The organism is Taklimakanibacter lacteus, from assembly GCA_003576695.1.
Classification (GTDB): Bacteria; Pseudomonadota; Alphaproteobacteria; order Rhizobiales; family Aestuariivirgaceae; genus Taklimakanibacter; species Taklimakanibacter lacteus.
This window is the reverse complement of record QOZQ01000003.1, coordinates 1-55,559: the sequence shown is the minus strand read 5'-3', so window position 1 is coordinate 55,559 and position 55,559 is coordinate 1. Positions and strand designations below refer to the sequence as shown.

Genomic DNA, 55,559 nt, shown 5'->3' with positions numbered 1-55,559 from the left:
CGATCCGCCTCGCCACCGACCCTGAGAAGTGCCTGCAGATCGCGCATAAGGGTGTCGGCCAGGCGGCCGAGCATCACCATGTCTGCACGGTGCATCCCGACTACAAGAAGCTCAATCCGATGGGCTATCAGCCGGAAGAGGCGAAGAAGCTTCTGGCCGAAGCAGGATTCCCGGACGGCATCGAGATCGAGATCAACTGCAAGCCGGATCCGTCATGGGAGCAGGCGGCGGTCGAAGCGATGGCGGAGCAGTGGAAGGCCGGCAATGTCCGCGCCAAGATCAATGTGCTGCCCTCGGCGAAGTTCTGGGAGCTGTGGACGGAAGTGCCCTTCGGCTTCACCGAATGGACCCACCGGCCGCTCGGCTTCATGGTGCTGGCGCTCGCCTATCGCACCGGCGTGCCGTGGAACGAGTCGCGCTATTCGAACGCCAAGTTCGACGAGCTGCTCGGCAAGGCGGAAGGCACGCTTGATGTCGACAAGCGCCGCGAAATCCTTGGCGAGCTCGAAACGATCATGCAGGAAGATGGGCCGATCACCCAGCCCCTGTGGCGGTCGGTCTATGCCGCCTATGACAAGCGGGTGAAGGGCTTCGAGATCCATCCGACGCTCTATATCTTCGGCGAGACGCTGGCCATTTCGCCGGCATAGGCTCTCTGCCGTCTGACAAGACAGGGCCCGCGAGCGATGCTCGCGGGCTTTTTGTTTCTGGCGACCGTCATCCCGGCGAAAGCCGCTATCGGATTCACCCAATTCATCCTTCCCCCTTGCGGGGAAGGTGTCTACCCGGCCTTGGCCGGGTAGACGGATGGGGGTAGCGCCGCGAGAACAGTATTGATGGAATTAAGCAATCTGATGCCTTCAGCGCTGAGGCATCATCTCCCAATTTCGCTGAGTTTCGCTTGCTGCTCGACCCCCATCCGGCGCTGCGCGCCACCTTCCCCGCGCTTCGCGGGGGGAAGGAGGAATGTGTGCACCGACAGCGACCTTCGCCGGGATGACGAAAATTTTGATTTCACTGCCCCGCATGCCGGTCGAAGAACATCATCTCGCTCGTCCAGGTCTCGGGCGAGAAGATCGTGCTGTGGGTGCCACCCGGCACGACGGTGAGCTGCTTCGGCTCATTGGCCAGCGCGAAGAGCTTCTCCCCTTCGCTCAGCGGAATGGCGCCATCCTGATCGCCATGGGTGATGAGGAGAGGCGCATGCACCTTGCCGATGTAGTCGAGCGAGTCGAACTTGTCCTTCATGAGCAGGCGAACGGGCAGCCACCAATAGCGCTGGCCTGCGACACTGGCGGCCGAGGCGAAGGTCGCCTCGAGCGCCAGCGCCGCGACGGGCTTCTCTGCGGCAAGCTGCACCGCCACGCCGCCGCCCAGGGATTCGCCCACCAGCATGATCTCCGCGGGCTTGATCCCCTGCGCGGTCAGCCAGTCATAGGCGGCAAGCGCATCGCGCACCAATCCCGCTTCGCTGATGTTTCCGCTGCTCGCCCCATAGCCGCGATAGGACAGGAAGAAGACGCCGAAGCCTCCGGCCTGGTAGGCCGCGAAGCGCTCGCCCCGGCCGGCGATCTCGCCACCATTGCCATGCAGGAACAGGATGGTCGGCCGTTCCGGCGGCGCCTTGGCATACCAGGCCTGCAGCGTCTCGCCATCGCTCGTCGCAAGCTTCAGATCCGCGACACCCGCGAGCCCCACCGCACTGGCCGAGAGCCCCTGGTGATCGGGAAAATACTGATGGTCGCGCTGGGTCACATACATGTAGCCGGCCGCCAGCAGATAGGATGCCAGCGCGAGGACGCAAACGGCGCGCAACAGCCAGAACAGATCCAGGCTCATGCCCGCTCCAGAAGCTTCGCAGGCACGCCGACATCGCGCGTCCAGGCCCAAATGGCCAGGAGCGGGCCATCCAGCGTCTTGGTCGCATGGCTCATCATCGGCATATGCCAGATCGTCTCTCCGGCCTTACGCTCGGTAAACGCGCTGTTGTCGCAGCGCCACTTGCTGGGTCCGGTCAGGAGCCAATAGAGCTCGGGCGCCGGATGGTGGTGATCGGGATAGTGTCGGTACGGCCCGAGCAGCATGAGGCCCATGAGGAAATCCTCGCCCAAGAAGAAGCCGCCGGGACCGATGAGTTCGGCATAGGCGTAATTGTCCATGTAACCCTCGCCCATCAGCTCATCCGAATAGTTCGGATTCTGCTTCCAGTGCAGGAACTCGTCGATCTCGGCGAGAGCGGCGGCGACATCGGGGGCGAGGAACATGGAGGCCGCGACGCATTCCGGCAGATGGCGGCAGGCGGGCAGCCGGTGCGGCACCGGTATCCTGACCGAGGCGGGCGAAAGGTCCTGGACGGCCAGGCGCGCCTTCACATCGGCGCTCCCCTCGCCTTTGAGCGCGCGGCGGATGGCATCGATCATCCAGATCGCCGAACCGTAGATCTCGTCGTTCAAAGCCTGGCCTCTATTTCTGCCCAGTCCGGCGCCGCCGCCACGACCGACACGCCCTCGACATCCTTCGTCCAGGCATATAGTGCAAGGAAGGGCTGACGGCGAACCAAAGTCGCATGAACCTGCATCGGCTCGTTCCAGATGGCGGCGTGGGCCGGGTATTCTCGCCAGCTTTCGCCTGCTCCGAAGCGCCATTCATGCGGACCGGTCAACGGCACATAGAGCTCGGGCGCCGGGTGAAAATGATCGCGATAGAGCGTGCCGGGGGCAATGAGGAAGAGGCCGAGCGCGAAATCCTCGGCCGGAATGAAACCGGCGCCGCCGATCAGGGTCACGAAGGCATGGGCACGGGGAAAGCGCTCGCCGATCTTCGCGCGCGGATAGGCGTCGTAAGTGACCCAGCCGAGCTGCGGACGGATATCCTCGATCGCCCCGCGGAGCGCATCGGCACCGGCCATGGCCAGCAGTGCTTCATCGAGATGGCCGCATGAGGGCGGCGCCGCCTTTGCCGTCCTGCGCGCCGCCTCACCGGCGGAACGGGCAATGCCGTCCCTGACATCCTTGATGCCGGGACCGTCACGCCGCGCGAGATAGGTGTCGATTTCAGCGATCAGCCTGGTGACCGCCTCCGGATGGCACATGTTTCCTCTCTTCAGGCCAGCGCATAGACGGATTTGGCCAGCTTGAGAAGGTCATCATCGGTGATGTCGCGCACCGTGTTCCTGCGCATCGGCGCATGGGCGGCGGATGCCATGCGCTCGGCCAGGAGCTCGGGCCGGGCCAGATCGAGACCATCGCCGGCAAGGCTCACCTTGATGCCGGAGCGGCGCACCAGGTCTTCGAAGGCGGCCGCCACGTTTCCTTCCCTGCCCATGGCTTCCGCCACTTTCGCGAAAGCGGCGGGATTGCCGTCCTTCACCCAATCGATGGTGGCGAGCATGGCAAGACCGGTCGCGCGCCCATGCGGCACCGGGGCAAGCTCGGCCATGGCATGCGAGATATTATGCGCCAGTGCCGTGCCGCAATTGTCGATGCCGATGCCGGCATAGCAGCTGCCGAGCAGCAATTCGCCGCGCGCGTCGAGATCCCGGGTTGTCTTCACCGCGCGCTCGAGGGCGCCGGCGATGAGCGTGATGGCGCGGTGGCAATAGAGGTCATTCGCCTGTTGCGCATTTCGGTTGGTGCAGGCCTCGATCGCATGCACCAGGGCGTCGAGCCCGGTCGCGGCGGTGACGGATTGGGGCACGCCCACCGTCAGCTCGGGGTCGAGCAGTGCGAGGACGGGCTTCAGCTCATTGCCCCAGGCCCAGACCTTTTCCTGCGCGGCATTGGTGAAAATGCAGGTGCGGGTCACTTCGGCGCCGGTGCCGGCGGTGGTCGGCACCGCGATGAGCGGCAAAGGCTCGGCCGGCAGGGCTGTCGCGCAGAACTGATAGGCCGCGACCGGCTTGCCCGAAACGGCGCAGGCTGCAACGAGCTTCGCCGTGTCCAGCGCCGTGCCGCCACCAAGGCCGATCACCGCCTTGGCGCGGGCGTCGCGGGCCAGTGCCGCGGCCTTGTCGATATCGCCGGCCTTGGGCTCGCCCTTGAAGGCATCATAGAGGCTCACCTCGTGGCCGGCCTCGGCCAGAAGCTTCGTCACCTTGGCCACGGTGCCCGCCGCCGTCAAAGCGGGATCGGCCACCAGCATCACGGCGGCGCCCCTGCCGGCCAGCGCCGTCACGCGCTTCGGCAGATCGGATAGAAGGCCGTTGCCGAAAGCGATTTCAGGGATGGGGGCGAGCGAGAAGGACTGCATGGGGCGCCGATCGACAGTTGAGACCGGACCGGCTCTAGATAGCCGGAAGCGGGCGATCAAGCGTCAAACCGGCTCACCTGTTTTGCCCCTCGCCCGCCGATTCATACATTTCCTCCTTCCTCCGCAAAGCGGGGGAAGGTGGCGCGCAGCGCCGGATGGGGGTGGTGCCGCGCGAAATCGTGTTGCAGGCCTTTGCACCTGAGGCCTCCGCGCCGAAACACACTCACGCAGCTTTCCGGAAATTTCGTCGGTTGCTCCACCCCATCCGGCGCTACGCGCCACCTTCCCCGCGCTTCGCGCGGAGAAGGAGCTTAGCAGGGCAAGGGTGAGATCGTCACACCCAATCCTCGAACGGAAAACTGTCCAGCCGTTTCGTGCCGGTATCGGTGACGACCACCTGGATCTCGAGCTTGACCGTCTCGCCGGCGCGCACGGAGCCGGTGCAGCTTTCGACGCAGATGCACATGCCGGGCTCGAACACGCCGTCATAGCCCTTGCCCATGTCCATATCGACATGCGTCGGCACCGAGGGATACTCATCGCACAGCCCAACGCCATGCAGCGCCACGCCATAGCGGTTCTCGTGATATTCCTCGGGCATGCGCAGCGACCTGTCGTTGAATTCGCGGAAGCTCATGCCGGGCCTGATGATCGACCAGTTGTGCATGATCTGCTCATGCGCGTAAGCATAGAGTTCCTTCTGTGACGGCTTCGGCTTGACGAGGCCGACCGTCCATGAGCGCGAGAGATCGGCACAATAGCCATAAGGCCCGATGAGATCGGTATCGAAGGAGAGCATGTCGCCCTCCTTGCCGACATGGGGCGAGCATTCCTTGAACCAGGGATAGGTGCGCTCGCCGATGGCGAGGAGCCGCGTCTCGATCCATTCGCCGCCATTGCGGATATTCTCATAGTGGAGCTCGGCCCAGATCTCGTTCTCGGACTTGCCGGGCAGCGAATTCTCGCGCATGCGCCACATGCCGGCTTCGGTCACCTTGATGGTCCAGTCCATCATCTCGAGCTCGTCCGCCGATTTGATCATCCGCGCCGTCTCGGTGATCTCCTGGCCCTCGACGATGGTGATGCCGCGCTCGCGCAGGAGATCGACGCCCAGGGGCTCCATCTTGTCGACCGCGAGGCGCATATTGCCGCCGCCATGCTGGCGCACCAGGCCGGCGATCTCATCCGCCCATTTCCTGGCGCTCGCCTCGAGATTGGGGCCACTGGCGAAATAGAACCAGCTGATGCAGGGGCGGACCTCGTCCACCATCGGCAGGCCCTCCGCCAGATGCTGGGCCTGCGCATATTCGAAGCAGATGGTCGGGCCGTCCGTCGCGATGAAGGCGTAGCGCGAGGGATTGTGCATCGTCCAGATCTGCATGTCCGAGCAGTCGGTCGCATAGCGGATATTGAGCGGGTCATAGACCAGGAGGCCTGCGACATCATGCTCGATGAGCTTCCGCTTGATGCGGCCATGGCGGTAGGCCCTGACCCGCGCCAACGTCTCAGGCCGGATCGGATCCTTCAGCGGCCTGCTGCCGGCATCGAAATTGAGATAGGCGGGCTTGCGCGGGTCGCTGAAGACTTTCACGTCCATGGCTACGTCGTCCCAAGGTTGCGCCAGATGAACAAGGCGGTGAACAGATCGAGATGGGCGCCGCCGCCATTCTTGAACAGCGTGATGTCGCCCGGTCTGCGGTTCACCGCGTAGCCATCGCGGCAGAGCTCAAACAGATCAGCTTCGATATCTTGGCGTCGAATGACGCCGCGCCGCAAGGGATCAGCCAGATCACCAGGCTGGTCGATGGCGAACCAGCGGCTGTCGACGAAGAGGCGGGCGCGGCTGACCGCCGCGTCATCGCATTCGCGCATCTCGGGCGTGAAGCTGCCAACGAGGTCGAGATGAGAGCCCGGTTTCAGCCATTCGCCTTTGACCAGCGGCGTCGTCGCGGCGGTGGCGCAGCTCACGATATCCGCCTGGCGCACGACTGTCTCGAGATCATCCGTCATCTCGGCCCCGACCGCCTCGGCAAGCTTCACCGCCTTGCCGCGGTCGCGGTTCCAGATGAAGACCTTCTCGATCGACGGGTGGATGGCGCGGTGTGCGTCGATGAGATAGGGCGACAGGCCGCCTGCTCCCACCATCACCAGGATGCGGGGCTCAGGACTGGCGAGAAGCCGGGCGCCGAGCGCTGAATCGGCCGCCGTCTTGCGATAAGTCAGAGCCGTGCCGTCGAGGACGGCCAGCGGTTCGCCGGTCTTGCCATCGAACAGCGGATAAAGCGCCTGGATGGCCGGCAGGTCCCTGTTGCCCGGAAAGACGGTGACGACCTTGGTGCCCATGGCGACACCCGGCTGCCAGGCCGGCAGGTTGAAATAGGTCTCGCGGAAAGCCCCCCGCTCTGCATAGAGCTGGGAACGGTCGACCTTGGGCTCAGGCCCCTTGTGGGCTTCGTGCAGGGCATCGCAGAGCTTCGTCCACACGCACAGGCGGTGGACCTCTTCGGAAGTGACAAACCGCATCAGGAGATACCGGGCCCCGTTATTTCACGCAGGAGCTTCTTATAGATCGCTTCCGAATAGGCCGCATAGTCATCCGCCGGAATGACGAAATTGCCCTGCCCGCCCACGACATTCTCCTCGAAATATTTATCGAGCGTCGGCCACTCATTGAGGATGGTGAGCGCATTGATGGTGATCCCCATCTTGACCACCTTATTGCGCGACAGCGCCACCGGCGGGCCGATATTGTTGCGCCCATCGGAGGAGATATCGATCACCTGGCGCTGGGTCGGCGGGGCCGATGCCAGGAGGGCGGCCCCATATTCGAGCGCCATCGAGATCGAGGTCCCGCCTTCGGCGAGGCGGCGCGGAATCTCGGTGAGTGCCGCGCCGAGACGATCGGCATCCTTGTCGGTGGCGAGGATGGTCCAGGGGATGATCACCATCTGATTGGCCTCGTCCGACCACTGCATGGCAATGACGGCGATCCGGCCATTCGGGCCCTTGGCTATCGCCTCCTTCACCTCCGGGCGCATGAAGGCCTGGCCCAGGCCCCGCATCTGCAAGCGGAACTCGTTGGCATCGACGCTGAAGGAGCAGTCGATGGCGAGGACGAGGGCCATATCCACTTCGGGCGCTTGCGCAAAAAGCGGGGCACGGCCCGGAACATTCACCAGTGTGAGGCCGAACAACAGGCAAAAAAGCGCCAGTACACCTCGCTTGGGCATGGAACCTCGAATCGCGGCCGATGCCTTGTCGGTTCGATCATATGGCCTCCATGACGGTCAGGTAAAGGCGCAAAGCCGACTCGCGGCTGCGACTGCTGCCAAAACGGCATTGGGGGATTCCGATCCCCGTCGCCATTGCGGGCTTTTCCGCCATTTTTCCATGGCCATGCGCATGGCCTGCCCGGGTGCCGACCGCCCGGCTGGCGCCTCGGGCGCCGCCAGCCGGCTTGCCGCCCGCCCCCGACCGGCATCATGGCCGAGGCCATCTCACGCCCGCCCTTGACGTTGGCCGGGCAAAGCCCGACATTCGGGGCGTTATGAATACTCCAATATCGCGCCCCGGCGTTGCCGGACCAGCCCTGGTTGACCCCTTTGGCCGGCACGTCACCTATCTGCGTGTGTCGGTGACGGACCGCTGCGACTTCCGCTGCGTCTATTGCATGGCGGAGGACATGACGTTTCTCCCCAAGAAGGACCTGCTGACGCTCGAGGAGCTGGAGCGGGTCTGCACCGCCTTCATCGGGCGCGGCGTGCGCAAGATCAGGCTCACCGGCGGCGAGCCGCTGGTGCGGCGCAATGTGATGTCGCTCATCGAAGCTTTGGGCCGGCATGTGCAGTCGAAGGCCCTGGAAGAGCTCACCCTCACCACCAATGGCAGCCAGCTCGCCCGCTATGCCGGCGAGCTCCATGCGCATGGGGTGCGGCGCATCAATGTGTCGGTCGACACGCTGGACGAGCGGAAGTTCCGCACCATCACGCGCTGGGGCGATCTCAGGAAGGTGAAGGACGGCATCGCCGCGGCGCAGAAAGCGGGACTTGCGATCAAGATCAATGCGGTGGCGCTCAAGGGTGTCAATGACGACGAGATCCCCGAGATGATCCGCTGGGCGCATGGCGAGGGCATGGACCTCACCCTGATCGAGACGATGCCGCTCGGCGATATCGATGGCGACCGCACCGACCAGTATCTGCCCTTGTCAGTGCTGCGCGCTGAGCTCCTCGACCAGTTCACGCTCGAGGACATTCCCTACAAGACCGGCGGCCCGGCGCGCTATGTGGAAGTGAAGGAGACCGGCGGGCGGCTCGGCTTCATCACGCCGCTCACCCATAATTTCTGCGAGAGCTGCAACCGCGTGCGCCTCACCTGCACCGGCACGCTCTATATGTGCCTGGGCCAGGAGGATGCCGCCGATCTGCGCGCGCCCTTGCGCGCGTCGGAAGGCAATGACCTCATCAATCAGGCGATCGATGAAGCGATCTCGCGCAAGCCCAAAGGGCATGATTTCATCATCGACCGGCGCCACAACAAACCGGCGCTGTCGCGCCATATGAGCGTCACCGGCGGGTGAGATACCGCCTCCTCTCCGTCGTCGCGGCATTCCTGCTGATCGTGGGTCTCAGCGGGGCGAGCCTGGCGCTCGATCTCAAGAGCCTGAATGACCCGCCGGGTATCGGGGAAATGGCGCTCGGCCCCGAAGATGCCAAGGTCACGATCATCGAATATTACAGCGCGTCCTGCTCGCACTGCGCGACCTTCCACAAGGAGACCTTCTCCGTCCTCAGGCGCGATTACATCGATCACGGCAGGATCCGTTTCGTATTGCGGGAGTATCCGCTCGACAAGGCGTCTCTGGCCGCCTCCATGCTGGCGCGCTGCGCGCCGAAGGAGAAGTTCTTCGCAATCATCGACGCCCTGTTCGAGACGCAGGACGCATGGACGAAGAAGCCCGCCACCGGCCTGCGCAAAGTGGCGCGGTTCTCGGGATTCATCCCCGTTTCTTTCGATGACTGCCTCGACAGTCGCGAACTGGCCGAAGGGATCCTGGCCATCAGGAACAAGGCCGCCAAGGAGTTCGGCGTGACCAGCACCCCCACCTTGTTCATCAATGGCGAGCGCCTCACCGGCGAGCGCGATATCGCCACCATCAAAAGCATCATCGATCCTATTCTCGGCAAATAGGGCCGCGGACGCCGGCTCCTCGCTTCAGTCCAACGCCGAGTTCGATCCCGGCAATCGCCTCATTCATTTGCCTTGGGCGCATGCTGATGATGCGGGTTCGAGCCTTCGCGCGAGGCATAGCCTCTCAGCTCGCCGTAGCGGGACACCTGCTCTTTGGAAAGCACCCCTATCATCGATAGATGATATTTGAGATGCGTCTGGCGGAGATCCGCCTCAGTCTGTCCAATGGCCTGTGTCGCCGCTTCAAGACTGGCAGGCGTGATCGCCAGGGTGGCAAACAGCCGGTCGAGCTCCGCCTCCTGCTCGATCAGGCGCCTTCCAAGCGGAATCGCCTCACGCTTCATGGAAGCGAATAGCGATCGGGTGAGCTCTCTCTGGCTTGGCGTGAGCATCAGGGCATCGGCATTTTCAAGAACATGGGCCGGGCCCGGATAGCCGTTGAGTTCAGCCGAGAGCGCAAAGCCTGCTCCACGTCCGGCGCTCAGATCGGCGACTTGCTGGTCTGAGAGCGCCTTGATCCCGCGCGTCTCAAGACCCGAGTAAGGCTTCTGTTCCTGCGCAACGCCCGGCAACGGCGCGATCAGGGTGGCCAGAGGCGGCAGAGCGGCCACGATGAGAAGTTTTACGAATTTTCGCATGTTGTTCTCCTGTTGCGAGCTTGGACTTGCGGATTTGCGGCCAAGGCTGTCATTGCCCGCCGGTCCTCCCATTCAGACGTTCCTGATACTGTCTCTCTCTTTCCGGCCACGTGCTCTTGATGAAGGCGATGACCGCCGCGATCTCCTCATCGCCAAGCACGCCGGCGAAGGCCGGCATGTCGCTCTCATAGTCCTCCCCCGCATAGGGCTTCAGCCCATGCTTGGTGATGCCGGCCAATACCTTGTCCGGATGATGCCAGGTGTGGCCGGACGCATCATGCGGCGGCGCCGGCAGGCGCCCATTGGGCAAGCGGGTCTGCCAATCGGCCTGCCCTTCGAGACTCTTGCCGTGGCAGCGCGCGCACTGCGCGTCATAGAGGGCCCGGCCAAGAGCGATCCGCTTGTCATCGAGACCATCCCCCTTCGCAGAGATGCGAAAGGCGACGAGCGCCGCCACGGCCGCCAGAAGAGCCAGTCCCCGGAGCGCGGGGCGCCGCATCAATCGGTTCTCTTGCCGAACGAGCGCCATGAGGCTCCGCCGTCCAGACTTTCCAGGACGTCATTGGCGTGAGTCGTCAGCGCGAGATGCTGGTCATTCCTGCCGTCGATCGCCAGATGCAGGGGGATGGCGTCGCCGAAATCATTCGAAAGCGGAGTCCATTCGCCGCCGCCGTCCTCGACTGTCCGCATCAGCCCGCGCCCCAGGACAAAGACATAGAGGACATTGCCGGAGCCGACCTTCACCGTGCTCACCACCTCGCCCTCGAAGGCCAGCGCCGTCCATGAGGCGCCCGCATCTTCCGATACATGAAGCCCGTCCTGCGTCGCCGCATAGAGACGTTGGCTTTTGAGCGACGAGGCGGCGATGGCGATGAGCTTGTCGGGAGGATTGCCGGTGATGGCCCATGTCGATCCGCCATCGCGGCTGACCTGGATCTGGCCATAGCTGCCATAGATGGTCTTCGGATCGCGGGAGCTTACATCCATCTGGTGGAAGTCGACCGGTCCATCGACACCAGGCGACAGCTGCTTCCATGTGGCCCCGCCATCGGAGGAATGCAGGAAGCCTGAATTGCCACCGCCCGCCGGATGGCCGCTGGCATAATAGCTCAGCGCGTCTGCCGGATCAGGCGAGAAGCCCATGAAATCCTGAACCGGCGAGACGCGTGTCGCGCTCCCGTCGGCGGCAAGCGCGAACATGCCGTGATGCGATGCGAGCAGCAGGACAGCCGACCCCGACCGGGCGAAGGCAATGCCATGATAGTGCGTGTGCTGCGCCAGCTCGGCGAGCGACTCGGCGGTCGCCGGCGCGACGGCGGCAACAGCGAAGAAGCTCGCGAGCGCTGAGACCGCGAGCCTGTCGACCGGGAATACCAGTTTCATGAGGAGGACTCCGTGGAAATCTGTTGCAGGAGATCAGTGAACATGGTCTGCGCCGCCGCATCCGTCGGACAGGTCCCAGACATGGGCGAGTTCCGGGCCACCGAATCCCCGATCGCGGACGAGCAATTTTCCGAGACCGCCATAGACATGCCAGCGCCAGCACCGGCAGCAGCAGGGGCCCTTCTCGGAGGACAGGTCCATCGCCTGGTCATAGGCCTTCTGCTGCTCCGGCCCGAGCTGAATCCCGTAGGCGGCCAAAAGCCGTTTCGCGTGTCCGGCCTCGATATCGTAAGGGTCCGGTGGTATCTCCGCGATGGCCATATGAGCCTGCAGGCCCGCGATCTGCTCGCGATAGCGATGGAGGTCCATCGGCCCGCAGCATGAGCCTTGCAGCCGCGCCGTATCCGGCATCGACGCAATGGAGTCGAGAAAGCTCTGCGAGCAGTTTGAATTCCCGTTCCCGGCGAGAAACCTGAAACGTTTCGAAATCTCGTCCGCGGCGGCGCTTGCGGCGCCGGGCAAGGCGAGATTGAGGGTGGCGGCGAGGCCGAGACAGATCGCCCCGCGCCGCGTCGCGATGGTGAGAGCAAAGTCAGTCATGCTGACGGTCTCCGGATGATTTGGCTGATGGCGAACGGCTCGCAGCCCATTTCCGTTGTCCGCCAGAGACGGACATGGGCTCGACAGGCCTTATCCGGGTGAAACCGGCGGCACCGTCAGCCATTCGCTCGGACGCGTCGCGGCGACGGTCGCATAGCGGACCTTTTCGGACATGACGATGTGAGCAATGCTCATCTCGGCGGTGGCCATCTGGCAGGTCATCTGAGGGCATCCCGTCAGCGCCATATCGGCCTTGGGACACATCTCGCAATCCATCATGCGCGGCTGAGCGGCGATCTGGCGGCTCTGATTTTCGGAGCCTCCTGCCTGCGGGGCAGCGGCAAAGGGGGCAAAAACCGCCAGGATCATGGCGATGATCGCGACGACCGCAAAGACCCGGAAGGACCGCAGGCTGCTCATTGGCGGATTATCCCGGTTCACCCGGGATTTGGCAACTCCGAAGGAAGGCAGAATATTGGGAACGATCAATTCCCACCCCTCGGTCCGACTAAAGAGATTGTAACATTTCGAAGCCCGCGGCTATGGTTAAGGTCCGGAATGAGTTGGGCGATTGTCTTTTGCCCGGCATGGCGGAAGCCGGGAATTCGGGAGAAGTTCATGAGCGAGCGAGACGACATTGCCTTCCTGGTGCGAGCGGTGCGCGGGCGCGTGCCCATGGACGCAGCCCAGATGCTGGCCAGGGAAACGCCCGAGCGCATCGGCGCGGTGCTGGCCGAGCTGCCGCCCATCGTCGCCGACCGGGTCAAGGCCTATCTGCCGCCGGACATTCAACTGCAGGCATCCGAATCCCAGGCGGAGGTCGTCGAGAACACGGTCGGCGAGATGATCGATCCGGCGCTCGCGGTGCTGCCGCAGTCGACGACCGTGGAGCAAGCGATCGCCTTCCTGCGCAATCACGCAACGCCGCAGCAGATCACCTATCTCTATGTCACGGATGCGAATGACAAGCTCATCGGCCTGACCGTCATCCGCGATCTGATCCTGGCAGAGCCGAGCCAGACGCTGCGCGATGTGATGCTGCCCGAGCCCTTCGCGCTGACCACGGATATGGATCTCGCCTCGGCCGTCAAGGCGGCCATCCATCGGCACTATCCGGTCTACCCCGTCGTCGATGCCGACCGTCATGTGATCGGGGTGGTGCGCGGCTGGCGCCTGTTCGAGCGCCAGGCGATCGAGATCAGCGCGCAATCGGGCCAGATGGTCGGTGTCGACAAGGAGGAGCGCCTCTATACGAGCATCTGGCAGTCCTTCAAGATGCGCCATCACTGGCTGCAGGTGAATCTGCTGACCGCCTTCCTGGCGGGTTTCGTGGTGAGCCTGTTCGAGGGCACCATCACCCAGATCGTGGCGCTGGCGGCCTTCCTGCCCATCCTGGCCGGGCAAAGCGGCAATACCGGATGCCAGGCGCTGGCCATCACCTTGCGCGGCATGACTTTGGGCGACATGGACGGCTATCCGGTGCGCAAGCTGCTCAGCAAGGAACTGATCCTGGGGGCGATGAACGGCCTGTTCACGGGCATCGTCGCGGGCCTGGCGATGTACTGGACCTCGGGCGGCGACAGCCCAGGCCAGGCGGTGATGCTTGGCCTCGTCATCCTTCTCGCCATGACCGGCGCCTGCATGGCCTCGGGGCTCTTCGGCGTGCTGGTGCCGCTGACGCTCAGGCGGTTCGGTGCGGACCCGGCCACCGCGTCCAGCATCTTCCTCACCACCGGCACCGATATCGCCGGCATGGGGCTGATGCTGCTGCTTGCGACCATATTGGTGCTTTAGGACAGCTCTCCCCTCCTCGATCCATCAGTGACCGTGGCGGTGATGCAGGTCCGGATAGTGCGGATGCTTGTGGGTCATCGGCGCGTGCTGGTGCCAGTGCGAATGCGGCTCTGATACCTCTCCGTCATGCGCGTGCCGGTGATGAGGGTCGTGCACATGGCTGTGCTCATGCTCGATGGCGTCATGATGATGCTCATGATCATGCTGCTCGGTCAGGTGCAGCCACAGGCCAATCGCCATCAGCGCGCCGGCGAAAAGCAGCTTGATCGTCAGCGGATCGTCCAGAACGGCGACGGAGAGCGCCGCGCCCAGGAAGGGAGCGAGCGAATAATAGGCGCCGGTGCGCGCAGTGCCGAGATGGCGAAGCGCCAGGATAAAGGCGACCAGGCTTACACCGATCACGAAGAAGCCGGTCAGGGCGGCAGCGAGCATGGTGAGCGCTCCCGGCAAGGATGCGCCGGCGAGGAGCCCGAGCGCCAGGTTCACGGTTCCGGCGACCAGGCCCTTGGCCATCGCGATGACCACCGGATCTCCGCCCGAGATCCGGCGGGTGAAATTGTTGTCGAGCCCCCAGGCGAGACAGGCTCCGGCGATAAGCAGCGCGCCGCCGTCGATCTCGATCCCGCTCCCCGTCCACGACAGCAGGCAAGCGCCGGCCAGTATGGCGAAGGCTCCGACGAGCAGGCGGCGGTCGACATTCTCCTTGTAGACCACCCAGGCGATCACCATCGTCGCCACACCTTCGAGATTGAGGAGAAGGGCGGCACTCGAAGCGGTCGTGGCCGTGAGCCCCAGCATGAGCAGAAGCGGCGCGATGACGCCCCCGGCGCCGATCGCCAGCGCAAGCCAGGGCAGATCCGGCGCGCCGATCGGAGCCTCCTTGTCGGTTGCGCGCCGCAGGCCGCGATAGACGGCAAGACCGAGGCCGGCGCCCAGATAGAGGAGGCCCGCGAGAACCAAGGGATGGACCTCCCGCAAGAGCAGCTTGGAGAGCAGCGGCGTCGCTCCGAACAAGACCGCGGATCCGAGCGCCAGGGGCACACCCGGCAGGAGTGGATTCGTATGCTGGTGATTCACGTCAGGGCCTCCGATGACCTCGGTTCGCGCAGACTATATCGGCCGCCATGGCTGCAACAGAGCCGCGATGTCTCAGCAGGCAGATCGCGACGATCGGTGCGGGCAATACAGCCGATCACGCTTTATTGAATGTCGCGGCCGCGGCGATCTGTATTAGGCCTTGAACCTCCAGCTGTTGAAGATTCTATCCCTGTCATCATGAACCGTCGAACATTCCTGACCCTCGCGACATTCACCGGCGCAGTTTCGCTTGGCATTCCTCAGGGACATGCAGCACCTGGCCATGACGAGTTTCCGATCGCTGAAGCCGATGCGGATCTCGTGCCGGCCAAATACCGGCGCCAGAGCGTTGCCTATGATGGCGGCGAGAGGCCCGGCACGATCGTCGTCGATACCGCCGGCAAGTTCCTCTACCTGGTTCAGCCGGGCGGCAAGGCCTTGCGTTACGGCATCGGTGTCGGAAGACAGGGTTTCTCCTGGTCGGGCCGCGCCGAGGTGAGGTGGAAGGCAAAATGGCCGCGCTGGACGCCACCCGCCGAAATGGTTGCCCGCGACCCGCTGGCGGCCAAATGGGCGAACGGAATGCCCGGCGGGCCGCGCAACCCGCTGGGCGCGCGGGCGCTCTATCTGTTCCAGGGCAAGGTCGACACGCTCTACCGGATCCACGGCACATTCGACCCGCAGTCGATCGGCAAGGCCGTGTCTTCGGGCTGCATACGTCTGCTCAATATCGATGTCGCCGATCTCTATGAGCGGGTGAAGCCCGGAGCGCAGGTCGTCGTCCGGCAATCAGGCTTCAACAACCTCCGGTCTGCGGAAGTGGAAAAGCCAAAGCCCGCGAAAAATCCGGTGACCGAACACAAGAAACATCGAACGCCTGCCGTTCGCCGGAATTTCAATCTGGATCTGGACAACGGCGCGCGCTGACATCGACCGGGCGCGATGGTCACCGCTCGCGCATGGCGATGGCGACGATCACACCCGACAGGAAGGTCAGCGCCGCGATCGACGCGATCGCCCAGGACAGGCCGAAAGCATCGGCGATGAGGCCGGCCGAGAGCGCGCCGATGGCATAGCCGAGATCGCGCCAGAAGCGATAGACGCTGAGCGACCGCGCCCGCCAGGTCGGATGCGAGGCGTCGGATACGGCGGCAATGAGGCTTGGATAGACCATCGCCGTGCCGAGGCCCAGAAGCAGGCTGGCCACCAGCCACCAGCCGAAGCCGCTCATGGCGGCCGTCATGAGCAGGCCAGTTGCCTGCACCCACATGCCGGCGACGATCAGTCCTTTGCGGCCCCAGCGGTCGCTCAACGGGCCGGTCGCGACCTGCAATATGCCCCAGGCCGCGGGATAGACTGCTTTCAGGATACCGATGCGCTCGACCCCCAGACCGAAGGATGCGAAGAACAAGGGGAAGATTCCCCAGCTCATGCCGTCATTGAGATTGTTGACGAGCCCCGCCTGCGATGCGGCAAAGAGATTGCGGTCGCGCCAGGTCGTGAGCATGAATATCTCGCGGAAGCCGATCGCCGCCGCCTGCCGCGGGTGGCGCGCGGCCTCGAGGCGGACATGCTCGCGCGTGTCGCGCACCAGCAGAACGGACAGGATCGTGCCGGCCGCGGCGTAGAAGATGCCGAGATAGATCGGCACGGGACGCAACCCGTATCGGGAGGCCAGATAGCCGGTGAGAAACGCGGTCACGCCGACGGCGAGATAGCCTGCAAACTCGTTGAGGCCGACTGCGAGACCGCGCGACTTCGGCCCCACGAGGTCGACCTTCATGATGACCGTCATCGACCAGGCGAGGCCCTGATTGATGCCGAGAAGCGCATTGGCGGCGACAACCCACTCCCAGTCCGGCGCCCAGGCGATCATGAAGGGCACCGGCAGGCCGAACAGCCAGCCCAGGATCAGCACATGTTTGCGGCCCCATTTGTCGGCGAGCTGGCCCGAGACGAGATTGGCGAAGGCCTTGACGACGCCGAAGCTGACGATGAAGGAGGCGACGAGCGTCGTCGAGGCGATGCCGAATTCTTCCGACCCGATCAGCGGCACGACGGTCCTCTCGATCCCGACCATGCCGCCGACAAAGGCATTGATCAGAGCGAGAAGCGCGAATTGCCGCCAGTTCTCGCGCAGTCCGAGGACGACCGGCGCGACATTCGGGTTGCGGTCTGCCCCCGCCACGATCAGGCGGCCGCGGCTTCGTTGCCGGAATTGATGGCCCGCAGGGCGCCCGCGTCGCGCAATGTCAGCGGCACCTCGACCAGCATGAAACGGACGAATTCCTTCTCGTCTTCGATTGCGAGCCCCTGGTTGTTGCGCCGCTCGAAGCCGATTGTCGACCATGGCTTGCCGCTGAGCCGACGGCCGCAGACGGAGCCGGCATAGGCGCCGGGCAGGACCTCGATATGATCGGGCAGCGCCTTCAACCGCTGCACGCTTTTGAACAGATCCCGCGCTCCCTGCACGGGATCGGCGGTGAGTTCCGTGCGGCCCAGATCTCCCACCATCAACGTGTGACCCGTCAACAGGAACCAGGGTTCTTCTGCGCGAGCCAGATCGCTTACCAGGAGACAGACGTGCTCGGGGGTGTGGCCCGGCGTATGGATGACCTTGGCAACAACATTGCCGAGCTTGAGCATATCGCCATCCTTCGCCGGCTTGAACGAGAACGACGCGACCGCGTCCGAAGGAAGCACATAGTCCGCGCCCGCGGCTCTCGCCAGGTGGCGCCCTGAGGAAATGTGATCCGCATGGATATGGGTATCGATGACCGTCTGGATCTTGATCCCGGCAGATTCGGCAGCTTTCAGATAGGGCTCGATCTCTCCCACCGGATCGACCACCGCCCCCGCAGCCCAAACGCCGCAACCAAAGAGATAGGAGATGCCTATTGGATCCTGATGCAGAAATTGACGGAGAATCATTAGCTTGCCTTTCTCACGCAAAAAGCCTATATTCATTCAATTGTTCTGCAGAATATGATATTGATCTCGGATGTCAAGCACCGGACCCAAACAGGCCATCTATGCAAGTCTTGCTGAAGTCGCTCAGGCGCTTGGCCATCCGCATCGTCTCGAACTCCTGGAACATCTTGGCCAGGGCGAGCGCAGCGTAGAGGAGCTGTCGGCACGGGCGAAACTCACTTTCGCCAATACCTCCCGCCATCTGCAGATTCTGAGGCGAGCATGTCTGGTGGAGCCCCACCGCCGCGGCAAGCACGTGTACTACCACCTCGCTGGCGACACCGAGGTGGTCATGCTTCTGCAGGCGCTCGGCCGCGTGGGTGAGCGCAACGTGGCCGAGATCTCACGCGTGATGGCTGATTATTTCCGCGCCCGCGACGCGCTCGAGCCTGTCTCGCGCAGGGATCTGCTCACGCGGCTTGAAGACGGGCTCGTTACCGTGCTCGATGTCAGGCCGCAGGACGAATTCTCTCTGGGCCATGTGCCAGGCGCGCTCAATATTCCCATGGCGCAACTCGAGAAGAGACTCGCCGAGCTTCCCATCGAGCGTGAGATCGTCGCCTACTGCCGAGGCCCCTATTGCGTTCTCTCCTTTGACGCCGTCGCGGCCCTGCGGGCCAAGGGCTACAGGATCCACCGATTGGAAGACGGCTACCCCGAATGGAAGGCGGCGGGCCTTCCGGTCGAAACGGCCGGGCAATGAAACAGAACGGAAGATTGCAGATCTCGGAATGATCGGCCGGCCCATGCATCGTCAGGTATTTCTCCTTGCCGCGGCGCAGGCGCTGTTCCAGACGGCCTCTGTCCTGGTCATGACGGTTGGCGGACTTGCCGGCGGTCAGATAGCTTCCCGGCCAGAGCTCGCCACCATGCCCATCGCGGCCATGTTTCTCGGAACCGCTCTCGCAACCTTTCCGGCATCGATGTGGATGTCTCGGGTCGGACGACGATTGGGCTTCATCCTCGGCGCGCTTCTTGGCGTTGCGGGAGGATTGATCGCCGCCGCCGGCATTTACCTGGGTCTCCTGGCCGTGCTCGCTTTCGGCACATTCCTGATCGGTGCCTACCAGGCATTCGCGCAATTCTACCGCTTCGCGGCCAGCGAGGTCGCCGACGAGGCTTTCCGGTCGCGCGCCATATCGTTCGTGCTGGGCGGCGGAATCGTGGCGGCGCTGGCCGGCCCCCTTCTCGGACGCCTGGGCGGCCCGCTGCTGGAGCCGCTCTATGTCGGGTCATTCCTGCTCCTCGCCCTCGTCTCCGCCATCGGCGCCGGCATCCTCCTGGGCTTGCGCGTTCCCACACCCCCGGCGGCGCGCGGCGAGGCGCTTCAAGGCAGGCCGTGGCGGGCAATAGTGTTCCAGCCGGCATATCTCGTCGCCCTGTTCGGCGCCGCGACCGGTTATGGTGTCATGATACTCGCAATGACCGCGACACCGCTTGCGATGGCGCATCACCATCATGATCTGCCCGCCGCCGCAACTGTCATCCAGCTTCATGTGCTCGGCATGTTCCTGCCGTCCTTCTTTACCGGCTCACTTGTCGCCCGCTTCGGTGTGCTGCGGATAATGCTCGCCGGAGTCGCGCTCCTCGCCGGCCACGTGCTCGTGACCTTGACGGGAGTGGGCTTTGGTTCCTTTGCCGGCGCCCTTGTCCTGCTGGGACTGGGTTGGAATTTTCTTTATGTCGGGGGCACCACCCTGCTCACGACAACCTACACGGCAGAAGAAAAGAGCCGCGCCCAGGCTACCAACGACATGACGATCTTCGTCGTCGGCCTTGCGTGCTCATTCAGCGCGGGCGCGCTCCTGCAAACATTCGGGTGGCAGACGCTGAACACGCTGCTGCTGCCGTGGCTCGCATCTGCCGCTTTCGCGCTGCTGGGCCTCGGATACCGCCAGGCTTCGCCTGCCGGACGGCAAGAAAAGGACAGAGCGCCTGATGGCGAGACAGCAACGCAGGGCTCAACCAGATAGGCGCGCCGCGGATGGCTCGAAGCTGGCGACGTGCTCAATACGAGACCCTATGAGCAACTGAAGAAACTTCTTGTGCGCTGATCGTGAGGTAGAGGCTACGAAGCTCGTTATAAAGCTCTCCGCCTCAGGATCTGCCCATTTGATGCACTCACCGTGATTCTGTAGCGGATCCCGCCTTTTGTGGCATGCAGTCCGTAGCTGCTGCCGCTGCAATCATAAGCGCGCACATTGCGATAGCCCTGTCGACGCAGAAGCCTGCGCGCGTCGGCGCAACTGATGCTCAAGCTGTCGTAGTAATACGGGTCGTACAGATAGGGGTCGTAGTAGAAGGGGTCATAGTAGAGGGGGGATCTCCAACCCCAATAGACATCTGGCCCGTTGTGCCGGTGGCGATGGTGCCTGTGAAAGCGACGGTGCGCCGAACGATAGCGCTTTTGCTTGGGATGGTAGCGCTTATGAAATCTCTGATGGTGCGAGCCATAGCTGAACTTGAGGCGTCGCATCTTGTGGGCGACGAGGAAGATGCCGGCATCGAGGGTTTCTGGGACCTGTGCTTCCAACGGATGGGAAACTGCCGTCGTGGCTGCGGCGAGAGCGGAATTCGTATCCGAGCAACCGCCCGCAAACACTGCCATGAAGATGAAGCCCAAAACGGATAACCTTCTTATGACATTGCTCATTGGATTTCCCGCTTTTGGAAGTTGGCTACCCTTGAGCGAGTTGCGAGGCAGCTGCATTGACTCAGGTCAAGTCCGGCGAAGACCAGGTGATCAGGTCTGCCGGCGGGAGAGCTGACTTTTTCCCGATCCAGATCGAACGGAGCTGGATAGACTCTTAGCCGCCGCGCCCTGATGCGCCGATGGCGGAGCTTCTCCTGCAAGATCTGCCAAGGGGCATCTCCCGAAGCGCAATATCACAAGCGCAACCTCGTCTAACGTTGCATCAACAAACTCAGGCATTTTTCTCCCTTTAAGGTCCGCAGATTTATATTTCGATCATACTAGAAATATAGTTGACCTGCCGGCTCCTGGATGATATACGGTCTCCCATGAAACTCGTTGATGCCGCCGCCCAGCTCGAGGCTCTGGGCAATCCCACCCGCCTCACCATCTATCGCACCCTGGTGCGGGTGGGCGAAGCCGGCCTGCCCGTGGGCCAGCTCCAGTCCCGCCTCGGTGCCGCGGCCTCGACCTTGTCGCATCATCTGCAGAAGCTGATCCAGGTCGATCTCGTCACCCAGGAGCGGCAAGGCACGACGCTCATCTGCCGGGCCAATTATCCCGTGATGACGGCGCTGGTCGGCTTCCTCACCGAAGAATGCTGCGTCGAGGAAAGGGAGAAGTCCTGCCGGCCCAGTGCCGCATAAATTTTTTGACTTTTAATTCGAAGATTCTAGAAATTTGGAGATAGCGAGCATGAAAGAGAGCCTTCCCATTGTCGTCATTGGCGCCGGTCCGATCGGGCTCGCCGCCGCGGCGCATCTCACTTTGCGCGCCCAGCGTGTTCGCCTGTTCGAAGCGGCGCCCATGATCGCGCCCAATCTGCGCGACTGGGGCCATGTCCGCCTGTTCTCGGTCTGGGACCAATGCGTCGATGAGGCTGCCGCGGCGCTTCTGAAAAAGAACGGATGGGCGAGCCCACCGGCCGGCGATCTGCCGACCGGCCAGGATCTCGTCGAGCGCTATCTCGAGCCCCTGGCCGCGACGCCCGAACTCGCACCCGTCATCGAGACCGGCGCCGAGGTGGTGAGGATTGCACGGCTCGGCCTCGACCGCATGAAAACGAACGGCCGCGCGGCGGCTCCCTTCATCGTCACCATCCGCGACCGCGACGGCGACACGCGCGAGGTGCTGGCGCGCGCCGTCATCGACACGTCGGGAACCTGGCAGAATCCCAATCCGCTGGGCGCCAATGGCTTGCCGGCCGACGGCGAGGAGGCGTTCTCGGACCGCATCGCCTATGGCATCCCCGATATTTCCGGCGCGCAGCGCGACAGCTACAGCGGCATGCGCATACTGGTCATGGGCGGCGGGCATTCCGCCGCCAACGCCCTGCTCGATCTTGCTCTCGTCGCCGAGCAAGAACCGGACACCGCCCTCACCTGGGCGATCCGCGGCAATTCGCTCGCCAAGGTATTCGGCGGCGGCACGGCCGACCAGTTGCCGGCGCGCGGCCGTCTCGGCGAAAGACTGCGCGGCCTTGTCGATCAGGGACGCCTTTCCGTCGAAATGTCTTTCGCCGCGCAGCGGCTCAGGATGAACGGCAATGGCGTGCTGGTGGAAGGAACGACACCTCAGGGCCCGCGCACCATCGGTCCCTTCGACCGCATCATCGCCGCAACCGGCCAGCGCCCGGACTTCGCTTTCGCGCGCGAATTGCAGCTCGATCTCCATCCTATCGTCGAGAGCACGCGCGCCCTCGGTCCGCTCATCGATCCCAATGAGCATTCCTGCGGAACGGTTCCCCCGCATGGCTGGCGCGAGCTTGCCCATGCCGAGCCCGACTATTTTGTCGCCGGTATCAAGAGCTATGGCCGCGCGCCGACTTTCCTGCTGCTGACCGGCTATGAGCAGGTCCGATCGATCGCGGCGCATCTGGCCGGCGATCATGCCGCCGCCAATGATGTCCGGCTGGTTCTGCCGGAAACGGGCGTGTGCAACGCCACGCTCGATCAGGTGGCGCCGGGCGGCGGGGCCTGCTGCGCGGGGGCGGAAGCCGATGCGCAAGACCCCTGCTGCGAGCGGCCGGCGGCACAGAAGGCGACGACCTGCTGCGGCCCGGCCAAGCCTGCCTCGCGGAAACCCGTCCTTGAAAAAGCGGGCTGCTGCTGAAACAGCATCTCGAATGGCGGAAAGCTCGATCACAGCAGCAGGCGAATGGGGTGTCCCGCGGCAGCCGCTCCATCGCCATCCCGATCATCGGCCTCGGCGTTACGCAGATCGTGGGCTATGGCACGCTCTATTACGCCTTTGCCGTGCTCGAGCCCTATATCTCGCGCGAATTCGGCTGGCCGTCATCATGGTCCTTCGGATGCCTGTCGCTTGCTTTGCTGATCGGCGGCCTCGCCGGACCTCTCGCCGGGCGGCTTATCGACGAGCGCGGCGCCCGGCTCATCATGTCCTGGGGATCCATCGCCTCTTCCATCGCGCTTGTCGCGCTGGCGGCATCGCAAAACCTGGTCACCTTCGCGCTGGCCCTCATCATCGTCGAAGTGACGTCGGTCCTCGTTCTCTATGACGCCGCTTTCGCGGCGATCTCGCAGATTACCGGCCGCCAGGCGGCGCGGCGCGCCATCACGCAGATGACCCTGCTCGGCGGCTTCGCCTCGACCGTCTTCTGGCCGATCACGCATTTGCTGGTCGAGACCATGGACTGGCGCTCGGTCTATCTCGTCTTCGCCGTCGTCAACCTCGTCCTCTGCCTTCCCCTTCACCTCTGGGTGCTCCGGCGAACGGCGTCACCGACGGCAAACGGCCTGACACTGTCCGGCGAAGACGGCGATGAATTGCCGACGCTGCCGCCCGGGCAAAGGGTACGGGCGATGCTGTGGCTCATCGCCTATTTCTGCCTCACCGGCTTCGTCTATTCCTCCTTCAACATCCAATGGGTGTCCGCCCTGCAGAATGCCGGCTTCACGCCGGCGGTGGCGGTCGGTGTCGGCGTGCTGATGGGCCCCTCGCAGGTCGCCATCCGCTTCCTCGACATGCTGTTCGGCAAGACGCTGCATCCGCTTGCGACCGGCGCGATCTCCTCCCTGTTCCTGATCGTTGCGCTGGCCGCGCTGATGCTGGCGGGCGCCGGCGTCGCTGCCGCGGTCGTCTTCGCCATCCTGTTCGGCCTCAGCCAGGGCCTCTCCTCGATCGTCAGGGGCACCATCCCGCTCGCGCTCTTCGGCCGCAGCGGCTATGGCGCGAGGCTCGGCCGGATCTCGGCCATCAGCGTCGCGGTCAAATCCTGCGCGCCCTTCGTCTTCGCGCTGTTCATGGGAAGCGCCGGGCCGACAGTCGCTTTCGCGGTTTCGGCGGGCCTCGCCATCCTCTCTTTGGTCGTGCTGCGTCTCATCCCGCGCCCTCGGACCGGCATGGCACCGACTTTCAGCCGATGAGCGCCAGCGCGACGCCTCCGGCGGCCGCAAAGGCCACGACCAGCCACGGCGGCGCCTTCCAGGCCACAAGCAGGAGGAAAGCCGTCAATGCCAGCGCAAAGTCACGAGGACCGCGCACCGCGCTCGTCCACACCGGGTCATAAAGTGCGGCGCCGAGAATGCCCACGACGGCCGCGTTGGCGCCGCGCATTGCCGCTTGCCCCCGAGGGTGCGCGCGGAACGTATCCCAGAAGGGCAGCGCGCCGACGACGAGCAGAAACCCGGGCAGGAACACGGCGGCAAGGGCGATGGATGCTCCCGGCACGCCGTTCGGCGCGGGCTGCATCACCGCGCCCAGATAGGCCGCGAAAGTGAACAGCGGACCCGGCACGGCCTGTGCCGCGCCATAGCCGGCGAGGAAGGCGTCATTCGTGACCCAGCCGGGATCCACGACCTCCGTCTGCAGCAAGGGCAGGACGACATGCCCGCCGCCAAAGACGAGCGAGCCGGCCCGATAGAAAGCGTCGAACAGTTTCAGGCCCTGCGCATCGAGCGCTGTGGCGAGGATCGGGAGGCCGGCAAGCAGCACGCCATAGGCAAGGAGGCAGATGGCGGCCGTCCCACGGCTGACAGGAAAGGCCAGATGCCCCACGGTCGTGAACGGTGTCCCGCGGCACACCCACAGGCCGGCCAGCCCGCCGAGGACGATCGCCCCTATCTGCCCGGCCGAGCCTCCGACGAAGACGACGGCGAGGACGGCAGCGACCGCGATGCCCGCCCGCTCGCGGTCCGGCGCAAGCGTCCGGGCCATGCCCCAGACGGCCTGGGCCACGACGGCGACGGCGACCACCTTGAGCCCATGGATCACGCCGGACCCGACAGGCCCCTGAAACAGCGCTGCGCCATAGGCGAAGGCGAGAAGGACCAGTGCCGAGGGCAGCGTGAAGGCGGCCCAGGCGGCGAGCGCCCCGAGCGGCCCGCCGCGCAACAGGCCCAGCGCAAAGCCGACCTGGCTCGAGGCCGGTCCCGGCAGGAATTGGCAGAGCGCGACAAGATCGGCATAGCCCGCCTCGTCGATCCAACGCCGGCGCACGACCACCTCGTCGCGGAAATAGCCGAGATGCGCGATCGGCCCGCCAAATGAAGTCAGTCCAAGCTTGAGGAACGTGACAAAGACCTCGGCGGCAGACCCGGCAGGCCCCCGGCGAATGGCGGCCTCGCTCTCGGTCATCGGCGTGGCGTCACGATCTCGCCGTCTTCCTTGACGAAGCGGCCGATATCGGGATTGGGCAGGAGATCGAGCACGGCCTCCGACGGGCGGCAGAGCCTCACGCCCTTGCCGGTGACGACGATCGGCCGGTTGATCAGGATCGGGTGCTGCATCATGAAATCGATCAGCTCGTCATCGCTCCACTTCGGATCATCGAGTCCCAGCTCGTCATAGGGCGTTCCCTTCCGGCGCAGAAGGTCGCGCACGGGAATATTCATCGCCTGGATGAGCTCGATGAGCTTCTCGCGGCGCGGGGGATCTTTCAGATATTCGATGACGACCGGCTCCTCGCCGCTCTGCCGGATCATCGCCAATGTGTTGCGCGAGGTGCCGCAGGCGGGGTTGTGATAGATGGTGACGGTCATGCGCGAACCTTGCCGCTCCTGCGGGCTTCCGCTTCGGGTTGCTTGCGCAGCAGCCATGTCATCAGCAGACAGCCGACGATGGCGCCGAGAATCTCGGCCACGATGAAGCCCGGCAGGTCGATGGGACGGATGCCTGAGAAGGTGTTGGTGAGCGAGCGCGCGATCGCCACCGCCGGATTGGCGAAGGAGGTCGAGGCGGTGAACCAGTAGGCCGCCGTGATGTAGAGGCCGACGAGCCAAGGCACCGAAGAGCTGGAGAAACGGATACCGGCGAGGATCGTGGCGACGAGACCGAAAGCGGCGACGGCTTCGGCGAACCATTGCGCCGCTCCGGTGCGCGCCGTGAGCGATGCTTCGATGAGCGGAAGGCCGAACATCAGATGCGCGGCAACGGTGCCGGCAACGCCGCCCACGATCTGGGCGATGATGTAGAGCAGTGCCGCATTCCAGTCGATGTCGCGCTTCATGGCGAAGACGAGCGAGACGGCCGGATTGAAATGGGCGCCCGAGATCGGTCCCAGGATGGTGATCAGCACGACCAGGATCGCGCCGGTGGGCAGCGTGTTGCCCAGGAGAGCGAGTGCGGTGTCGTCGGTCAGCCTGTCGGCCATGATGCCGGAGCCGACGACGGTCGCGACCAGAAGGCCGGTGCCCAGCGCTTCGGCCGTCAGGCGGCGAGGGAGGTCAAATCCATTCATTTGATGATTTCCGAATGAAAGCCAGATCTCAGCTTCTGCCGATATCTACCAGATGCTTCTGCAGGCTCAACCGGTCGAGAGACGACATCGGCAGATTGACGAAGGCACTGATGCGATTGCGCAGCATGCGGTATGTCTCGGCAAAGGCCAGCCGCTTCTCCGCTTCAGTGCCCTCGACTGCCGCCGGATCCGGCATGCCCCAATGTGCCGTCATCGGCTGGCCCGGCCAGATCGGGCAGACTTCATTGGCGGCTTCGTCGCACAAGGTGAAGACAAAGTCGAGCTTGGGCGCCCCCTCTTCCGCGAACTCATCCCAATCCTTCGAACGCAAATCCTTTATCGGGTGATTGAGCTTCCGGATGAGATCGAGCGTATAGGGGTGGACCCAGCCCTTGGGTGTGCTTCCGGCGCTGTAGCCCTTGAACTTGCCGATGCCTTCCCGGTTGAGGATCACCTCGCCCATGATCGAGCGGGCCGAATTGCCGGTGCAAAGAAACAGCACGTTGAATATGCGGTCAGGCATGAAGCTTCTCCCGTGGTGGGCAGCATGGGCTGAGAACCGTGCTGAGGGGCGTGCAGATCTCGGGGCGCCCGCCACAGCAGTCCCTGACGAGATACATCAGGGTCTGGCTGAGCGTCGCCAGGCTTACCCGGTAGATGATGCTGCGGCTTCGCCGCTCGCCCCAGACAAGCTCCGCCCTGGTCAGGATGGCGAGATGATTGGACAAGGTGTTGTGGGGGATGCCCAGGGTCTGGGCGATTTCTCCCGCCGCGAGCCCCTGCGGTTCCGCCGCCACGAGCATGCGGAATACCTCGAGCCGCGTCGCCTGTGCCAGGCAACTCAACGTATCGACAACCCCTGTCTTGTCCATATGTCCGGATATGCCGACACAGTGTTACAGCTCTGTGACAATTGGCCTGAACGCCATTGTGCAGCGCAAGATAGGGAGTCCGACAGCAGGCTGGCGGCAGGACGCCAGTGGAGTTGGAACCAGGCCCTTCCCGGCCTATCATTCCGCCATGCACGCACCGTCCAGCCCAATTGCCAGACGAAGGGCACTCGTCCCGGCACTTTCGCGCCGCAGCGTGGTCGCCGGTGCTGCCGCAACTCTCGCGAGCCCCTTGGTGGCGAAGGCTGAAGCGAGCGAGAAGACCATCAGCTTTGGCTTGACGCCGGTCTTCCTCACCAACGATCTCGAGCTCCTCACCAAGCTCAAATCCTATCTGGAGCGCGCTACCGGCCGCACGGTCCAGCTCGTGCAGAGGCGCACCTATGAAGAGATCACCGCGCTGCTCGTCTCGGGTCAATTGCAGGCAGCGTGGATATGCGGCTACCCGTTCGTGCAATACCGCGACCGGCTGTCGCTCGTCGCGGTGCCCGTGTGGAACGGAAAGCCGCTCTATCGATCCTATCTGATCATTCCGCGGGATCGAGAGATGACGGGCGTCGAGGAGTTGAAGGGCGACCTGCACGCTTTCTCGGATCCGAACAGCAATTCGGGCTATCTGGTGACCGCGGCACTCCTGGCACGGCAGAAATTGCGGCCGGAGCAATTCTTCCGGCAGACCTTCTTCACTTATGGACACCGCAATGTGGTGCGGGCGGTTGCCTCGGGTCTCGCGCAAAGCGGCAGCGTGGATGGCTATGTCTGGGAAGTGATGTCGGAGATCGAGCCCGAGCTCACCGGCAGGACCAAAGTCCTCAGGAAGTCGGAGTTGCTTGGCTTCCCGCCCATCGCCTGCGCCAACACCGAATGGGAGCGGGACTCCGTCCCGCTCCTCAAGCGGGCCCTGCTGGATATGAGGCATGATCCGGAAGGCCTTCAGATCCTGGACCTTCTCCGGCTCGACGGCTTCAGCAGCGAGGATGCCCGCCTGTTCGACACCATCGCCGAGGAAATGACTCTCGTGATGAGCCTTCCGGCATGACTGGGATGACTGGGCGCATGTTCACAGCCGCCACGAAACCACTCTCCTGGCCGATAACCGTCAAGGTCCCGATGCTCGTCGTGCTCCTCATGGTCATCGTCAGCGCCGTGATCACCAATCGCGTGCTGGCGCGCCTGGCCGATACCCAGGAGCGGCATCTCGAACAACTCGCCGCGGCCTATCTCGATGGCCTCTCGACCTCTCTCACGCCTTCCGTCTTGCGCGAGGATATCTGGGAGGTCTTCGATACGCTTGACCGGTCGCGCGAACGCTATCGTGGCCTCAATGTGGATTGGGCCGTGGTGACAGACGGCAACAATCGTGTTCTGGCGGCAACCGATCCTACCCGCTTTCCATCCGACAGGACGCTGGCGCCCGGGATCGTCGCGCAATTCCCCGGCGCCGGTGTCGAACTCGTGGAGCAGCTGACGACCGCCTATGCGGCGCGCCCCTTGACCTATCAGGATCGCGAAATCGGCCACATCTATGCGGCCGCCGACATCCGTCCCCTTCTGCAGGAAAGGTCGGAGGTTTTCGCTACCCTGGCTCTCACGAACGCGATCCTCACACTGATCCTCGCGGTCATCGGCTACTGTGCCGTTCGGCGAATGGTTCAGCCGATCCGCATCCTCACGCTTCATCTCGACCGCAGCACGCAGGGTCCGATCGAGCCCATTGCGGAAGAGGTGGTTGGCTCTCATGGCGGCGAGTTCCGCCGGCTGTTCACCCGCTACAATGGGCTGGCCAGGGCGGTGAACGAACGGGAGGAGCTGGCGGCCAAGCTTGCGGAGGAAGAAAAACTGGCAAGCCTTGGAAGGCTTGCGTCGGGCCTTGCCCATGAGATCAACAACCCGCTCGGAGGCATGTTCAATGCGCTCGATTCGCTGCGACGGCACGGCGACCGCGAGACCGTGAGGACCACCTCGGGGCGGCTCCTCGAACAGGGGCTGGCGGGCATCCGGGATCTGGTGCGCTCGACATTGGCCGTCTATCGCGACGACAGCGGCCGTCGCAGGCTGATCCCGAGCGACATAGACGACCTGAGGCTGCTCATCGAGCCCGAAATAAAGCGCAAGCGCCTGACGCTGCACTGGACCAACGATCTGTCGGGGGCATTGGAATTGCCGGCAGCGCGCATGCGCGACGCCGTCCTCAACGTGCTCCTGAATGCTTGCGAAGCCAGCCCGGAAGACACGGCGATCTCGTTGCGCGCCGTTGCGGATGCTCAGGCCGCGACATTCGAAATAGCCGACAGCGGCTCCGGACTGCCACCGCATCTCAAAGAGTATCTGGAGCAGCCCGACACCGCTGTGGCTCCATTCGGCCGCCGCTCCGGCCTCGGCCTGTGGATGGTGAAGCGCTTGTGCCAGGAACTGGGCGGAAGCATTCATGTGCCGGAGAAGGGCGATGGCGGCACGCTCATCCGGCTCGTCATACCTTTCGAAAGCCGGGAACTGAAGCATGTTGCTTGAAGGGCGCATTGTCGGCCTCGTGGAAGACGACCCCATCATGGGCGAATCGCTGGTCCAGAGCCTGACCTTGGAAGGATGCCATGTGGATTGGTGGAAGACGGGGAGCGAGGCATTGCTTGGCTTGCGCGCCAGCAGCCCCGACCTGGTGATCTGTGACATCAGGTTGCCCGATGCCAGCGGCGAAAGCGTTTACCAGCAACTCGCCGAGACATCCGCGGTTCCCCCGTTTCTGTTCGTGACCGCCTATGGAAACATCGACCAGGCCGTTTCCCTGATGCGGGCCGGCGCCGGAGACTATGTGACCAAGCCCTTCCAGATGGACGCCTTCCTTGACCGGGCGCTGTCGCTCATCCAGCGCCATCCCGTTGCGAGAAAGGACCATACGCTCGGCATCTCGCCGGCCATGGGCGAGGTCGAGGCATCGCTCGAACGGATCGCCGATCTCACGAGCCCCCTGCTCATCACCGGAGAAACGGGAAGCGGCAAGGAAGTCTGCGCGCGCTTCCTGCACAATGTGTCGGCCCGGTCGAAGGAGCCGTTCATCGCCGTGAACTGTGCTGCCATCCCCGCCGACCGCATGGAAATAGAGCTGTTCGGCAGCAAGGGCTCGGGCAGCCAGGGCTTCCACAGAGGCTTCGCCGAGCGGGCGCGCGGTGGGATCCTGTTTCTCGACGAACTCTGCGAACTTCCGGCAGGCTTGCAGGCCAAGCTCCTGCGCCTGGTCGAGGCGCGCGAGTTCCATCGCATGGGGGGCGAGCAACTCGTCCAATTCCACGGCCGGATCGTCTGCGCCACCAATGCCGACCTTGCCCAGGCAGTCGAGCAAGGCAGATTCCGAAGTGACCTTTTTTATCGGATCAACGGATTCCGCATCGAGGTGCCGCCGCTCCGCAAGCGCACCGAGGACATACCCTGGCTCATCGATCTCTTCTTCGAACGCTTCAGAGGGGATGGAAAGGCCAATCTTCGCGGCATCAGCACGCTCGTCTACGAGACGGCGCACGAACATCCCTGGCCAGGCAATGTGCGCGAGCTGCGCAACCGGATGGAACGCGCCGTCGCCATGGCGATGAGCGACTGGATCATGCCGGCCGACATGTTTCCCGATCTCGAATCCGGCCTGCACCCGATGCTGGCCGCCTTCTCGACGCTCGCCGAAGCCCGCGAATCCGCCGAGCGACGGCAGATCGAGCGTGCCTTGAAGCAGACCGATGGCCAGATCATCGAGGCCGCGAAACTTCTCGACATCTCGCGCACGACGCTGTGGGAGAAGATGCGGCGGCTCTATATCTCCGGCTACAGCGATCCCTGATACCTGTTCGGGAATCCTGACCTTCGGCAATGCGTCATGTTCGGATTTCCGAACATGACTTTCGGCAAAAGCTTGATTTTAGTGCTCATCGCTCATTTTGCATCGCAATAAGACCGGCTGGCCGGCCGCGAATAGTATCTCCCCGACCGCGCATGAAGCGCGCAATGGGAGATCGTCATCATGAAGCGGTGTGACAAGCTTGCTGAAGTCGGACGCCGTCGGTTCCTGTCGGGAGCATTTGCTGCCGCTGCTTCCGTGCCGGCCGCGACATTGCTCACGGAAAGGGCCAGGGCTGCGACGGGCGGCGCGCGCGTCGACTATCCTTCCAACCGACTTGCCAATGTTTCCGAGCTGAAGCCCAACGAAACCCTTGAGGTCGCCTATCCCGATGATGATGCACCCGGCGTTCTCCTCAAGCTCGGGAAACGCGTGCCGGGCGGCGCTGGGCCGGACGGCGACATTGTGGGCTTTTCCACCATCTGCCCGCATAAGGGTTTTCCGCTCAGCTACAACAGCGCGGACAAGACCCTGAACTGCCCCGGTCACTATTCACGGTTCGACTGCGAGGCGGGCGGACAGCAAGTGTGGGGCCAGGCCACCCAGAACCTGCCGCAATACACCCTGCGCGTCGACGACAAGGGCGACATCTATGCCGAGGGCGTCGATGAACTGCTCTATGGCCGTCTGAGCAACGTTCTCTGAGGGAGGCTGATCATGGCTTACAAGCGCAATATCGACCGTCTGCCGATCATCCCCGCGGATGCCAGGAAGCACAATGTCACCTGCCACTATTGCATCGTCGGCTGCGGCTATCATGCCTATACATGGCCGGTGAACAAGCAGGGCGGCACCGAGCCGTCCAGGAACATCTTCGGCGAGGATCTGTCCAAGCAGCAGCCGGCGGAAACCGTCGCCTGGTATGCGCCTTCGATGTACAACATCGTGCAGCAGGACGGGCGGGATGTTCATATCGTCATCAAGCCGGACAAGGAATGCGAGGTGAATTCTGGCCTCGGCTCCATTCGCGGCGCCCGCATGGCCGAGATGAGCTATTCGACGGCGCGCAACACACAGCAGCAGAGGCTGACAAGCCCGATGGTGTGGCGCTACGGCCAGTGGCAGCCCACCTCATGGGATGACGCGCTGGATCTCGTCGCCCGCGTGACCGCACAGGTCATCAAGGAACAGGGCGAGGACGGCTTGTTCGTTTCCGCCTTCGATCACGGCGGCGCGGGCGGCGGCTACGAGAACACATGGGGCACCGGCAAGCTCTATTTCGGCGCCATGAAGATCAGGAACATCCGCATCCACAACCGGCCTGCCTATAATTCCGAGGTCCATGCCACACGCGACATGGGCGTGGGCGAGCTGAACAATTGCTATGAAGATGCAGAGCTTGCCGACACGATCGTGGCGGTCGGCACCAACGCACTCGAAACCCAGACCAATTACTTCCTCAATCACTGGGTGCCCAATCTGCGCGGCACGTCGCTCGACAAGAAAAAATCCCAGCTTCCGGACGAGCCGCACGCGGCCGGGCGGATCGTGATTGTCGATCCACGCCGCACCGTGACGGTCAATGCCTGCGAGGCGGAAGCCGGCAAGGACAAGGTGATGCATCTTGCGATCAATTCCGGCACCGATCTCGCTCTGTTCAATGCGTGGTTCACCTACATCGACGAGCAGGGCTGGACCGACAAGGACTTCATCGCCAAGTCGGGCGCCGACTATGACGCGGCGATCGCGGCCAACAAGACCAGCCTCGAGGATGCCGCCAGGATCACCGGCCTGACCGTCGACCAGATCAGGCAGTCGGCCGCCTGGATTGCCGAGCCGAAGGATGGCAAGCGCCGGCGCACGATGTTCTCCTATGAGAAGGGCCTCATCTGGGGGAACGACAACTATCGCACCAATGGCGCCCTGGTGAATGTGGCCCTCGCCACCGGCAATATCGGCCGCGAAGGCGGTGGCTGCGTACGCATGGGCGGGCATCAGGAAGGCTATGTGCGGCCGGGCGATTCTCACGTCGGCCGTCCTGCCGCCTATGTCGATCGGCTGCTGATCGAGGGCAAGGGCGGCGTCCATCACATTTGGGCCTGCGATCACTACAAGACCACGCTCAATGCGCTGCGCTTCAAGCAGACCTACAAGAAGCGCACCGACATGGTGAAGGATGCGATGTCGTCGGTGCCCTATGGCGACCGCGCCGCGATGGTCAATGCGATCATGGACGCGATCCGCAAAGGTGGCCTGTTCGCGGTCGATGTCGATATCGTACCGACGCAAATCGGCCAGGCCTGCCATGTCTGGCTGCCGGCGGCGACGTCAGGCGAGATGAACCTCACCTCGATGAATGGCGAGCGGCGCATGCGGCTGACCGAGCGCTATATGGACCCGCCGGGACAATCGATGCCCGACTGCCTGATCGCGGCGCGCATCGCCAATCACCTGGAGCGCGTCTTCACGGAAATGGGCGATGCAACCTATGCCGCCAACTTCAAGGGCTTCGATTGGAAGACCGATGAAGACGCGTTCATGGACGGCTACAACAAGAATGCCGGCGGCGGCGAGCATGTCACGTATGAGCGCCTGCGGGCGATGGGAACGAATGGTTTCCAGGAGCCCGCTGTCGCCTTCAAGGACGGCAAGATCGTCGGCACCAAGCGGCTCTATACGGACGGGAAGTTCGGAGCCAAGGACGGCAAGGCGCATTTCATGGCCACCGCCTGGCGCGGCCTCCAGGCGCCCGGCAAGGACGAGCAGAAGGCGAAGTTCAAATATCTGATCAATAACGGACGCACCAACCATGTCTGGCAGAACGCCTATCTCGATCAGCAGAATGACTTCGTCATGGATCGCTGGCCCTATCCGTTCATCGACATGAACCCGGATGACATGAAGGAGCTCGGCGTCAGGGAAGGCGATCTCGTCGAGGTCTTCAATGATGACGGATCGACACAGGCCATGGTCTATCCGACGCCATCCGCCAGGAAGGGCGAGACCTTCATGCTCTTCGCCTATCCGTCAGGCGTCATGGGCAATGTCATCAATGACGGCGTGAATGAGTTCATAATCCCGAACTACAAGCAGACCTGGGCGGATATCCGCAAGATCGCCGATGCCCCCGAAGGGGTGAAGGCGCTCACCTTCAAGTCCCAGGAATTCTCAGTGGGGTGAATGACCGGACGAGGCTTCTGCCCATCGCGGAAGCCTCCTATTCGTGGGCGATGGCTTCTATGACGGGGCATGTCGGCACCCTGCCGCCGGTGCACGCCGTGACCGTCGAGGCCAGCAGCTGCTCAAGCCGCCTGAGATCGCCGATCTTCTCGCGGATCACGGCGAGGTGATTTTCCGCAAGGGCCTTCACTTCGCCGCATGATGTCAGCTCGCCGCTGGAGAGCGACAGGAGCGTGCGGACTTCCCCTTGCGAGAAGCCCATTTCCCGTGCCCGGCGAATGAAGTTCAGGCGGGCGAGATCGGCGGATGAAAAGAGCCGATGTCCGCCGATGGTCCGTTCGGGCTCGGTCATGAGCCCGATACGCTCGAAATACCTGATCGTCTCGACACGAACGCCGGAGAGTGCGGCAAGCTCGCCGATCGTGTGAGCCTCGCCTCGCGATCTTGTGATGTTCCGACTCATGGCAGCCCCTTGAATCAGTAGTCGCTACAGGACGCATGATATCATTCGAGATGAGCAGGACGGAAACCAAAATCAGCGGGATCCGCGAGAAAACCACGCAAGGAGTCGCCGCTGCCGGCCTCGCCGCCGGCCTTCTGGCCTCCTCATGCTGCCTGGTGCCGCTCCTTCTCGTATCGGCGGGGATCGGCGGTGCATGGATGTCACGGCTGACGGCGCTCTCTCCCTATCAGCCGCTCTTCCTCGGCGTGGCGGCCGCCACCCTGGGCTGGGGCTTCTGGCGTTCCTACCGCCGGGACTGCGCCTCCGGGGAATTATGCGCCAACCCCGGAAGGGTGCGCATCGCGCGGCTCTTCCTGTGGCTCGGTGCCACCGCCGCCCTCGCCGCCTCGAGCATCGACATCCTCGGTCTTCTGATTTTATAGGCATCCATGCAACTCATCCGGATCATCCTGCTGCTTGCCCTCTTCGCCGAGCCGGTCGTCGCCGTGGAGAGAAGCGCCAGGTTTTCCATCGCCAATATGACCTGCGTCCTGTGTCCGATCACGGTCAAATCGGCGATTTCCCCGGTACCGGGCGTGATCGCGGTCGAGGTCGATGCCGATCTCAGGCAGGCCACCGTGCGCTATGACGATGCGCAGGCAACCGCCGCTGACATCGCCGCCGCCTCGACGAATGCGGGCTATCCCGCCACCGAGATCCAATCGCCATGACGATCTTGCACTCGACGATCACCTGTCCGTTGTGTGGGCATCGGAAGACGGAGACCATGCCGACGGATGCCTGCCGGTTTTTCTATGACTGTGACGGCTGCCATGCCGTTCTCAAGCCGAAGGCCGGCGAATGCTGCGTGTTCTGCTCCTATGGGGACATGCCCTGCCCGCCTGTCCAAATGGCAAGAGATGCGGGAGAGACGTCATCCTGCCGCGCAAGACGGGAGGCCGTGTCCGCCGAAGCTGCCTGCTCGCGAAATGGTTCCTATCGGGTGTAGCGGATAATCCCTTTCACGCCATTCCTGTCATCGGGTGACCACTTTGCCGGATCTTCCTCGTGGGCCTCGCGAGCGTGCAGCTCGATGTGCTTCCAAAGCTCAACCTCAGTCTCGGCCGCGAACGATCCGCGACATTTCTCCATGCCCGGAAAGTCTTTGCAACTGTAGGAATAAGGCATGCTCACCTCCCATGCCCCCATAGGTTCCTGCTCTGTCAGTCAATATCGCGCCAGCAGATGAATATGGGATCGGCCGCGCGCGAATAGACGGCGTGATGAATCGACTCGCTCGGATCCACATGCTGCTTGAGATACGAATATGCGGCATCCGATTGCGCCCGGTCCCGAAAGCTCATGGTGACGAAGTACTGATGGGCGCGCTCCCGGTCAGTGTCCAGCGGCGTATTGCTCTCGCGCCGTCCGACCCGGCTGACCGCTTCGGCGAGGCCCTGCGCCCGAAGGTGATCGGCGAGACCGACGACCGCTGTCCTGAACTGGTCTATTGTGTTCCCGGGCTTGAGGTTGAAGCAGACGAGCATGTGGAACATGCGACACCTCCCCACCCCGGCAGCGCGGAGCCTAGCACAAAGGTTAACGCGTGTCAGATGCCCCTGCCGGGCAGCGGTCCGAAGCCTTGACCCGTGACAGCCTCAGCAGGGTCAAATAGCCTCGACCAGCGCATGGCCTGTTTCCGCGGCCGGGAATTTCCGGCAAATACCGTTTGGAATCAGCGGACAACCTTCAACCATAGCCGGAGGGCGAATTTGCAGATTCTCCCCGTATTCTCCCTGTATCCGGAAAAGAGCGAAAATGACCACGACGTTTCATCTCAAGGGGCTGCAGCAGAAAGCCCGCATCCTCATCGATCGCTGGGGCATTCCTCATATCAGGGCCGAGACCGCGTCCGACCTCTTCCTCGCGCAGGGCTTCAACGCGGCGCGCGACCGGCTGTGGCAGATTGACCTGTGGCGCAAGCGCGGCCTCGGCCGCCTCAGCGCCGATTTCGGGCCCGGCTATCTGGCGCAGGACAAGGCGGCGCGGCTTTTCCTCTATCGCGGCGACATGGACGCCGAATGGCGCTCCTATGCCGAGGACGCGAAAGCGATCTGCACATCCTTCACCGCCGGCATCAACGCCTTCATCGATGCCATCGACAGGAAGGAAGCGCAGCTGCCGCCCGAATTCACCGAGATGGGCACCAGGCCTGAGCGCTGGACGCCTGAAGATGTCGTGCGCATCCGCAGCCATGGGCTCACCGCCAATGCCCAGTCCGAGATCGCGCGCGCCGTCCTGCTTGCCGCCGGCGAAGACGATGCCGACCGGCTGCGCCAGCATCGCGAGCCCGATCTGCCGATCGGCAATCCCGGCAGGATCGATCTCGGCTCCATCCCCGAACAGATCATCGACCTCCTGAAACTGGCCAGCGCGCCCGTCTCCTTTTCAAAGGAGCGGCTCGCCGCATCGCTGGACGATGCCTGGCGCTGGTCGACCTTCGATGATTCCGGCATCACGCGGAATGAAGCGCCGCAGGGCTCCAACAGCTGGGTCGTGCATGGCACGCGCACGAAGAGCGGACGGCCGATCCTCGCCAGCGACCCGCACCGTTCCCTCGCTTTGCCGTCGCTGCGCTACCTCGCCCATCTGTCGGCGCCCGGCATCGATGTGATCGGGGCAGGCGAGCCCTGCCTTCCCGGCATTTCCATCGGCCACAATGACAGGATCGCCTTCGGCCTCACCATCTTCGATGCCGACCAGGAAGACGTCTATGTCTATGAGACCGATCCGCTCAACCCTGCCGCCTATCGCTATGGCGATGGCTGGGAGGCGATGACGCGCGTCGTGGAGCGCTTCGACGTCAAGGGCGCGGTGGCGCAGGAGCACACGCTGCTCTTCACCCGGCATGGGCCGGTTGTCTTTGCCGATCCTGTGAAGAAGATCGCGATCGCGGTGCGCTCGGTATGGGCAGAGCCGGGATCGGCCCCCTATCTCGCCAGCCTCACCACCATGCGGGCACGCAATTTCACCGAGTTCGACGAAGGCCTGGCGCGCTGGAAGACCCCGTCGGTCAACAAGACCTTTGCCGATGTCGACGGACATATCGCCTGGACGCCCGCCGGCTATGTGCCGCGCCGCAGCGGCTGGAACGGCATGCTGCCCGTCCCGGGCGCCGGCCGGTTCGAATGGGACGGCCAGCTCGACCGCGCCGAGCTGCCCAGGATCGTCGATCCGGACCAGGGCTTCGTTGCGACCGCCAATGAATTCAATCTGCCCGCGGACTGGGATCACGCGGCGAAGCCTGTCGGCTTCGAATGGACGGAAAGTGCCAGGGCGGTGCGGATCAAGGATGTGCTGGAAAAGATACCGGCGCATGAGCTGAAAGATTCGCAAGCCCTCCAGACCGATATCTTCTCGGTTCCCGGAGACCGATTGCATCGCCTGCTGATGGAGTTCCATCCCGAGCACCTCGATGCGAAGGAGGCGCGCAGCATGCTCCTCGTCTGGGACAAGAAGATGAGCCCCGACAGTGCCGGCGCCGCCTTGTTCGGCCTGTGGTGGTCGGCGCATCTGCGGCCGGCCCTCGTCGCCGGCCTCACCTCCAGCCATGCCGGCCTCATCGCCAATGGGCATGGCGATGCGGTCCTCGTCATGCTCGAAGCCCAGCCCTCAAAATTCTTCCCCCTGTTCGAAAACACCCTCGCTGCGGCTTTGCGCGACGCGCGCGACCGGCTGGGCCGCGAGCCCGCCGCGTGGCGCTGGGGCGATATCCACCAGATGCTGTTCCAGCATGCGGTCTTCCCGACTTCCCACGGCTTCAATGTCGGTCCCTTCCCACTGGGCGGCGACGCCTCGACCCCGATGCATGCCAGCTCGCGGCTGGCGGATGGACGGGTCACCCATGGCGCCTCGGTGCGCCTGGTGCTGGATGTGGGCGACTGGGACAAGAGCCTGTGGATCAACGCGCCTGGCCAGTCGGGAGATCCGGCCTCGCCGCATTATGCCGACTTGGCGCCGGTCTGGGCCAAAGGCGACTATGTGCCGTTGCTGTTCAGCTCGGGCGCAATCGAGGCGGCCACGGAAATGGTCATCGAGCTGGTCCCCGCCCGCAGGTAAGAAATGCATATGTCCCCTGCCCTGAAGGTAGCTTTGCGGCAGGGTGATTCTGGTCTAGGCAGGGGCCCGCCCTCCCATGCGCCTTCCTTTCACCCCCTCCGCCGTCCATCCGGGATTCTACATGATCCTGGCGATGGGGAGCTTCACCGCCGGCGACACCATGACGAAGCTCATGGCGGGCGAAGTGCCGGTCGGCCAGATCATCCTCATCCGCGGCCTCGTCGCGACCACGATCATCACCTTGATCTGTGCCCAGCAGGGCGTCATCGCCTATGCGCCTCATCTGGTCAGGCGCACCATCCTCGGGCGCAGCCTCAGCGACATGCTGGGCACGATCTTCTTCATCACCGCCTTGATGCATATGCCGATCGCCAATCTCACCGCCGTGATGCAGGCGGTGCCGTTGCTGGTCATCGCCTTTGCGGCAGTTTTCCTGGGCGAGACAGTGGGCTTGCGGCGCACGCTCGCCATCGTTGTCGGGCTCCTGGGCGTGCTCCTGATCGTCAAGCCCTCGCCTCAGAGCTTCACCTTCTATGACGGCCTGTCGCTCGGTCTCATCGTCGCGGTGGCGATGCGCGACATCATCACCCGAAGGCTCACCATCGATGTGCCGACGATGATCGTCGTCCTCGGCAATGCGGTGATCGTGACGTTGAGCGGCCTCGCTTTGTATCCCTTCGAGACCTGGATCACGCCGAGCCCGCGGCATCTGCTCCTCCTCCTGTGCGGCGGGCTGTTCCTCACGCTCGGCTATGTCTGCATGGTGCTCACCATACGCATGGGCGATATCGCCCAGACCGCCATCTACCGCTATTCGGTGGTGCTCTTCGCGCTGCTGTCGGGCGCCTTCGTCTTCCATGAGTTCCCGGACCGGTGGGCGCTCATCGGCATCGCCCTCATCGTCGCGTCGGGCATCTATGCCATGCTGCGCGAAAGAAAGATGGCCAGAGATCAGCCATAGCGCCAGAAGCTGATGGCGGTGAGCGTCACGCTCCAGGCGAGGATGCCGTATCTGACCCAGAGCTGCGGCACGCTGCGCGAGACCTTCACCATCACATAGCCGCCGATAAAGGCGCCCATCATCATGACGAGCGACGGCAGCCAGCGGATGATGCCGGCATGGGCGAAAAGCGCGATGGCGATCAAGGTGATGAGCGTGATGGTGGCGTTGCGGATGGAATTCGCCTCATGGATGTCGTCATGGCCGAACATCGCATAGAGCGCCAGCAGGACGACGCCCATGCCGAGGCCGAAATAGCCGCCATAGGCATAGACGATGAATTCGAGGATGAAGGACAGCCAGATCCAGCGCCTGCCATCGAAATTATGGCGCTGCTCGAGCCAGCGCTTGATGGTGGGCGCCAGCGCGAAGGCGACCGTCGAGAAGGTGAGCAGCCAGGGTATCGCCGTCTTGAACGACGCTTCGCCGAGCCAGAGGAGAGCGAAGGACCCGCAGGCGCCGCCAATGACGGCCAGCAGCAGCCGCGGCCTCAGATGCAGATTGGGGCGGCGCAGCTCATGGCGATAGCCGTAAAGGCTCGCGATATTGGCGGGCAGCAGCGCCACGAAATTCGAGGCATTGGCCTCGATCTCGGACATGCCGGTCGCGACCAGGAGGGGGAAGGTCATGAAGCCCGCCCCGCCGGCCAGGACATTGATGCAGCCGGCCAGAATGCCGCCCGCGAACAACAATGCCATTTCCAGCCAGCCCATCGGCTTTACCCTGATTTTTCAGGGGTTTTGTGTCCAGCTCAAAGTTTAAAAATTGAGGAAACAAGCCATGCGCGCTAGGCGTATTAGGAATGTGGCGTCCGCGAGACTTTCCGCTAGAGTAAGGGGGAATCGCCGGCCCGAATCCGCCTAAAGAAAGAGGTACCTATGCGCAGCCAGCTCATGGCCATTGCGACCGCCAGTCCCCCCTTTGAATTGCGAACGGAAGACGTGATCGGGGAGGCGACCCGGATTTTCGCCGGCCGGCACAAGGATTTCGAGCGCATGATGCCGGTTTTCGCCAATACCGGGATCAGGACCCGCCAGTCGGTCAGGCCCTATAGCTGGTTCCGCCAGGATCAGGGCTGGCCCGAGCGGACCGAGGCCTATATCGACGGCGCCACCGATCTGTTCCGCAAGGCGGCCAGTGAGGCGCTCGAGAAATCAGGCCTCGAAGCCGGCGAGATCGACACGATCGTGACCGTGAGCTCGACCGGCGTCGCCACGCCCTCGATCGAGGCGCGCGTGATGCATGAGCTCGGCTTCCACAAGAATGTGAGCCGCATACCGGTCTTCGGGCTGGGCTGCGCCGGCGGCGCCACCGGCCTGTCGCTTGCCGCGCGTCTCGCCCGGGCGCCCGCCTCGAATGTCCTGCTCGTCGTCGTCGAGCTCTGCACGCTTGCCTTCCGCCCGGACGAGATGACGAAATCCAACATCATCGCCACAGCACTTTTCGGCGATGGTGCTGCGGCCTGCGTCCTCTCGGGCAGGAAGAAGGATGGGTTCGGCGCCATCGAATTCACCGGCGAGCACAGCTGGCCGGACACGCTCGACATCATGGGCTGGCGCATGGATCCGCAGGGCTTCGGCGCCATCTTCTCGCAGCGCATCCCCGATTTCGTCACCCAGGAACTGCGCGCCGCCGCCGACGGCTTCCTCTCCCGCAATGGCCTCAGCGTCGACGACATCGGCCAGTTCGTGTTCCATCCGGGCGGCGCCAAGGTGATTACCGCCCTCGAGCAGGCCTTCCATCTCGACCAGGGAACGCTGGAGATCGAGCGCCAGGTGCTTGCCGATCACGGCAACATGTCGGCGCCGACCATGCTCTTCGTGCTCAAAGAGGCGCTGAAGAAGCCCTTCACCGGCAGGCGCTTCCTCAGCGCGCTCGGACCGGGCTTCACCTCAAGCTTCGCCACCATGGTGAGCTGAGGCATGGTGAGTTCACGTGTATCCCACTACCCTCACCCTGAGGTGCGAGCGCAGCGAGCCTCGAAGGGTCTGCTTCAACGCACTCGCTCTGTCCTGATAGATGCTTCGAGGGCCGCTTCGCGGCCACCTCAGCATGAGGGGCGTTAAGAGATGTGGTTGAATATCGCTATCCTGTCGCTCGTCACGTTGCAGCGCCTGGTCGAGCTCTACATTGCGCAACGCAACACCCGACGGCTCCTGGCGCGCGGCGCCCATGAGGCGGGCAGCGGCCATTACTGGCTGATCGTCGTCCTCCATGCCGCCTGGCTCATCGGCCTGTGGGTCTACGCGCGGGATAATCCAGTGAATTGGACATGGCTCTTCGTCTATCTGGCGATCGAGGCCCTGCGCGGCTGGGTGGTGGCGGCGCTCGGCGACCGCTGGACGACCCGCATCATCGTCATGCCGGGCGAGCCATTGGTCGAGAGAGGCCCCTACCGCTATCTGCGTCATCCGAACTATCTCGTCGTGGCGCTCGAGATTTTCGTGCTGCCGATGGTGTTCGGCATGTTCTGGTATGCGATTGGATTCTCGATCGCCAATGCGGCCATTCTCTACTGGCGCATAAGGGTGGAGGAAGAGACCTTCAAGGAAGCATCGCCGAACGTGCAGCCGCCGGAGAGCTGATCGCAATTCCACTCTCCAGCGCTTCCCCCTCGCCCGTTGCGAAGCAATGGGAGAGGGTGGCCGAAGGCCGGGTGAGGGCTCTTTGACTGCAAAGTGCAGATGTCAGGAAGAGCCCTCATCCGCCCTCTTGCCTTCGCGAAGCCGCGGTTTCGCTCTGACAGAGCAGATAACTTCCGCTTCGGCGAAGCAAGGTCGGGCACCTTCTCCCATCCTCCGGACGGGAGAAGGGGAAATGTTGGAGAGGGCTATCTGATTAGAACGGCCTTCTCGCCCGCATCGCCTGGGTGAGCGTGCCTTCATCGAGATAATCGAGCTCGCCGCCCACCGGCACGCCATGGGCGAGCTTCGAGGTTGCGACATTCAGATCCTTCAGCCGGTCGATGATGTAATGCGCCGTCGTCTGGCCCTCGACCGTGGCGTTGACCGCGAGCACCACTTCCTTGACGCCTTCGTGACCGGCACGCTCGACGAGGCGCGCGATCGAAAGGTCTTCCGGCCTTATGCCCTCGACGGCCGACAAGGTGCCGCCCAGCACATGATAGAGCCCGTTCCACGCTCCTGCCCGCTCCAGCGCCCACAGGTCGCCCACTTCCTCAACGACGCAGATGATGCTCCTGTCGCGGCGCGGGTCGCGGCACAAGGTGCAGGGATCGCTGGTGTCGACATTGCCGCAATCGGAACAGATCGTCACCTTGTCGCGCGCGTCTTCCATCGCGGTGGTGAGCGGCACCAGGAGCTTTTCGCGGTTCTTGATGAGATGCAAAGCGGCGCGCCGCGCCGAGCGCGGCCCCAGCCCCGGCAGCTTGGCCAGGACCTGGATCAGCCGCTCGATCTCGGGACCCGTGGTGCGCCGCATGTGTCAGTACTCTCCCACAACCGTCATCCCGGCGAAAGCCGCTATCGGATTCATACATCGTAGGCGAGCGCTGTTTACCCCTCTCCCCGCTTCAGCGGGGAGAGGGAGGGACCCATTGCGTAGCAATGGGAGGGTGAGGGGCTTGCGGGGAGTTGGACTCAATTCTTCCATCAGGCGGACAATGCAGCATTGCGACACCCATTGCCCCTCACCCTTCCCACCGCTTCGCGGTGGGCCCCTACCCTCTACCCGCTGCGCTACGCTTGCAGGGCGAGGGTAAAATAGCCCGCATGCAATAGCGGTGGATCCCGGCTTTCGCCGGGATGACGGAGAATGGAGAGCTTTCCGCATATGCTAAAACGGCAGCTGGAATCCGGGCGGCAGCGGCAGGCCGCCGGTGATCGACTTCATCTCCTCGGCGACCATCTGCTCCAGCCTGCCCTTGGCATCCGCATGGGCGGCGACGATCAGGTCCTCGAGGATCTCCTTCTCTTCCGCCTTGAGCAGGCTCGCATCGATGTCGGTGCCGGTGAGCACGCCCTTGCCGTTGAGCGTCACCTTCACCAACCCGCCGCCCGACTGGCCGACGACGCTCATCTGGCCGAGCTTCGTCTGCATGTCCTGCATGCGGGTCTGCATCTCCTGCACCTGCTTCATCATGGCGCCAAGATTCTTCATCGCTCGTCCAGGTCCTTTTCCGTTTGAATGTCATCCGCCACCGGAGCGGCCGTATCATAGTCGCGCACATCGACGATCTCGGCGCCGGGAAAGCGCTTCAGGATGGCCTGCACATCGGGATGCTCGCGCGTCTCGCGGAAGATCGTGTCCTTCTGGTCCTTGCTCTGCTGCGCCAGCGGCTTCTCGCCGCCATCGCGCGACACCAGCACCATCCAGCGCATGCCGGTCCATTCATTGAGCTTGCGGCCGAGCTCATTGGCAAGGCCAGGCGGAGCATTGGCTTCGAGCGCGATCTCGATCTGGCCGGGGCTCACCCGGATCGGCCGCATCAGCGTCTCGATCTGGTTCTTGAGCCTGATGTCGCGCTTCTCGCCGACATAATTGGCGATGTCGCGCAAATGGGCGAAGGGCCGCGTCTCGCGCGGCGGTTCCGCCGGCTTGCGCTCGACCGGGTCGGCGGCGACCGCGAGCTGGCCGTTCTCGATGGGCGGGCCATCCGCCTCGCGCTCCAACCTCGGCGCGGGCCTCGCCTCGCGCGGTTCCGGCGTTCCCTGGCGCGCCAGCTTCACAAGGTCCTCGCCCGAGGGCAGGCTCGCCGCATAGGCGAGCCGGATCAGCACCATCTCGGCCGCCATCAGCTGATCGGAATGGAGCTCGATCTCCTTGAGGCCCTTCAGCAGCATCTGCCAGGCGCGCGTCAGATGCGCCATGGAGATCTTGCCGGCATGCTCCTTCCCGCGCACCCGCTCGGCTTCGCTGCGCGAGGCATCGCTTGCCGCATTGGGCGCCACCTTGAGGCGCGTCACCCAATGCACGAAATCGGCGAGATCGCTCAATATGGTGTGCGGATCACCGCCCGCCTGGTGCTGGGCCTCGATCTCCTTGATGGCGGCGGCGGCATCGCCCGCCATGACGGCGTCGAACAGATCGATGACGCGGGCCCGGTCCATCAGGCCCAGCATGGCGCCGACCTCGGCCGCCTTCACCGTCTCGCTGCCATAGGCGATCGCCTGGTCAAGCAGCGACAGGCCGTCGCGCGCCGAGCCTTCGGCGGCCCTGGCGATCATGCGCAAAGCCTCGTCCTCGATCGCCACCTTCTCGGCCCTGGCCACCTTGGCGAAGAGCTGCATCAGCACGTCGGCATCCATGCGGCGCAAGTCGAAGCGCTGGCAGCGCGACAGGATGGTGACCGGAACTTTACGGATCTCGGTCGTGGCGAAGATGAATTTCACATGCGGCGGCGGCTCTTCCAGCGTCTTCAACAGCGCGTTGAAGGCGTTCTTGGACAGCATATGCACTTCGTCGATGATATAGACCTTGTAGCGCGCCTGGATCGGGGCATAGCGCACGCCCTCGATGATCTCGCGCACATCGTCGACGCCGGTATTGGAGGCGGCGTCCATCTCGATCACGTCGATATGGCGCGATTCGAGGATGGCCTCGCAATCGGCCGTCACTTCCGGCATGTCGATCGAAGGCCCGCCCGGATAATTGAGGGCACGGGCGATGAGCCTGGCGGTGGTGGTCTTGCCGACGCCCCTGACCCCGGTCAGCATATAGGCCTGGGCGATGCGGCCGGTGGCGAAGGCGTTGGAGAGGGTTCGCACGACCGCTTCCTGGCCGATGAGATCGGCAAAGTTCTGCGGGCGGTATTTGCGGGCGAGAACGCGATAACCGTGGGCGCTCGCGCCGCTTGCTTCTTCGGTCACTGGCGAGCCTGCCGGTTATATATCCAAGGGCTTAGGCGGGAGGCTGGACGGGCAACCCGTACCAAACTCGTTAGGGCTGCTTCCTTCCGGACCTGACCCGGTTGGCGAGCGACACGTCCGCCGCCAACCTCCCGCCGCCTATATCGGGCCTCGTCGGGCAAAAGGCAAGTCTCGCCGAAATGGGCCGGAAAGGTCGTTGACTCACCGTCATCCGGGCCTGGTATCGTGCTGCACCCTATGACCTCGGGAAAGGCCTGTCTCTCTTTCGAGCTTGCCTTGCCGCAGCCTTTGAGCTGTCATGATGACGCCACGGCAAGGACGGCTAATGACCGATCCTGACGGCAGATCGGTGCATGACATACGGGCCAGCATCGTACAGTTGCGACCAAGGGGGCACAGCGACCCTGCTGCGCCTGCTTTTGCTGCTATGGCTGACTGTCCTGGCGCCGTCCCTGGCCCTTGCAGAGGAAGCCCGGCCGCTGAAGGGCGTCGCCCTGGTGATCGGGCAATCGGGCTATCGCCATCTGCCCACGCTCGCCAATACCGGCAATGATGCACGCGCCATCACGCAGCTTCTGACCGGACTCGGTTTCGAGGCGCGCAGCGTCGCCGACCGTGACGCGGCCAAGCTTCGTCGTGATCTCGAGCGCTTCGCCGAGGGGGCCGATGTGGCCATCCTCTATTATTCCGGCCACGGCATCGAGGCCGGCGGTGAAAATTACCTCCTGCCGGTCGATGCCGATCTGGCGGCACTCGATGATGCCGGCAATCGCCTCACACCGTTGTCCACGATGATCGAGCGGATCCGGCAGAGCGTGCCTGTCAGCATTCTTCTTATCGATGCCTGCCGGACCAATCCGTTCCCGCCGAATGCGCTGGTGAAGGTGCAAGCATCGCTGCCCGGAGCATCGATTGGCGCCAACGGGCTAGGCGCCCCCAAAGGCGCGATGCCGATCGAGGATGCACCACAGACAGACACGCTCGGTATCGTCATCGGCTATGCGGCGGAGCCCGGGCGGGCGGCGCTGGATGGCGAAAAGGGCGGGACCAGCCCTTATGCGTCCGCGCTCATCCGGCATCTCTCGGCGATGAAAGGCTCCGAGTTCGGCGCCGTCATGCGCATGGTGACGGAAGAAGTCTATCTCAAGACCCAAGGCCGCCAGCGGCCCTGGGTGAATGAAAGCCTGCGGCGCTTCCTCTATTTCGGGGCCGCGCCGGAAGAGCCGCAAGGCGAGCAGGCGCTCATCACCGGCGAGCGCCGCCAGCTCCTGCTTACCATCGCTGCCCTTCCAGATGCGGAAAGGCGCCAGATCGAAGGGATTGCAGCGGATGGCGGCGTGCCGCTCGATGCTCTCTATGGAGTGCTCAGGGCGCTCGGCGAGCAGCAGGTGCCGGCAGATTCCGAAGCGCTCGACAAACTGCTCAGAAGCCAAGCCGAGAAGCTCAAGACGATGATGGCCGAGCGGCAGGCGCTGGAAGCGGATGATCCCGAGATCGTGCGTCTGGCGAGCGCCGCCGACCGAGCCATCGCCGAAGGCGCCATCGCCACGGCCCGACGGTTCCTCGACCAGGCGGTGGCGCGCGTCGATGCCACCCGGGGAGCTGTCGATCAGGCGGAAGAGAAACTCAAGGCCAAGCGCCTGGCCGATGCCGCCGTCTATGAGCGGCGTGGACAGATTACCTTCCTCGCCTTCGACTATCTCGCCGCAGCCAGGGACTACCAAAGCGCCTTCGAGCTGGCTGAAAAGTGGGATGCCAGGAAGGCATGGTGGTACAAGGTGAGCGTCGCTTCGCTGCTCCAGCAACATGGCTTCAACAAAGGCGATCTGCCCACTCTCAGGCAGTCCATCGAGGTCTACCGCGAAGCTGTTGCCTTTGCATTGAGCAACGATGAGACGCGCGTCAAATTTGCGTACACCCAGGGTCAACTCGGCACTGCGCTTATGGAACTTGCCTTACGCGAGAACAACGCAGCCATGTTCGATGAGGCGGCGGCGGCCTATCGCGTAGTGGAAGAAAACCCCCTCCATAGCCGCGCTATCGATCCGCAAACATGGGCTGCGATACAGAACAATCTCGGCATCCTGCTCCAGGAGCAGGGTTTGCGGGAAAAAGGGACCGCAAAGCTGCGTCAGTCGGCAGCGGCTTTTCGCGCTGCGCTGGCGGCACGACCGCGGGAAAGCGATATCCATGCCTGGGCCAGGGCAATGAACAATCTCGGCAATACACTGCAATTCATCGGTGGGCGAGAGAACGACGTCACGACGCTCGAAGAGGCCGTCACTGCCCTGCGGGCTTCGCTCGAAGTGCGCACGCGTGACAGCACGCCCGTCGACTGGGCCTTGACCCAATACAATCTCGGCTTGGCGCTACGGGCACTTGGCCAAGCCAAGCCGGATAAGGATCTCATTCGTGAGGCTGCCAATGCTTTCCACCTGGCGCTCGAAGAAACGCCCAGGGCGCGTTTTCCGCTCAACTGGACCAAGATTCACGGCACTCTTTATGAAACTCTTCTGCTCCTGAGCGAGGACGAACAGGAAGAAGTGATCTCGTCATACCGCCGGGCGCTCGACAGTGATGCACGACTGCGCGATCCGCAGGCCTGGGCGAGAGTTCAGTACAATCTTGGAGCGATTCTCCTCTTGCTTGCCGGCCGCGATCCAACGACAAACAGGCTCGAGAACGCTGTCCAGGTTTTTCGCGCTGCCCTTGAGGTCCATTCGCGTGACCGTGACCGGCTCATCTGGGCTGATACTCAATACAACCTCGGCTTTGCTCTACATAAGCTCGGCCGGCGCGAGAGCGGGACAGTTCGCCTGGAGGAGTCGGCCAGCGCCTACCGGGAAGCCCTGCGCGAGCAGACCCGCGACTCCACCCCATTCGAATGGGCCAAGACGATGGCCGCCCTTGGCCAAACCCTGCAAGCACTCGGCCAGAGAAAGAAGAGCGCAACCGACCTGGAGGAGGCGATCCGCAGCTACGAGGCTGCTATTCAAGGGTTCGGGCAGGCAGGCGCCACTTCGGATGCCAAATCGGCGGAACGCGGACTTGTGCTGGCCCGCGCATTGCTTGAGCTGGTCCGCAAACCCTGAAAATACGGCGATATAGCCCGCGCATTGACCCCTCCCCGGCCATCGCCTATCTCAAGCGTCATGACGAAGCGCGATATCATCATCTTGCCCGATCCCTTGCTCAGGACCGTCTCGAAGCCGATCCGGACGGTCGATGCGGCCACCCGCAAGCTCATGGATGACATGCTGGAGACCATGTATGAGGCGCCGGGCATCGGGCTCGCCGCCGTCCAGATCGGCGTTCCCCAGCGCCTGGTGGTGATCGACACCAGCAAGGAAGACGAAGAGAAGAAGCCCTTGTTCCTCGTCAATCCCGAGATCACCTGGTCGAGCGAGGAAGAGTCGGACTACGAGGAAGGCTGCCTGTCGATCCCCGAATTCTTCGACATGGTGACGCGGCCCAGGGAGGTCAAGGTCCGCTATCTCGACCGCCAGGGCGAGGCCAAGGAAATGCACTGCTCGGGCGTCCTCGCCACCTGCGTGCAGCATGAGATCGACCATCTCAACGGCGTGCTGTTCATCGACTACATCACCAAGCTGAAGCGCGACCGGGTGGTCAAGAAATTCACCAAGGCGCAGAAGCTCGCCAAGAGCGGAGCCTGACGCTTGCGCCTCGTCTTCATGGGCACGCCGGATTTCGCCGTGCCCACGCTGGCCGCCCTTCTCGATGCCGGCCATGACGTCGCCGCCGTCTATTCGCAGCCGCCGCGCCCGGCCGGCCGCGGCATGTCGGAGCGGCTGTCGCCCGTGCATCATTTCGCTTTGACCCACAATCTCGAGGTCCACACGCCCTTGTCGCTCAAAGGGGCGGAAGAACAGAAGGCCTTCACGGCCCACAAGGCGGATGCCGCCGTGGTCGTCGCCTATGGGCTGCTGTTGCCGAAGGCCATCCTCGATGCGCCGCGCAAGGGCTGCTTCAATGTGCATGCCTCGCTCCTGCCGCGCTGGCGGGGCGCCGCCCCTATCCAGCGCGCCATCATGGCGGGCGATGCCGAAACCGGCGTCACCATCATGCGCATGGCGGAGGGCCTCGACACTGGCCCCATGTGCCTTCAGGGCCGCGGTCCCATCCAGGCCACCACCACGGCGGGCCTGCTGCATGACAATCTCATGCATCTGGGCGCCCGCCTCATGGTCGAGGCGCTGAAGCAGCTCAGGCGCGGCGCGCTCGCCTGCACGCCGCAGCCGGAAGCCGGCGTCACCTATGCGAAGAAGATCGACAAGGGCGAAACCGGGATCGACTTCACCGGGACCGCGACCGAGGTGCGCAACCATATACACGGCCTGTCGCCTTTTCCCGGCGCCTGGTTCCGGCTCGACCAGGAAGGCCGCACATTCCGCATCAAGGTCCATCTGTGCGAGATCGCCGACGGCAAGGGCAAGCCCGGCGAAGTCATCGACGACAAGCTCACCATCGCCTGCGGCGAAGGCGCCATCCGCCTGCTCAGCCTGCAGCGCGAAGGCAAGAGCGCCATGGGCCTCGAGGAATTCCTGCGCGGCTTCTCGGCGCCGAAAGGGACGGTGGTGGGGTAGCATGCCTCTCCCTCCGCCGCGCGAAGCGCGGGGAGGGTGGCGCGCGGAACGCGCGACGGGTGGGGTGTCCACGCGGGGAAGTCTCCCAAGCAAAGAACTTTGCAAGCGCTTCGCGTAATTACTGAATACATCACGGCGGAGAGACCCCACCCGTCCGCCCTTCGGGCGTCCACCCTCCCCGCGCTGCGCGCGGCGGAGGGAGTGCTTACTGTGGACCGCTCGCCGCGACATCGCCCACCGGCACATCAACCTTCACATGGCCGGCTTTCTCGAAGGTGAGCGTGACTTCAAGATGGTCGCCCTTCTTGAGCGGCGCCTTCAGTCCCATCAGCATCACATGCATTTTCTTCGGCGCAAGCGCCACGGTTTCCTTGGGGCCGATCGCCAGCGTCCCGAGGTGGCGCATGCTGGCCACGCCGTTCTCCTCGACGGTCTCGTGCAGCATCGCCATATTGGCGGCATCGGTCTGGATCGCGGTGAGCTGATCGGGCGTCGCCCCGTCATTGCGGATGGTGAAATAAACGGCACCGGTCTTGGCGACCGGCGTCGCCGACGCTCGCGCGAATGCATCGCTCACCATCACGTCGCCGGCATGCGCCGCTTGCACGACCGAGATCGCGGCGGCAACCGTCAGGCCAATGGCAGCGGAGAGTTCAAGGATGAGTCGGCGCATGGATATCTCGTGCCCTTCGATATGGGCACGATTGTGAAAAGACGCCAGCGGCTAAGCGTCGCGGAAGTCACGCCGGGCGATGCAGGGCGCGATCATCGGCCGTCGCCGGTATCCACCATTCGCGCCCGCGCGGCGTCTCCACATAGTCGGGCCATGGGAAATCGAGCGGCGGCGCATAGTCGCACCAAGGCTTCGTCTCGCCGTCACACGCCAGACGCTCTTCATATTCCGTCCTTGTGCGCCGCAGCATCTCCTTGTCGGTCAGCAGATCGAGCATCGTGCCGGCGATGGTCCTCGCCGCAGTGGCGACGGTCGGGTCGATGGTCGCCGGAATGCCGCCCAGCGCATTCATCACCCAGTCGGGATAGGCGAAGCCCTGCGGCGCCTTCAGCGTGGCGCGGCCGATATAGAAACGCACCGTCGGCGCATGCCATGTCATGTCGGTATAGTCATCCGACGTATAATGCGTCTGCCAGGCCGGTATCGTGGCGCGGATCTTCCGCTCGGCCTCCTGTGGCGTGATCAGCTGCTCGATCTCGTCGATGAAGGGCCGCGCCATGGGTGACAGCCCGAGTTCGCGCTGAATGGCCTGCGCCACCGTGACGGCATCGGCGCCGAAACGCGGCGGGCCGGCGCGCTCCAGATTGCGATAGGTGATCTCGGCCATGGCATGATTGGCAAGGCCGGGGCGCGATTTCGACACCCAATGCCGGCGCCAGCTGCAATGGGCGGCAAGGGCGGCGCTCTCGGCATTGCGGTCGAGCACCGCGAAGATATTCTCGAGCATGGCGCGATCGGGTGTGCGCGCCGCGAACAGGATCTGCGCCATTTGCGCCGCGAGATTGTCGGCCGTGGCCTGGCCGCTGGCCAGGATCGTCTCATTGAGCGTCCAGGTGCCGGTATGCGGCAGCATGTGGTCGCGCATCATCTTGGAGAGCGTATACATGGCGACGACCGCATCATTGGCGCCGGGTGCGCGCGCCGAAGTATGCGCCGCCGGTATGGGTCCCTTCGCCGCGTCCCTGAGCCAGGTTTCCGGCGCCTCGCACAGGAATTCATAGATCGCCGCATAATAAGGCCCGCAATGCGTGTCCCACCGGCAGGTGTTGCAATAGGGCAGCATGTAGAAGGGGTGGAAGGAGATGATCGCATCGAGCCCGTCATAATAACCGCGCGCGGCATGGATGGGCTTCGATCCCCTCACCTTCTCGGCGGGCTCGCCCATGAAGCGGATGGTGCCCTGGATGCCGTGCTTCTGCATCGCGGCTTTCGCGGCGAGCGCGCCGACCAGCGCGCCCATCCCCAAGGCCGAGTGCGGATCGGTATGTCCGCCGGCGAAGCGCGACAACCCCTTACGGGGACTGCGATAGGTGTCGGCGATCTGGCAGTTGCCCGGCACCGCGTCATATTCGGCATAGGCCATGACGGCAGGGCCCTTGCCATTCGACCAGGTGCCTGAGAAGGCGGTCGGCATGCCGCCCGAGCCCGTCTCGACGCTGAAGCCCTCGGCCTTGAGACGGGCCACATACCATTCGGCCGAGCGGTATTCGCGCCAGGCGGTCTCGGCGAGGTTCCAGATATGCGCGTTCCATTGCGACCAGTCACCCTGCCGCTGGTCGACAAAGGCAGAGGCCGTCTCATATGCAGTTTCGGTCATGAAATATCCCGTTCAACGCAATGCCTGGGCGAGCTTGCGGATCGAGGCGTCGATCACCGCCTCATCGAAGCCCGCATAGCCCAGAACCAGCCCCTGCCGGAACGGCTCGCCGGCAAAATAGTCGGAGAGAGCGGGTGCCAGCAGCCCCGTCTCGGCGGCACGCTTCGAGGCCTCGCGGTCACTCATCCCGCGGCTGAGGGTGCAGATCAGATGCATGCCGGCGGGTTCGGGCGCCGTCGCCAGGACATCGCCCGCATGACGCGCGATCGCGTCGCGCAGGGCTTGCTGGCGCTTCGTATAGAGACGGCGCATGCGCCTGATATGGATGGCGTAGTGGCCGAGGCGCATGAAATCGGCGAGCACCGGCTGCAAGAAGAGCGACACACGGGCGCCCCGCTCGCGCATGACGGCGGAGATGTCGTTGATCAGGTTGCGCGGCACCACGAGATAGCCGATGCGGAGGCCCGGCAGCATGGTCTTGGAGAACGATCCCAGCGAGATGACGACACCCGCCTCGTCGACGCCCATCAGCGCCGGCAGCGGCTTGCCGTGATAGCGGTATTCGCTGTCATAGTCGTCCTCGATGATCCAGGTCTTGCGCAGCCTCGCCCATTCGAGAAGCGCCAGGCGGCGGCCAAGCGGCATGGTCATGCCGAGCGGATAATGGCGCGCCGGCGTCACCACGGCGGCGCGGGCATCGCGCGGCCCTTTGGCGATATCGAGACCGTCTTCATCGACAGGGATGGACACGGTCCTGAGCCCCAGCTCCGAGAAGGTCTTGCGGATCAGGACATAGCCCGGCTCCTCGATGACGACCTTGTCGCCGCGCTTGAGGATGCTTTGCGCCAGGAGCTCGAGCGCTTCGCCGGCGCCGCTGGTGATCACCACCTGCTCGGGCGCGCAGCGCATGCCGCGAAAGGCGCGCAGATGGTCCGCAATGGCCAGACGCAGGGGCGCCCAGCCCAGGGGATCGGGCGAGGCCAGAAGCTCGCGGATCGGGTTGCGCCAGGTCTTAAGCATGAGCTTGGCCCAGATCTCATGCGGGAAGAGCGCCAGCTCCGGTGCCGCCGGCTGGAACGGCCTCACCTCGTCGGGACGCGGCAGCACATTCCCGGCCAGCGGCGCCGCCTGCACGGCGGAGCGCAGCACATGGTCGGGAAGATCGGGGGCGACGAAGACACCGGAGCCGTGGCGGCCTTCGGCATAGCCTTCGGCAATGAGCTCATCCACCGCCGCGACGACGGTGGCGCGCGACACGCCGAGCTCCTCGGCATAGACCCGGCTCGAAGGCAGGCGCGCGCCGGGGGCGATCGCCTGCGCCAGGATGAGGCGCTTGAGCTCGGAAGCGAGCTGGCGATGCAAGGGTTCGCGGTCGGCGCGGTCGAGGCTGATGCCGGCAAGCGCGGCTTCCCCGAAAGTGGACTGTCCCTCTCTTCGCGATGTGGCCATTTTCATCAGTCCACTTCTGCCACAAGGATCGGACCTTGAACAGAGGCCGGAGCCGGGACCACGCGCCATGCTTAGCGAAGACATGAAAACCATCATCGGCGCCTATCCGCTGGGCTTCGTCGCCAGCGTCAATGCGGACGGGACGCCCAATCTTTCGCCCAAGGGCACATTCGTCGTGCTGAACGACCGGCAGCTCGTCTTCGGCCATATCCGCTCGCCCGGCACCATGGGCAATATCGCCAAGCGCCCCGTCATCGAGATCAATTTCCTCGATGTCCTGGCGCGCAAGGCGGTGCGGGTGCGCGGCCGCGCCTATATGTTCGCCAGGAGCGCGCCTGAATTCGCCGGCCTCTTCGCCGCGCTCGCGGGCTGGAAAGGCTATACCGAGGTGATGAAAGCCGTGGTGCGTGTCGACATCGAAACAGCGAGCCTCATTCTTTCCCCTGCCTATGACCTCGGTCACACGGAGGCCCAGTTGCGGGAACAGTACAAGGCGAAATTCGCATCGCTTTGAGGGTTCCCCATGGGGAAGCGGCTGCGCCGGATGCGGAAACGACATTGAAAGAAGCAATACTCTCCGCATTTACCATCCATGTCTTGCGTCTTTATTTCGTTTGAATCTCCCCGCTATAATCAGTGCGTGGAGGCTCGATCATGATCCGTATTGCCCAAACCCTTCTCGTCGCTTCGCTCCTCGCGTTCACGCCAGCCATCTCCGTGCTGGCGCAATCGGACGCCGAGATCAGCAAGACGCTCGACACGCTCTTCGGCAGCCACAAGCCCTATCAGGACTTCCTGGCCGGGCTGCAGAAGGCGGTGGCGGCGGCGGACAAGACCGCGGTCGCCGGCATGATCAGCTATCCGCTCAAGACGAAAATCGCCGGCAAGGCCACGACGCTGCACAATGCGAAGGAATTCGCCGCGCATTACGATGCGCTGGTGACGCCCAAGGTCGCTGCCGCGGTCAAAGGCCAGACCTATGCCAAGCTCTTCGCCAATGCCGAGGGCGTCATGATCGGGGACGGAGAGGTCTGGTTCAGCGGCGTCTGCAGCGACAACGCCTGTGCAAAGCAGACGGTCCAGGTCACCGCCATCAACCAGTAGACGTTCGAGGTCTTATGCTCTGCCCGTAAATCGCCTCTTGCAATCGTGGGCTGAAGCGTGAGATTTGGAAAATTCCATCCTGAAGGACATGCGCCGGATTAATGTGCAAGTGCGTCTTGGTTCGGTGCGCGCCGAGACTGACATTGTGCTTTTAAGGTCAGGGCCTAGGAACTTTTGCAAAATAAAAAGCCTGTCGATACCGAGGCGGAATCCCTGTTATTTTCCAACGGGAATTCCCTGTTTCAAAATGCCAACCCATTGATATTGCTGGACCGACGACTCGTATTGCAAATATTCCCTGTAATTCCCTGTAATTCCCTGTATCCGGCCCGTGGTGAAGCGAAAGGAGACCGAGGAAGCGACACCTATGCCTGTCCATAAACCGCTCGTTTTTCATTACTGAGTCAGAAGGTCACGGACTAAAGTCTCAGAGAATCAGTTAGTTGTGGGATTCCTGTCGAATGGAGGCTGCGATGGATCTCCGAGGAACTAACGACAGTGAG

57 protein-coding genes, 1 other RNA gene and 1 pseudogene (1 of these 59 running past the window's edge) are annotated in these 55,559 nt (G+C 63.6%); 27 read left to right on the top strand and 32 right to left on the bottom strand.

Going from position 1 to position 55,559, the window contains the following annotated elements; all coding sequences use genetic code 11:
* Positions 1–650 carry the final stretch of an ABC transporter substrate-binding protein gene (locus DT068_RS05915; protein WP_119388886.1) on the top strand. Its footprint begins 1,024 nt before the window's first position, so only the last 650 of its 1,674 coding nucleotides appear in the window; the start codon falls outside the window, past its left edge; it ends in the stop codon at positions 648–650.
* Positions 651–1,014: 364 nt separating this feature from the next.
* On the opposite strand, the gene DT068_RS05910 is transcribed toward DT068_RS05915, so the two are convergent.
* The 7 genes from DT068_RS05910 to DT068_RS05880 all read right to left on the bottom strand — a co-directional run bounded on the left by DT068_RS05910 (position 1,015) and on the right by DT068_RS05880 (position 7,478).
* A complete protein-coding gene (locus tag DT068_RS05910) occupies positions 1,015–1,839 on the bottom strand; it encodes an alpha/beta hydrolase (protein WP_119388885.1) in 825 nt (274 codons plus the stop codon).
* Positions 1,836–2,453 (bottom strand): dimethylsulfonioproprionate lyase family protein, encoded by a 618-nt coding sequence (locus DT068_RS05905; RefSeq protein ID WP_162914021.1) that lies wholly within the window; start codon positions 2,451–2,453, stop codon positions 1,836–1,838. The genes DT068_RS05910 and DT068_RS05905 overlap by 4 nt, the downstream gene beginning before the upstream one ends.
* Positions 2,450–3,091 (bottom strand): dimethylsulfonioproprionate lyase family protein, encoded by a 642-nt coding sequence (locus tag DT068_RS05900; RefSeq protein ID WP_119388883.1) that lies wholly within the window; start codon positions 3,089–3,091, stop codon positions 2,450–2,452. Before DT068_RS05900 ends, DT068_RS05905 begins: the two co-directional genes overlap by 4 nt.
* Positions 3,092–3,102: 11 nt before the next feature.
* Positions 3,103–4,248, bottom strand: coding sequence for an iron-containing alcohol dehydrogenase (locus DT068_RS05895; RefSeq protein WP_119388882.1), 1,146 nt, complete (start codon positions 4,246–4,248; stop codon positions 3,103–3,105).
* A gap of 334 nt (positions 4,249–4,582) precedes the next feature.
* Entirely contained in the window at positions 4,583–5,845 is a 1,263-nt protein-coding gene (locus tag DT068_RS05890; RefSeq protein WP_119388881.1) for a M24 family metallopeptidase, read from the bottom strand.
* A 2-nt stretch (positions 5,846–5,847) separates the two neighbouring features.
* Positions 5,848–6,771: an ornithine cyclodeaminase family protein gene (locus tag DT068_RS05885; RefSeq protein ID WP_119388880.1), complete on the bottom strand. Its 924-nt coding sequence runs from the start codon at positions 6,769–6,771 to the stop codon at positions 5,848–5,850.
* Positions 6,771–7,478: a DUF1194 domain-containing protein gene (locus DT068_RS05880; protein WP_119388879.1), complete on the bottom strand. Its 708-nt coding sequence runs from the start codon at positions 7,476–7,478 to the stop codon at positions 6,771–6,773. The genes DT068_RS05885 and DT068_RS05880 overlap by 1 nt, the downstream gene beginning before the upstream one ends.
* Positions 7,479–7,795: 317 nt before the next feature.
* Between DT068_RS05880 and moaA the strand changes: the two genes are divergently transcribed.
* Both moaA and DT068_RS05870 read left to right on the top strand, forming a co-directional pair.
* Positions 7,796–8,827 carry a GTP 3',8-cyclase MoaA gene (gene moaA / locus DT068_RS05875; RefSeq protein WP_119388878.1) on the top strand — a complete coding sequence of 344 codons (1,032 nt, stop codon included), beginning with the start codon at positions 7,796–7,798 and terminating at the stop codon, positions 8,825–8,827.
* Positions 8,824–9,438 (top strand): DsbA family protein, encoded by a 615-nt coding sequence (locus DT068_RS05870; RefSeq protein ID WP_119388877.1) that lies wholly within the window; start codon positions 8,824–8,826, stop codon positions 9,436–9,438. The genes moaA and DT068_RS05870 overlap by 4 nt, the downstream gene beginning before the upstream one ends.
* Before the next feature lie 59 nt (positions 9,439–9,497).
* On the opposite strand, the gene DT068_RS05865 is transcribed toward DT068_RS05870, so the two are convergent.
* From DT068_RS05865 to DT068_RS05845, 5 genes are all read right to left on the bottom strand, one after another.
* Entirely contained in the window at positions 9,498–10,076 is a 579-nt protein-coding gene (locus tag DT068_RS05865) for a periplasmic heavy metal sensor (protein WP_119388876.1), read from the bottom strand.
* A 49-nt stretch (positions 10,077–10,125) separates the two neighbouring features.
* Positions 10,126–10,575: a c-type cytochrome gene (locus DT068_RS05860; protein ID WP_119388875.1), complete on the bottom strand. Its 450-nt coding sequence runs from the start codon at positions 10,573–10,575 to the stop codon at positions 10,126–10,128.
* Positions 10,575–11,459 (bottom strand): WD40/YVTN/BNR-like repeat-containing protein, encoded by an 885-nt coding sequence (locus DT068_RS05855; RefSeq protein ID WP_119388874.1) that lies wholly within the window; start codon positions 11,457–11,459, stop codon positions 10,575–10,577. Before DT068_RS05855 ends, DT068_RS05860 begins: the two co-directional genes overlap by 1 nt.
* 33 nt (positions 11,460–11,492) lie before the next feature.
* Positions 11,493–12,059, bottom strand: coding sequence for a hypothetical protein (locus DT068_RS05850; protein ID WP_119388873.1), 567 nt, complete (start codon positions 12,057–12,059; stop codon positions 11,493–11,495).
* 90 nt (positions 12,060–12,149) lie between these two features.
* On the bottom strand, positions 12,150–12,479 hold the full coding sequence (locus DT068_RS05845; RefSeq protein ID WP_119388872.1) for a hypothetical protein: 330 nt from the start codon (positions 12,477–12,479) through the stop codon (positions 12,150–12,152).
* Between the two features lie 198 nt (positions 12,480–12,677).
* Between DT068_RS05845 and DT068_RS05840 the strand changes: the two genes are divergently transcribed.
* A complete protein-coding gene (locus DT068_RS05840; protein WP_119388871.1) occupies positions 12,678–13,853 on the top strand; it encodes a magnesium transporter in 1,176 nt (391 codons plus the stop codon).
* Between the two features lie 24 nt (positions 13,854–13,877).
* Here the strand turns inward: DT068_RS05840 and DT068_RS05835 are convergent, their stop codons facing one another.
* Positions 13,878–14,930, bottom strand: a complete 1,053-nt coding sequence (locus tag DT068_RS05835; protein WP_119388870.1) for a DMT family transporter — start codon at positions 14,928–14,930, stop codon at positions 13,878–13,880.
* Positions 14,931–15,128: 198 nt separating this feature from the next.
* On the opposite strand from DT068_RS05835, the pseudogene DT068_RS05830 reads away from it, so the two are divergent.
* Positions 15,129–15,719: pseudogene (locus DT068_RS05830) on the top strand (L,D-transpeptidase); the annotation flags it as partial.
* A gap of 157 nt (positions 15,720–15,876) precedes the next feature.
* Here DT068_RS05830 and DT068_RS05825 read toward each other — a convergent pair.
* Together DT068_RS05825 and DT068_RS05820 are read right to left on the bottom strand one after the other, a co-directional pair.
* On the bottom strand, positions 15,877–17,118 hold the full coding sequence (locus DT068_RS05825) for an MFS transporter (protein ID WP_119388868.1): 1,242 nt from the start codon (positions 17,116–17,118) through the stop codon (positions 15,877–15,879).
* Between the two features lie 2 nt (positions 17,119–17,120).
* A complete protein-coding gene (locus DT068_RS05820; RefSeq protein ID WP_368904467.1) occupies positions 17,121–17,897 on the bottom strand; it encodes an MBL fold metallo-hydrolase in 777 nt (258 codons plus the stop codon).
* A gap of 34 nt (positions 17,898–17,931) precedes the next feature.
* On the opposite strand from DT068_RS05820, the gene DT068_RS05815 reads away from it, so the two are divergent.
* Entirely contained in the window at positions 17,932–18,603 is a 672-nt protein-coding gene (locus DT068_RS05815) for an ArsR/SmtB family transcription factor (protein ID WP_119388866.1), read from the top strand.
* 28 nt (positions 18,604–18,631) lie between these two features.
* Positions 18,632–19,873, top strand: a complete 1,242-nt coding sequence (locus DT068_RS05810) for an MFS transporter (RefSeq protein WP_119388865.1) — start codon at positions 18,632–18,634, stop codon at positions 19,871–19,873.
* Between the two features lie 107 nt (positions 19,874–19,980).
* Here the strand turns inward: DT068_RS05810 and DT068_RS05805 are convergent, their stop codons facing one another.
* Positions 19,981–20,553, bottom strand: coding sequence for a hypothetical protein (locus DT068_RS05805; protein WP_119388864.1), 573 nt, complete (start codon positions 20,551–20,553; stop codon positions 19,981–19,983).
* 368 nt (positions 20,554–20,921) lie between these two features.
* On the opposite strand from DT068_RS05805, the gene DT068_RS05800 reads away from it, so the two are divergent.
* Genes DT068_RS05800 through DT068_RS05790 form a run of 3 tightly spaced genes read left to right on the top strand, consistent with a single transcriptional unit; the run spans position 20,922 to position 23,978 of the window.
* Positions 20,922–21,239 carry an ArsR/SmtB family transcription factor gene (locus tag DT068_RS05800; RefSeq protein ID WP_119388863.1) on the top strand — a complete coding sequence of 106 codons (318 nt, stop codon included), beginning with the start codon at positions 20,922–20,924 and terminating at the stop codon, positions 21,237–21,239.
* A 49-nt stretch (positions 21,240–21,288) separates the two neighbouring features.
* Positions 21,289–22,704 carry an NAD(P)/FAD-dependent oxidoreductase gene (locus tag DT068_RS05795; RefSeq protein WP_119388862.1) on the top strand — a complete coding sequence of 472 codons (1,416 nt, stop codon included), beginning with the start codon at positions 21,289–21,291 and terminating at the stop codon, positions 22,702–22,704.
* A 50-nt stretch (positions 22,705–22,754) separates the two neighbouring features.
* Positions 22,755–23,978 carry an MFS transporter gene (locus tag DT068_RS05790; RefSeq protein WP_162914020.1) on the top strand — a complete coding sequence of 408 codons (1,224 nt, stop codon included), beginning with the start codon at positions 22,755–22,757 and terminating at the stop codon, positions 23,976–23,978.
* On the opposite strand, the gene chrA is transcribed toward DT068_RS05790, so the two are convergent.
* The 5 genes from chrA to DT068_RS05765 are packed head-to-tail and all read right to left on the bottom strand — an operon-like array spanning position 23,968 to position 27,162.
* Positions 23,968–25,188, bottom strand: coding sequence for a chromate efflux transporter (gene chrA, locus DT068_RS05785; RefSeq protein WP_119388860.1), 1,221 nt, complete (start codon positions 25,186–25,188; stop codon positions 23,968–23,970). The genes DT068_RS05790 and chrA overlap by 11 nt on opposite strands.
* On the bottom strand, positions 25,185–25,592 hold the full coding sequence (gene arsC, locus DT068_RS05780) for an arsenate reductase (glutaredoxin) (RefSeq protein ID WP_119388859.1): 408 nt from the start codon (positions 25,590–25,592) through the stop codon (positions 25,185–25,187). The genes chrA and arsC overlap by 4 nt, the downstream gene beginning before the upstream one ends.
* Positions 25,589–26,290 carry an aquaporin gene (locus tag DT068_RS05775; protein ID WP_119388858.1) on the bottom strand — a complete coding sequence of 234 codons (702 nt, stop codon included), beginning with the start codon at positions 26,288–26,290 and terminating at the stop codon, positions 25,589–25,591. The genes arsC and DT068_RS05775 overlap by 4 nt, the downstream gene beginning before the upstream one ends.
* A 28-nt stretch (positions 26,291–26,318) precedes the next feature.
* On the bottom strand, positions 26,319–26,813 hold the full coding sequence (locus DT068_RS05770) for an arsenate reductase ArsC (protein WP_119388857.1): 495 nt from the start codon (positions 26,811–26,813) through the stop codon (positions 26,319–26,321).
* Positions 26,806–27,162: an ArsR/SmtB family transcription factor gene (locus tag DT068_RS05765; RefSeq protein WP_119388856.1), complete on the bottom strand. Its 357-nt coding sequence runs from the start codon at positions 27,160–27,162 to the stop codon at positions 26,806–26,808. The genes DT068_RS05770 and DT068_RS05765 overlap by 8 nt, the downstream gene beginning before the upstream one ends.
* 148 nt (positions 27,163–27,310) lie before the next feature.
* On the opposite strand from DT068_RS05765, the gene DT068_RS05760 reads away from it, so the two are divergent.
* From DT068_RS05760 to DT068_RS05740, 5 genes are all read left to right on the top strand, one after another.
* Positions 27,311–28,219: a substrate-binding domain-containing protein gene (locus tag DT068_RS05760; protein ID WP_119388855.1), complete on the top strand. Its 909-nt coding sequence runs from the start codon at positions 27,311–27,313 to the stop codon at positions 28,217–28,219.
* A 17-nt stretch (positions 28,220–28,236) separates the two neighbouring features.
* Entirely contained in the window at positions 28,237–29,691 is a 1,455-nt protein-coding gene (locus DT068_RS05755) for a sensor histidine kinase (protein ID WP_119388854.1), read from the top strand.
* Positions 29,681–31,003, top strand: a complete 1,323-nt coding sequence (locus tag DT068_RS05750; protein WP_119388853.1) for a sigma-54-dependent transcriptional regulator — start codon at positions 29,681–29,683, stop codon at positions 31,001–31,003. Before DT068_RS05755 ends, DT068_RS05750 begins: the two co-directional genes overlap by 11 nt.
* Before the next feature lie 180 nt (positions 31,004–31,183).
* On the top strand, positions 31,184–31,705 hold the full coding sequence (locus DT068_RS05745; RefSeq protein WP_119388852.1) for an arsenate reductase (azurin) small subunit: 522 nt from the start codon (positions 31,184–31,186) through the stop codon (positions 31,703–31,705).
* A 12-nt stretch (positions 31,706–31,717) separates the two neighbouring features.
* Positions 31,718–34,180 carry an arsenate reductase (azurin) large subunit gene (locus tag DT068_RS05740; RefSeq protein ID WP_119388851.1) on the top strand — a complete coding sequence of 821 codons (2,463 nt, stop codon included), beginning with the start codon at positions 31,718–31,720 and terminating at the stop codon, positions 34,178–34,180.
* A gap of 37 nt (positions 34,181–34,217) precedes the next feature.
* On the opposite strand, the gene DT068_RS05735 is transcribed toward DT068_RS05740, so the two are convergent.
* Positions 34,218–34,643, bottom strand: coding sequence for a MerR family transcriptional regulator (locus DT068_RS05735; protein ID WP_119388850.1), 426 nt, complete (start codon positions 34,641–34,643; stop codon positions 34,218–34,220).
* A 50-nt stretch (positions 34,644–34,693) separates the two neighbouring features.
* Between DT068_RS05735 and DT068_RS05730 the strand changes: the two genes are divergently transcribed.
* The 3 genes from DT068_RS05730 to DT068_RS28300 are packed head-to-tail and all read left to right on the top strand — an operon-like array spanning position 34,694 to position 35,631.
* Positions 34,694–35,065, top strand: a complete 372-nt coding sequence (locus DT068_RS05730; protein WP_162914019.1) for a mercuric transporter MerT family protein — start codon at positions 34,694–34,696, stop codon at positions 35,063–35,065.
* A gap of 6 nt (positions 35,066–35,071) precedes the next feature.
* Complete coding sequence (locus tag DT068_RS05725) at positions 35,072–35,353, top strand: cation transporter (protein ID WP_119388848.1); 282 nt, start codon at positions 35,072–35,074, stop codon at positions 35,351–35,353.
* Positions 35,350–35,631 (top strand): GDCCVxC domain-containing (seleno)protein, encoded by a 282-nt coding sequence (locus DT068_RS28300; protein WP_368904466.1) that lies wholly within the window; start codon positions 35,350–35,352, stop codon positions 35,629–35,631. The genes DT068_RS05725 and DT068_RS28300 overlap by 4 nt, the downstream gene beginning before the upstream one ends.
* On the opposite strand, the gene DT068_RS05715 is transcribed toward DT068_RS28300, so the two are convergent.
* Both DT068_RS05715 and DT068_RS05710 read right to left on the bottom strand, forming a co-directional pair.
* Positions 35,619–35,810, bottom strand: a complete 192-nt coding sequence (locus DT068_RS05715; RefSeq protein ID WP_119389281.1) for a DUF1059 domain-containing protein — start codon at positions 35,808–35,810, stop codon at positions 35,619–35,621. The genes DT068_RS28300 and DT068_RS05715 overlap by 13 nt on opposite strands.
* A gap of 35 nt (positions 35,811–35,845) precedes the next feature.
* Positions 35,846–36,178, bottom strand: a complete 333-nt coding sequence (locus DT068_RS05710) for a DUF6614 family protein (RefSeq protein ID WP_119388847.1) — start codon at positions 36,176–36,178, stop codon at positions 35,846–35,848.
* Positions 36,179–36,440: 262 nt separating this feature from the next.
* Between DT068_RS05710 and DT068_RS05705 the strand changes: the two genes are divergently transcribed.
* Entirely contained in the window at positions 36,441–38,741 is a 2,301-nt protein-coding gene (locus DT068_RS05705; protein ID WP_119388846.1) for a penicillin acylase family protein, read from the top strand.
* Between the two features lie 76 nt (positions 38,742–38,817).
* A complete protein-coding gene (locus DT068_RS05700; protein ID WP_119388845.1) occupies positions 38,818–39,702 on the top strand; it encodes a DMT family transporter in 885 nt (294 codons plus the stop codon).
* Here DT068_RS05700 and DT068_RS05695 read toward each other — a convergent pair.
* Positions 39,693–40,454 (bottom strand): sulfite exporter TauE/SafE family protein, encoded by a 762-nt coding sequence (locus DT068_RS05695; RefSeq protein WP_119388844.1) that lies wholly within the window; start codon positions 40,452–40,454, stop codon positions 39,693–39,695. The genes DT068_RS05700 and DT068_RS05695 overlap by 10 nt on opposite strands.
* Positions 40,455–40,619: 165 nt before the next feature.
* Here DT068_RS05695 and DT068_RS05690 point away from each other — a divergent pair, with 165 nt between their 5' ends.
* Positions 40,620–41,660 carry a type III polyketide synthase gene (locus DT068_RS05690; RefSeq protein ID WP_119388843.1) on the top strand — a complete coding sequence of 347 codons (1,041 nt, stop codon included), beginning with the start codon at positions 40,620–40,622 and terminating at the stop codon, positions 41,658–41,660.
* A gap of 150 nt (positions 41,661–41,810) precedes the next feature.
* Positions 41,811–42,326: an isoprenylcysteine carboxyl methyltransferase family protein gene (locus tag DT068_RS05685; RefSeq protein ID WP_119388842.1), complete on the top strand. Its 516-nt coding sequence runs from the start codon at positions 41,811–41,813 to the stop codon at positions 42,324–42,326.
* Positions 42,327–42,579: 253 nt separating this feature from the next.
* On the opposite strand, the gene recR is transcribed toward DT068_RS05685, so the two are convergent.
* From recR to ffs, 4 genes are all read right to left on the bottom strand, one after another.
* Entirely contained in the window at positions 42,580–43,182 is a 603-nt protein-coding gene (gene recR / locus DT068_RS05680; protein WP_119388841.1) for a recombination mediator RecR, read from the bottom strand.
* Positions 43,183–43,536: 354 nt separating this feature from the next.
* A complete protein-coding gene (locus DT068_RS05675) occupies positions 43,537–43,860 on the bottom strand; it encodes a YbaB/EbfC family nucleoid-associated protein (RefSeq protein ID WP_119388840.1) in 324 nt (107 codons plus the stop codon).
* Positions 43,857–45,569: a DNA polymerase III subunit gamma/tau gene (locus DT068_RS05670; protein WP_119388839.1), complete on the bottom strand. Its 1,713-nt coding sequence runs from the start codon at positions 45,567–45,569 to the stop codon at positions 43,857–43,859. The genes DT068_RS05675 and DT068_RS05670 overlap by 4 nt, the downstream gene beginning before the upstream one ends.
* A 35-nt stretch (positions 45,570–45,604) precedes the next feature.
* Positions 45,605–45,701, bottom strand: an RNA gene (gene ffs / locus DT068_RS05665) — signal recognition particle sRNA small type.
* 221 nt (positions 45,702–45,922) lie between these two features.
* Here ffs and DT068_RS05660 point away from each other — a divergent pair.
* Genes DT068_RS05660 through fmt form a run of 3 tightly spaced genes read left to right on the top strand, consistent with a single transcriptional unit; the run spans position 45,923 to position 50,173 of the window.
* Complete coding sequence (locus tag DT068_RS05660; protein WP_119388838.1) at positions 45,923–48,661, top strand: caspase family protein; 2,739 nt, start codon at positions 45,923–45,925, stop codon at positions 48,659–48,661.
* A 60-nt stretch (positions 48,662–48,721) separates the two neighbouring features.
* Positions 48,722–49,243, top strand: a complete 522-nt coding sequence (gene def, locus DT068_RS05655; protein ID WP_119388837.1) for a peptide deformylase — start codon at positions 48,722–48,724, stop codon at positions 49,241–49,243.
* A gap of 3 nt (positions 49,244–49,246) precedes the next feature.
* Positions 49,247–50,173 (top strand): methionyl-tRNA formyltransferase, encoded by a 927-nt coding sequence (fmt, locus tag DT068_RS05650; RefSeq protein WP_368904465.1) that lies wholly within the window; start codon positions 49,247–49,249, stop codon positions 50,171–50,173.
* Positions 50,174–50,378: 205 nt separating this feature from the next.
* Here the strand turns inward: fmt and DT068_RS05645 are convergent, their stop codons facing one another.
* From DT068_RS05645 to pdxR, 3 genes are all read right to left on the bottom strand, one after another.
* Positions 50,379–50,846, bottom strand: a complete 468-nt coding sequence (locus DT068_RS05645; RefSeq protein WP_119388836.1) for a copper chaperone PCu(A)C — start codon at positions 50,844–50,846, stop codon at positions 50,379–50,381.
* Between the two features lie 67 nt (positions 50,847–50,913).
* Positions 50,914–52,503, bottom strand: a complete 1,590-nt coding sequence (locus DT068_RS05640) for a zinc-binding metallopeptidase family protein (RefSeq protein ID WP_119388835.1) — start codon at positions 52,501–52,503, stop codon at positions 50,914–50,916.
* Between the two features lie 12 nt (positions 52,504–52,515).
* Positions 52,516–53,958, bottom strand: coding sequence for a MocR-like pyridoxine biosynthesis transcription factor PdxR (pdxR, locus tag DT068_RS05635; RefSeq protein ID WP_368904464.1), 1,443 nt, complete (start codon positions 53,956–53,958; stop codon positions 52,516–52,518).
* 61 nt (positions 53,959–54,019) lie between these two features.
* Between pdxR and DT068_RS05630 the strand changes: the two genes are divergently transcribed.
* Both DT068_RS05630 and DT068_RS05625 read left to right on the top strand, forming a co-directional pair.
* Positions 54,020–54,466: a pyridoxamine 5'-phosphate oxidase family protein gene (locus DT068_RS05630; protein WP_162914018.1), complete on the top strand. Its 447-nt coding sequence runs from the start codon at positions 54,020–54,022 to the stop codon at positions 54,464–54,466.
* A gap of 140 nt (positions 54,467–54,606) precedes the next feature.
* The gene (locus tag DT068_RS05625) at positions 54,607–55,056 is read left to right on the top strand and encodes a hypothetical protein (protein WP_119388834.1); all 450 of its coding nucleotides are present in this window, start codon (positions 54,607–54,609) and stop codon (positions 55,054–55,056) included.
* Positions 55,057–55,559 lie beyond the last annotated feature (503 nt).

Bases quoted from the DNA above. Each gene is read 5' to 3' on its own strand.
- DT068_RS05910 (WP_119388885.1), bottom strand. From the start codon at position 1,839: ATGAGCCTGGATCTGTTCTGGCTGTTGCGCGCCGTTTGCGTCCTCGCG.
- DT068_RS05900 (WP_119388883.1), bottom strand. From the start codon at position 3,091: ATGTGCCATCCGGAGGCGGTCACCAGGCTGATCGCTGAAATCGACACC.
- DT068_RS05895 (WP_119388882.1), bottom strand. From the start codon at position 4,248: ATGCAGTCCTTCTCGCTCGCCCCCATCCCTGAAATCGCTTTCGGCAAC.
- DT068_RS05890 (WP_119388881.1), bottom strand. From the start codon at position 5,845: ATGGACGTGAAAGTCTTCAGCGACCCGCGCAAGCCCGCCTATCTCAAT.
- DT068_RS05885 (WP_119388880.1), bottom strand. From the start codon at position 6,771: ATGCGGTTTGTCACTTCCGAAGAGGTCCACCGCCTGTGCGTGTGGACG.
- DT068_RS05880 (WP_119388879.1), bottom strand. From the start codon at position 7,478: ATGCCCAAGCGAGGTGTACTGGCGCTTTTTTGCCTGTTGTTCGGCCTC.
- moaA (WP_119388878.1), top strand. From the start codon at position 7,796: ATGAATACTCCAATATCGCGCCCCGGCGTTGCCGGACCAGCCCTGGTT.
- DT068_RS05865 (WP_119388876.1), bottom strand. From the start codon at position 10,076: ATGCGAAAATTCGTAAAACTTCTCATCGTGGCCGCTCTGCCGCCTCTG.
- DT068_RS05860 (WP_119388875.1), bottom strand. From the start codon at position 10,575: ATGCGGCGCCCCGCGCTCCGGGGACTGGCTCTTCTGGCGGCCGTGGCG.
- DT068_RS05855 (WP_119388874.1), bottom strand. From the start codon at position 11,459: ATGAAACTGGTATTCCCGGTCGACAGGCTCGCGGTCTCAGCGCTCGCG.
- DT068_RS05850 (WP_119388873.1), bottom strand. From the start codon at position 12,059: ATGACTGACTTTGCTCTCACCATCGCGACGCGGCGCGGGGCGATCTGT.
- DT068_RS05845 (WP_119388872.1), bottom strand. From the start codon at position 12,479: ATGAGCAGCCTGCGGTCCTTCCGGGTCTTTGCGGTCGTCGCGATCATC.
- DT068_RS05840 (WP_119388871.1), top strand. From the start codon at position 12,678: ATGAGCGAGCGAGACGACATTGCCTTCCTGGTGCGAGCGGTGCGCGGG.
- DT068_RS05820 (WP_368904467.1), bottom strand. From the start codon at position 17,897: ATGAATATAGGCTTTTTGCGTGAGAAAGGCAAGCTAATGATTCTCCGT.
- DT068_RS05815 (WP_119388866.1), top strand. From the start codon at position 17,932: ATGTCAAGCACCGGACCCAAACAGGCCATCTATGCAAGTCTTGCTGAA.
- DT068_RS05810 (WP_119388865.1), top strand. From the start codon at position 18,632: ATGATCGGCCGGCCCATGCATCGTCAGGTATTTCTCCTTGCCGCGGCG.
- DT068_RS05805 (WP_119388864.1), bottom strand. From the start codon at position 20,553: ATGAGCAATGTCATAAGAAGGTTATCCGTTTTGGGCTTCATCTTCATG.
- DT068_RS05800 (WP_119388863.1), top strand. From the start codon at position 20,922: ATGAAACTCGTTGATGCCGCCGCCCAGCTCGAGGCTCTGGGCAATCCC.
- DT068_RS05795 (WP_119388862.1), top strand. From the start codon at position 21,289: ATGAAAGAGAGCCTTCCCATTGTCGTCATTGGCGCCGGTCCGATCGGG.
- chrA (WP_119388860.1), bottom strand. From the start codon at position 25,188: ATGACCGAGAGCGAGGCCGCCATTCGCCGGGGGCCTGCCGGGTCTGCC.
- arsC (WP_119388859.1), bottom strand. From the start codon at position 25,592: ATGACCGTCACCATCTATCACAACCCCGCCTGCGGCACCTCGCGCAAC.
- DT068_RS05775 (WP_119388858.1), bottom strand. From the start codon at position 26,290: ATGAATGGATTTGACCTCCCTCGCCGCCTGACGGCCGAAGCGCTGGGC.
- DT068_RS05770 (WP_119388857.1), bottom strand. From the start codon at position 26,813: ATGCCTGACCGCATATTCAACGTGCTGTTTCTTTGCACCGGCAATTCG.
- DT068_RS05765 (WP_119388856.1), bottom strand. From the start codon at position 27,162: ATGGACAAGACAGGGGTTGTCGATACGTTGAGTTGCCTGGCACAGGCG.
- DT068_RS05760 (WP_119388855.1), top strand. From the start codon at position 27,311: ATGCACGCACCGTCCAGCCCAATTGCCAGACGAAGGGCACTCGTCCCG.
- DT068_RS05755 (WP_119388854.1), top strand. From the start codon at position 28,237: ATGTTCACAGCCGCCACGAAACCACTCTCCTGGCCGATAACCGTCAAG.
- DT068_RS05750 (WP_119388853.1), top strand. From the start codon at position 29,681: ATGTTGCTTGAAGGGCGCATTGTCGGCCTCGTGGAAGACGACCCCATC.
- DT068_RS05745 (WP_119388852.1), top strand. From the start codon at position 31,184: ATGAAGCGGTGTGACAAGCTTGCTGAAGTCGGACGCCGTCGGTTCCTG.
- DT068_RS05740 (WP_119388851.1), top strand. From the start codon at position 31,718: ATGGCTTACAAGCGCAATATCGACCGTCTGCCGATCATCCCCGCGGAT.
- DT068_RS05735 (WP_119388850.1), bottom strand. From the start codon at position 34,643: ATGAGTCGGAACATCACAAGATCGCGAGGCGAGGCTCACACGATCGGC.
- DT068_RS05730 (WP_162914019.1), top strand. From the start codon at position 34,694: ATGAGCAGGACGGAAACCAAAATCAGCGGGATCCGCGAGAAAACCACG.
- DT068_RS05725 (WP_119388848.1), top strand. From the start codon at position 35,072: ATGCAACTCATCCGGATCATCCTGCTGCTTGCCCTCTTCGCCGAGCCG.
- DT068_RS28300 (WP_368904466.1), top strand. From the start codon at position 35,350: ATGACGATCTTGCACTCGACGATCACCTGTCCGTTGTGTGGGCATCGG.
- DT068_RS05715 (WP_119389281.1), bottom strand. From the start codon at position 35,810: ATGCCTTATTCCTACAGTTGCAAAGACTTTCCGGGCATGGAGAAATGT.
- DT068_RS05710 (WP_119388847.1), bottom strand. From the start codon at position 36,178: ATGTTCCACATGCTCGTCTGCTTCAACCTCAAGCCCGGGAACACAATA.
- DT068_RS05705 (WP_119388846.1), top strand. From the start codon at position 36,441: ATGACCACGACGTTTCATCTCAAGGGGCTGCAGCAGAAAGCCCGCATC.
- DT068_RS05700 (WP_119388845.1), top strand. From the start codon at position 38,818: ATGCGCCTTCCTTTCACCCCCTCCGCCGTCCATCCGGGATTCTACATG.
- DT068_RS05695 (WP_119388844.1), bottom strand. From the start codon at position 40,454: ATGGGCTGGCTGGAAATGGCATTGTTGTTCGCGGGCGGCATTCTGGCC.
- DT068_RS05690 (WP_119388843.1), top strand. From the start codon at position 40,620: ATGCGCAGCCAGCTCATGGCCATTGCGACCGCCAGTCCCCCCTTTGAA.
- DT068_RS05685 (WP_119388842.1), top strand. From the start codon at position 41,811: ATGTGGTTGAATATCGCTATCCTGTCGCTCGTCACGTTGCAGCGCCTG.
- recR (WP_119388841.1), bottom strand. From the start codon at position 43,182: ATGCGGCGCACCACGGGTCCCGAGATCGAGCGGCTGATCCAGGTCCTG.
- DT068_RS05675 (WP_119388840.1), bottom strand. From the start codon at position 43,860: ATGAAGAATCTTGGCGCCATGATGAAGCAGGTGCAGGAGATGCAGACC.
- DT068_RS05660 (WP_119388838.1), top strand. From the start codon at position 45,923: ATGACATACGGGCCAGCATCGTACAGTTGCGACCAAGGGGGCACAGCG.
- def (WP_119388837.1), top strand. From the start codon at position 48,722: ATGACGAAGCGCGATATCATCATCTTGCCCGATCCCTTGCTCAGGACC.
- DT068_RS05645 (WP_119388836.1), bottom strand. From the start codon at position 50,846: ATGCGCCGACTCATCCTTGAACTCTCCGCTGCCATTGGCCTGACGGTT.
- DT068_RS05640 (WP_119388835.1), bottom strand. From the start codon at position 52,503: ATGACCGAAACTGCATATGAGACGGCCTCTGCCTTTGTCGACCAGCGG.
- pdxR (WP_368904464.1), bottom strand. From the start codon at position 53,958: ATGAAAATGGCCACATCGCGAAGAGAGGGACAGTCCACTTTCGGGGAA.
- DT068_RS05630 (WP_162914018.1), top strand. From the start codon at position 54,020: ATGCTTAGCGAAGACATGAAAACCATCATCGGCGCCTATCCGCTGGGC.
- DT068_RS05625 (WP_119388834.1), top strand. From the start codon at position 54,607: ATGATCCGTATTGCCCAAACCCTTCTCGTCGCTTCGCTCCTCGCGTTC.